Raw genomic sequence first — 57,671 nt, 5'->3', positions numbered from 1 at the left:
GTCGATCACGGGCTTGACGCCGTGCATGCTGATGCCGTCGCACAGCGCCTGCAGATCCTCGATCGAGCCGACGGTGACGCCCTGCAGCCGCTGTTGCTGCATCACCATCAGCGGCAGCCGGGTGTCGGACGAGGCGGGACCGGCGAGCACGCCGATGAAGGCGATGGTGCCGCCGATTCTCGTCGCGCGGATCGACTCGTTCAGCGTGCCGACGCCGCCGACCTCGACGACGAGATCGACGCCGCGCCCGGTCAGCTCGCGCGCCTTCTTGCCCCAGTCGGGCGTGGTCTTGTAGTTGAGCGTGACATCGGCGCCGAGCTGCTTCAGTCGCACGATCTTGGTGTCGCTGGAGGAGGTCGCGATGACGCGGGCGCCGCACATCTTGGCGAATTGCAGCGCAAACAGCGAGACGCCGCCGGTGCCCTGGGTCAGCACGGTCTGTCCCGGCTTGATGTCGCCGAGCTTGACCACCGCGCTCCACGCCGTGAGGCCGGCGCAGGGCAGCGCCGCGGCCTCGATGTCGCTGAGATGGTCCGGCGTACGCACCAGCGCGTGCGCCGGGAACGCGCGGTATTCGGTCAGCACACCGTCGACGCTACCGCCGAGCGCCGCGCGCATCCGCGTCTCGCTGGGCTCGCCGCCGAGCCAGCTTTCGAAGAAGCTGCCGATCACGCGATCGCCGGCTGCGAAACTCCTGACCCCGGCGCCGACCGCTTCGACGACACCCGCACCGTCGGAGACCGGCACCAGCGGAAATTTCTGCCGCGAGCCGTAGCCGCCCTTGACGGTGAGCAGGTCGCGATAGTTCAGCGTTGCCGCCTTCAGCCGCACCAGCACCTCGCCGGGGCCGGCCTGCGGAACCGGCTTGTCGACCAGCGCAAGCGCGTCGACGCCGCCGGGGCCTTGCAACTCATAGCATTTCACGGGACGTCTCCTGCTGGCTGTTCTCGTCGATCTTCTTGTCTTGGGCGGCGCACCGGGCGCCGCCGCGCATCCACCGAGCATATGTCAGGCCCGCCGCGCGTGGCCATAGTGCGCCGTGCAGCTGTTGGAATGGCGCCCATGCCCGATCATGTTGGCGCTGCCGAAATACCGCCAATGTACCGTTGATGGAGTAACCGAGCGGAGGTGACCATGGCTGCCTTGCTTGAAACGAAACCCAATCCGGTCGCCACGTTCGCACGCGGTGTGGTCGGAGCGCTGCTTGCGGCTGCATTGATCTGTTGCAGTAATGCGATGGCGGCGGCGGATGACGACCTCTACCGCGCGCAGACCGTCGTCACCGGCCAGGGCGAGCCGAACCGCTTCATCGGCTTCGGTGCATGCCTGGAGGACGTCCTGATCAAGGTCTCGGGCCAGCCGATGCTGGCAGGCGATCGCCGTCTCGCAGGTTACAAATCCAGGGCCAGGGAGTTCGTCAGCAGTTTCGACTATCACGACCAGTATGCCGGCAAGCCGCATCATGATGAGCAGGGCACCCGCGATCGGCCTTACGACCTGACGGTGGCTTTCGACCAGAACAAGATCGACGGCGTTCTCGCCAAGCTCGGCCTTAAGCCGTGGCGATCGCAGCGGCCGGCGCTCGGCGTCTTCGTCGAGATGCTGCACGGCCCGAAGGACTTCATCGTCACATCGGATGGGACGCAGTCCGATTTGCAGCGCGATGCACTCGCGGCCGCCGCCGGCAAGCGCGGCATGCGCGTCGTGCTGCCGGATACGGCCGCGTTGACGAACGCCAACGTCACGGCCGCCGGGCTCCTGAAGATGCCGGCCGCGCAGCTGAGTTCGATCGTGGCGCCGCAGGGTGGCGAGGCCATCCTGGTCGGACAGCTGGTCTGGGATGACAAGGATCTTGGCTGGGCCACGCAATGGCGGATGGCGTGGCGCGGCAGGGACCACACATGGCAGTTCCGCGGCGTCACCTTTGATGAGGCCTTCCGGCGCGGCGTCGGCGGCGCCGAGCAGGTGCTGTCCGGCAATGGCGATCCGGGACGATCGAAATGAGCTTGCTTTAGCCGGCGTAGCCGAGCGTGTGCGACGGGTACTCCCCGAACATCGCGCGGTAGTATTGCGAGAAGCGCCCGAGCTCGATGAAGCCCTGTTCGATCGCGACCTTGGAAACGGTGGTCTGCTCCGGCGTGCTTTCGCGCAAGATCGAACGGATCGTGCAGAGCCGCTTGTAGCGCAGGAACGTCACCGGGCCGACGCCGAACACCTCGTGGAAGGCGCGGTGCAGGCTGCGTCGCGACAGCCGGAGCTCGGTGCAGATTTCCGAGACATGGACCGGGCGGGCGCCCGCGGCGAGCAGATAGTCCTCGACGTCGCGCACCAGCTTCATCGCCGACGGCAGATAACTGGTTCCGTCTGGCGGCAGCGATGTGATGGCCGTCGGCCTGATGCAATCGATGATCGCGCGCTTCCAGAACTCGGACGAGGTGTCCGACAGCGCGTCCGGATACCGGGCGAGATGCGAGACGATTTGCGGCAGCCTGGCCGCTCCGGCCATGCCGAGCGCGGGGTCGGCGCGAAAGTGGTTCTTTGCTTGCCATGTTTCGGCATCGGCGAGCCGGGGCTCGTCGCCGAATATGTCGGGCAGATCGGCCATGTCGAAGCGAATCGCGGCATAGGACGAGGCCTTGTGAAAGACGCCGTCATGCTCGACCGACGGAGGGATCACCAGCACGTCGGCCGGCTGCATGTCGAATGCCCAATGCGTGACGCGATCCGTGGCGTTCAGGAGTATTCCGATGATCAGCTTGTCATCGGCCGAAGTACGCTGGGTGCGGACCCCGACATTGAATGCGCCGATGCTGAGCGAGAAATCGCCGATTCCGACATGGGACAACGTCCCGCGCAGCTTGCCGCGCTCAAGCTGCATGACTTCGACATGCGAACCTTTGACGGCGTCGTGGAGTCCCTCGAAGCCGTCAAGCTCGCCGGTGCTGACCGTCAGGTGCTGGCCCATATCCACGCTCACAAGTGTAGCGCGATTAATCTACTAATACCAAATGACGTGAAGTCAGTACAAAATACAACCGGATACACCTCGCCCGGATTGGTTCGATTCGTACAGCGAGCCGACGGTTTGGATTTTTGCCGGTTTTGCTCGGGAAGGCAACGCGGACGACGGTACGCATTTGACGGACTCGGGGCGTGGTTTTGTCGGGACTGCGCGCCTTGGGGCAAGACTGGCACAAAGTGCATATCGCGCCGCCGCATGGGCGGCAATCGGTTGATCTCAAAGCGAAATGCGCAGCCTCGAGCCGCCCTGCACACGGGCACGACGCCGGTAGCTAGGCCGCCATCAGGTGCTCAAGCGCAACAGCCTGTTCGCGGGTCTGGAAGGCGATGGCGGTGTGCGTGAAACCCGTCGAGGCCTGGGTCTGCGCGATATGGTTGAGGACCTCGGTGCCCTTGACCACGTGAAGGTCCATTCCGGGACCGGCCGGGAAGATGCCCAGAACGACGTCGTAAGCATCGACGATGGCCTTCAACGCGCCACCCTTGTCTTCCGAAGCATCGATAAAGATACGAACATCCGCGGCGATACTACGAAGTTCGTCAAAGTCGATCACTGGAAGTCTCCTATACGCAACTCACTGATCGACTTTAGCTACAACTTGCTTACTGAAACCTAAATTACGCCCGGTTCCTTCGTGCACTCACCGCACCGTGACTCGTATTTCGATCTGCGCGATCGGCTCTTTCCCGGCCTGCCGCGTTCAGGCGCCGGTCGGCGATCTCCGCTTCGCAATGCGCTTGACCGGCGCATGGGCCGGCGCGGCATGTTCGGACGGATCGGCCATGTGAGGAATGCGGTGCTCGATGTGATCAACGACACGGAAGAAGGTGTCCAGCGTCCGGGCATCGAGGCCGGCCGTGAGGTTGCTGTGCCGGCGCAGGATTTCGTCGAGGCTGCGGTCAAGCAGCGCCACGCCCTGCGCCGTCAGGCGGATCTCGCTCCGGTTCCGGGCGTTGCCCCTGACCGGCGTCAGCGCGATCAGCCCCTTTTTCTTCAGCGACGTCGTCTCGCGGCTGACGACCGCCTTGTCCAGTTGCGCGTTGGTCCAGATGTCGTAGGCGCTGGCGGGCTCATGCTCCCGGAGAAAGGACAGCACCCGCCATTCCGCGAGCGAGACGCCGTAGGCCTGCGGGAAGAATGCGTTGGCGTTGGCGCGCAACTTCGCGACCAGGCTCGAGAGCACCGTCGGCACATAGCGTTCGAAATCGATCACCAGTTCGGAGCCCGCGTCCTCTTGCGAGGCGCGGCGCGGGGCAGGGGCCTTGGTACGGCTAATGGCAGTCCGATTTTTCATTCTTTCACGAGTTGTGTGCGCGCGATCAACACCAGGACCGCCGCGACGAGGAGAACGCCTGTGACCACGAGGAAGCCGGTGGTGAAGCTGCCCGAGGCATCCTTGGCGCGCCCGATCACGATCGGGATCGTCGCGCCTCCGATGCTGCCGATCATGCCGACCAGACCGATTGCTCCCGGCGCGCTCTGCCGTGACATGTAGGACTGCGGAATGGTCCAGAACACGGCCTGCGTACCATAGACGCCGACATTGGCAACCATGAATCCGATGATGATCCAGACCGGCGATGTGGAGAAGGCAGCGATGGCGAAGCCCGCCGCCGCGATCACGAAGGTCGTCGCGGCATAGTAGAAGCGCTCACCGACATGATCGGAGTGCCGCGACAGCGCAATCATGCCGATCAGGCCGGCAATCGGCGGGATCGCGGTCACGAAGCCGACCTGCGAATTCGGCAGGCCGAACGACTTGATGATCTGCGGCAGCCAGGGGAACAGCGACGCGAGCCCGCAGAACAGGCCGAAATTGCAGAAGCCGAATAGCAGCACCATTGGCTTGGTAATGGTCCTGAGCACGCCCTCGGCATGCACCACCCCGGTTGCCTTGGCGTCGCGCTCCAGCGCGCCGGTCAGCCAGTTGCGCTGCGCCGTCGACAGCCAGCTCGCCTGCTGCGGGCGGTCGGTCAGGTAAAAGATGCCGACGATCCCCAGGATGATGGGCGGCACGCCCTCGAGGATGAACAGCCATTTCCAGCCCGAGATGCCGAACGTTCCATTCAGCTCGAGGATTGCGCCGGAGATCAACGAGGCGAAGATATAGGAGATCGGCACCGCATAGTTGAACATGGCGTTGTAGCGGGCGCGATAGCTGAACGGAAACCAGAGGCTGAGCAGCAGCATCACGCCGGGAAACAGGCCGGACTCGGCAAAGCCGAGGAAGCCGCGGAATGCATAGAGGCTCAATGGCCCCTGCGTGAAGGCCATCAGAACCGTGGCAATGCCCCACAGGATCGCGATCCGCGTCAGCGTGACGCGTGCACCATATTTGCTGAGGATGAGATTGCTCGGGATCTCGAAGATCGAATAGGTGAAATACATGATCCCGACCGCGATGCCGAACATCTCGGCATTGAGCCCGAGCTCCTTGTTCATCTGCAGCGCGGCAAAGGAGATGTTGCCGCGGTCGAGAATGGCGAGGAAGTACATCGCCATCACGAACCACATCAGGCGCAGCGCCACCTTGCGGATGGTGCTACGTTCGATCTCCGGATTGGCGGTCGCACTCACCGCCTTGTCCATCACGACTTCAGTCATCCCAGCTTCCCCCGATTTGTTGATTTTTTGGCGGTCGCGCTATGCGGGCAGGCAGACTTCCAGCCTGTCGCCAACCACGCGCACCGGATAGGTCCGGATGTCGATCTCGACCGGACTGGTCAGCGCCTCGCCGGTCCTGATGTCGAAGCGACCCATGTGCAGCGGGCATTCGATCTCGCAGCCGTCCAGAATGCCGTCGGACAGCAGCGCCTCCGCGTGGGTGCAGATATTGCTCGTGGCGTAGTACTCATTGCCGACGCGATAGAGCGCGATGTGGTGCCCGGCGATCTCGATGCCGTAGGGCTCGCCTTCGCTCAGCGCGCCGAGTGCGGCGCCTTCGTGCCAGATTCCCTGATCCGCCATGTGCTCTCTCAAATGCTGTAGAAATCGAGCACGGTCGGGACCCGGTCATTGACCAGCGTGATGACCTTGCGCGCGATCTTCCAGGTCTCGCCTTCGCGCTTCAGCGTGTGCTGATAGCGCCCGTGGCGCAGATGTTCCTTGGCGATGCGCGGGTCGTAGACGTGCACCGAGAACACCGACTGACAGATGATCTCGTCAGGTCCGCTCTCGGACGCTTCCAGGTTCGAGATCTGGTGCACGGTGCGCGGCAACGGCAGCGCCGTGATCGATTTGCGTGACTCGATGCGCGCGATCCGCTCCTCCAGCCCGCGCCGTGCATCGTGGTAGAGCAACGAGACCTGCGTATCGGGATCACTGGTGGTGGTGTATTCATCGAGCCATCCCGGCACCCAGTAGACGGCATCCTCGCTGTACATCGCGACCCAATCGGTCCATTCGCCGGTGTCGAGCAGGCGGGCTTCGCGGAAGATGGTCGCGGCGGCGGCCGCGTGCACATCCGTATGTTTGATTGCGCTGCCAGCCATCACGCCGTCTCCCCCGCGGCGTGCTGCAACAGCCTGCGCCACTCACGATAGCCCGGGTGGAAATTCGTCTCGCCGCCAAAGCTGGTGGGGCCGAACGACCATTCGGACGCCGTTATGCCGAGCTCGCGCGTATGCGCGCTCTCGCCGTGGCCAACCTCCGCAACGCCGCGCAGATAGCCTTGCGTGGGTGCGGCTGATGTCGCGTCGTAGCCGGTCTGGCAGAATTCATACATCACGTTGTCGTCGGAGCTCGCGAGCCCGGAGGCGTTGAAGAAGTCTTCGTAGTTGCGAATCCGAAGCGTGCGGGCCGCGGCGCTTTCGCCGACCGGGGCCAGGCAATGCGACACCATCTCGGTCTTGTCCGGCGCCAGCGGCCGCCAGGTTCGCACCTGCGCCGACAGGATGTCGATGACCTGGAGGTTCGGAAAAATCGTGAGGTTACGTTGCCGAAGCATCCACTTGGCGCGGGTGCTGCCGACGCGCTGCCGCACGGCATCGAGGCGCGCCGGATCCATGCCGAGCGGACGGCCATAGAGTTGCGTGCGCTTGATCGACCAGTTGACGGCGTGGCCATAGTCGAAGCTGAAGCTGCCCTGACCTTCCTGCTCGCCTTCCGGCTCGACCGTGAAGCCGGCGTCCGGTCCCGCGGTGGCGTTGCGCTTCTTCAGGATATCGACGTAGGAGCTATGGGTGGTCGCGAAATGATAGTAGTCGAGACCGTTCTCGAACTGCAGCTTCCAGTTCGCATCGAACGTGTAGGTGCTGGCGCCGGGCACGAACTCGACCTCACCGCTGTCGCTCTGATCGATGATGAGGTCGAGGAAGGCGCGGGTGTCGCCGAGAAACTCTTCCAGCGGCGGAACGTCGGCCGAGAGGCTTGCGAACAGGAATCCGCGATACGAGCCGAGCCGGGCGACCGGGAGCAGGTCGTGATTCTGGTTCGAGAAGGACGGCGGATACTGCCCGCTGGCTTCCTCCGTCACCGAGATGTTGCGCCCGCTCGAGTCGTAGGCCCAGCCATGGTAACGGCAGACATGGAATTTCTGCCGGCCTTGCTTGAAGGGGCAGACGATCGTTCCGCGATGCCGGCAGGTGTTGAGGAATGCGCCGACCTTGCCGTCTGCGCTGCGCATCACCAGAATTGGATGCCGGCCGATATGGGTGGTGACGAAGTCGTTGGGCCGGGCGACCTGGGATTCCAGGCCGATGAAATTCCACGTGGCCTCGAAAATATGCCTGAGCTCGGCGTCGAACACGTCGGGATCGCTGAAGATCCGGCGATCGACTTGGAAAATGCGCTCGCTGGGGCGATCGTCAATGAGCCGGGAAATCTCCCGCATCCGTGCCGCGTGGTTCTGCGAAGCAGCGTTCATCACGTCCTCCCTACGACTTGCCGCCGGCTGCAAGGCGCGCTCCACGGCGGGAACAGCCGGCTTGATCGCCAATCTTGGAACGACTCTATAGTTGTCATGACAACTATGGTCAAGGCGATTGGTGGACCCGGAGCGGACGCGGTGAGGCCGGGCCGCCTGGAACGGGCGGCGGGATGCTGCGAATGGAGCCCGCGCGTGCAGCGCGGAATCATGCTCAGCTCTTGCGCGCCGGCGCGGTCAGGATAATCCCGTCATCGATCAAAGCGCGGCAGATCGTCTTCAAGGCGGCAATCGCTTCACGCGTTGCCCGGCTCACCGGCCGTCCGCGCGGCAATGCCAGGATGCGGTCGGCGCGCATCCATGGCAACAGCGCTGCCGATAGCGCGCCGGCAGCCACCTCCTGGTGAATGCCGGAGAAGGGCAGCAGGGCATAGCCGAGGCCCGATGCCACCATGCGCTTCATCGGCGTGCTGTTGTCGACCCGTACCGCGCAGAGCATGGTCGATGGGAACGGGTTGCGGCTGAGCGGGCCGACAGCGGATGGCAGGGCGTCGAACTGCTTGCGGGTCAGTCTGCCGCGCTTCAGCAGCGGATCGCGCGATGGCCCGATCAGGAACACCTGTTCGACCATGAGCAGTTCATAGTCGAGGTGATCGTTGGGGGATGGCGTCGTCACGATCGCCAGATCGAGCTCGCCCCGTAGCAGGCGTTCCGATGCGTTTTCCGTCAAGCCTTCACTGAGCTCGAGCCGCACGCGTGGAAATTGCTTCACGAATGTCTGGGCAAGCGGCGGGTAGAGGATATCGCCGAGGCTTGGCGGCGCGCCGATCCGCACCGTACCGCTGGGCTCCCGATTTTCCGTGCGCACCTCGGCCTTGATGTCGTCGATCGTCCCAAGAAGCCAGCGGCCGCGTGCGAGCAGCACCTTGCCGGATTCAGTGACCGAGACGCCGCGCGCGCCGCGCTCGAGCAGGGCGCCGCCCAATTCGTCTTCGAGCTCCTTGACGTGGCGGCTGAGCGCCGACTGGGCGACGTTCAGCGTGCTCGCTGCGGCGGCAAAGCCGCCACGCTCGGCGACGGCGACGAAATAACGGATCTGCCGCAGGTCCATGATGGGAGCTCCATCTCAAATTGAGATGGATACCATATCAAACATATTCTTGTGAGATACCAAAAAGAGAGCAGTCTCTCCCCAACGATCAAACGGAGGAGAGACGAGGATGGGCATCGCCACCGATGAGGCACGCCAGACGTCAGTATTCATCGCCGGCGGCGGGCCGGTCGGCCTTGCGATGTCGCTGCTGCTCGATCGCTTCGGCATCGACTGCGTCGTGGTCGAGAAGAGCCCAACGACAACAGATCATCCCAAGTCGCGCGGCTGCTGGGTCCGCACCATGGAGATCTTCCGGCAGTGGGGGATCGAGCAGGCGATCCGCGATCGCGGCCTGCAGGACAACTCCGACATGTTCGTGTTCCTCGACAGCATCGCCGGTCACGAGTTCGGCCGCACCCGTCCCGAGCCGAATGTCGGTCACACCCCCGCCTGGAAGAGCCTGGTCGCCCAGGACGCCGTCGAGGAGGAAATTCTGCGGGTGGTCGAGAAGTCAAAACACGCCAGGGTCCTGTTCAACACGGCCTGTGAATCGTTCGAGGAGACCAACAGCGGCGTCAACGTTACGACGCGTTGCGAAGAGACCGGTCAGGTGACGCAGTGGAAGGCGACTTACCTGATCGCCGCTGATGGCGCGGGCAGCCAGACGCGGCGCAGCGCCGGGATCGAGATGGTCGGGCCCTCCACGCTGGCGGTGATGTCGAACGAATATTGGCGGGCCGATCTGTCGCGGTTGCCGATCGCGCGCGAGGCCGCCGGCTTCATCATCATCCCGGACAGGCCCGATCTGCCGCGCGCCGGCATCCTGAACACCAACGGCCGGGATCGCTGGCTCACCGTGACGCAAATCGGCCTGACCAAGGACGATCGCGAGCGGCCGTGGACCGACCAGGAGTTCATCGAGATCGCGCGCGGCCATGTCGGCATTCCGGACCTCGATGTCACGCTTTTGAATCGCTCGATCTGGCGCGTCAGCATGCAGGTGGCCGAGACCTTTCGAAAGGGCCGGGTGTTTCTGGTCGGCGACTGTGCCCACCGCTTTCCGCCGACCGGCGGCTTTGGCCTGAACTCCGGTGTTCAGGACGCGCATAATCTCGCCTGGAAGCTCGCCTTCGTGCTGAAGGGACTCGCGGACGAGAAGTTGCTCGACAGCTATTCCAGCGAACGCCGGCCGATCGCGCAATCCAATGCCAATTTCAGTTACGGCAATCGGCTGCGATTTGGGCTGACCGACGACGCCGTGCGATCGCGTAATCCGGACCGGATCAGGTTCTGGATCAATGATATGGACAATCACCTGCACAGCATCGGGCAGAACCTCGGACACAATTACGAGGAGGGCGCCGTGATCCCCGATGGCACCGTCGCGAAGGCGTTGAACTCCCGCTACTACACGCCGACCGACCGTCCCGGCGCGCGCTTTCCGCATATGTGGCTGGAGCCTTCGCGCAAGAAGTCGACGCTCGATTGGTTCGACAAGGAATTCACCGTCGTCACCGGGCCGCTCGGCAGCGAGTGGCTGGAGGCGGGGAAGCAGGTGTCGGAGAAGACCGGCCTGCCGCTCTCGCTGAAACAGCTGCCGTCAGCCGACCCGGCGGACGGATTCCAGCTGGGCATGCGCGGCGCCGTGCTCGTGCGCCCCGATGGACACGTGGCGTGGCGGATGCCGTGGGTGCCGTCGGATCCGGCGAAGGAATTGGCCGGCGCGCTTTCGACGTTGCTGCATTAGCGGAGGCTCCCATGCAATCGTTCGAATCTGGCGGCGTCGTCACGGCATTTGAGATGAGCGGACGCGGCGAGCCGATCGTGCTGCTGCATGGCGGCGAGGCCGATCACTCGATGTTCGACGGCCTTGCGCCTGCGCTGGCGGCGCATTTCACCGTGATCGCCTATGACCAGCGCGATTCCGGCGCCACCAGGAATCCTCCGTCGTCCTATTCGCTGGCCGACCTGGCTGATGATGCCGCGGCCCTGATCGGAGGGCTCGGCTACGATCGTGCCCATGTCTTCGGAACCTCGCTAGGCGGCCAGATCGCGCAAGTGCTGGCGGCCCGTCATCCCGGCAGCATTGATCGCCTGATCCTGAGCAGCACCTGGAAGGTCAACAGGAGTCCACTGGAGGTCAATGCGGATGTCTTCCGCACACTCGCGTCGTACCGCGCCGACACCGCAGGCAACGCGCCGAAGATCGCGGAGTTCTTCTTCCCGCCAGCATACCTGCGCACGCGGCCCGAACTGATCGACATCTTCCGTGGCTCGAGCCGCGACGACGGCCAGAAGGCGCGGCGTGGCGCGTTGCTCGCGCAGCCCGTCGCCGCCGATCTGACAGGCTTTGATCGCCCGACGCTGCTGCTCGTGGGCGGCGACGACCGGCTGATCCCGAATGCGGAGACATTTGCGCTCGCCCGCGACCTTGCGCACGTCGAGACCAAGACCATCGCAGGCGTCGGTCATGTCGCGTCGATCCAGGCCCCCGAGAGGGTGGCGGAGGCGGTGACGGCATTCCTAAATTCAAAAAAGAAGGCGGCTTGACAACAACAGGGGGAGACCATGGCTGAGCAAGCGAGCGCTGTGCCGTTCGACGAAGCGCCGGTGACGACGCGCTATTGGCTATCGATCATCATCTTCGCCATTTCCGGCGTGGTGGATTTCTTCGATTTCTTTGTGGTCGGGTTTCTGGTCTCTGTGCTGGCGCCGAAATGGCACCTGACGTTTGGCCAGACCTCCATCATGCTGATGAGCGCCGGCATCGGGGCGATGCTCGGGGCGTTCGCCGCGGGGGTCCTCGCCGATCGCTTCGGGCGCAAGCCGCTGGCGGTTGCCGGCGTTCTGCTTTGCGGCCTGACCTCGGGCGCGATCGCGTTTATTCCAGAAGACGGCTGGGTTGCGTTTGCGATCCTGCGCTTTTTCGTCGGCTTCGGCCTTGCCGCGGGTGCGGCGGCGGCGGTTCCCGCCATCGTCGAATTCGCACCGACCCGTCATCGCACGCTGGTCACGAGCCTCGTGGTCGTTCCGGTCGCCTTTGGCGTGCTGTCGGCGTCGGTGACGGCGAGCTTCCTGTTGCCGCTGGTTGGCTGGCGGGGCCTGGCGGCGGTCGGCTTTCTGCCGATCATCCTCGCGGTTCTGACCATGATCATCATGCCGGAATCGCCGCGCTGGCTGATCAGCAAGGGCCGCGTCCGCGAGGCGCAGGCGAGCATCCGAAAGCTCTATCGCGTCGGCGGCGACGAGTTCGCGCTTCCCACGCTGCCGCCGGCGAACCCGGCGACATTTGCCGATCTCTTTGCCGAGCAGCGGCGCTTCTGGCTGACAGTCCTGATCTGGTTCGGCGCCAGCACGGCGAATTACGGTGTCTTCCTGTGGGGGCCGACGATCGTGGCGCTGCTGCTTGGTGTCGCGCCCCAGGATGCGGCGAAGATGTTCATCTATGTCAGCCTAGCCGGCGTCGTTGGCCGGACCGGCTTTGCCTTTCTGGCGCATCGGGTCGGCCGCAAGCCGTGCGGCCAGTTGATGGGCTATGGCACCGCGGTTTCGCTGGCGCTGGCGGCCTATTTTCACAATGACTTTGCCGGCTCGGTCCCGCTGTTTCTGGTCTTCCTGATCATCGGCGCCGTGTTCTTCGACGGCGGATTCTCCAACATCGGGCCCTATCCCGCGGAGATCTTTCCGGTCCAGCTTTCGGGACGCGCGGTCGGCCTTGCCCAGCTCTCGAACGGGGTCGGCAAGATCGTCGGGCCGCTGTGCCTCGCATTGATCGCCGGCGCGGACAATGTCGTACATCCCAGCGCAACTGCCTCGGCGGTGGCGCCGGCGTTTTTCTTCCTTGCCGGCGCGGGCCTCTTGATCGGACTCGCCTTTACGTTCCTCGGCGTCGAGCCGCACGGACGGCCGGTGGCGCTGTTTGGCGAAAGCGCGGGCGCGAGCGCCGTACCGAAGCCGCTGGCCGCAAAAGCGGCAGCGGGACAGTGAAAGACGAAAGGTATGACCATGGACAGTGCGCACGACACGATCGCAACGGCGGCGCCGTTCGATACTGCAAAACTCGATCGGCTGATGGATGAAGCGGGGCTCGACGTCCTGATCGTCACCTCGCGTCACAATGTGCAGTACCTGCTCGGCGGATATCGCTTCTTCTTCTTCGACGTCATGGAAGCGATCGGCACCAGCCGCTATCTGCCGGTGTTCGTCTATCAGAAAGGACACCCTGAAAATTCCGTCTACATCGGCAACCGTATGGAGAAGTTCGAGCATGAGCTTGGACGGATATCGGCGCCGATTGTCAAAGCGGGCGCGTGGGGAACGATCGATGCGATCGGCTTCGCCATTGATCATGTGAAAAAGCTCGGGGGATCCGCCAAGCGTGTCGGCATCGAGGCAGGCTTTCTGCCGGCCGACGCCAGGGATCACCTGCTTGCTGGTCTTGGCACCGTCGAGTTCCGCGAGGCTCATTTCACGCTCGAGCGGCTTCGTGCCGTCAAGTCACCGGCCGAACTGGATCTCATCAGGGAGGCCTCCGAACGGGTCGTCGATGCGATGATGGCCACGTTCAAATGCTGTGCACCTGGCATGACCAAGAGCGATGTCGTCGCCCGTCTGCGCCGTGAGGAGCAGCAACGTGATCTCGTCTTCGAATATTGCCTGATCGCCGGTGGCAAGAGCCATAACCGCGCGCCGTCGAACCAGCCTCTTGAAGAGGGCGACGTGATCTCGATCGATTCCGGCGGAAACTACCGGGGCTATATCGGCGACCTCAGCCGCATGGGACTTCTGGGGGAGCCCGACAGCGAGCTACGCGAGTTGCTGCAACAGGTCGAGGACATCCAGCAAGTGGCCCGGCGCGCGATCCGGCCGGGCGCCATGGGGGGCGACATCATTGCGGCGGGCGAGGCGGCCGTCAAAGCCTCGCCGCATCGCGCCATACTCGACTTCACCGCACACGGCATTGGGCTCGTCAGCCACGAAGCGCCGCGCCTCACCGCGACCGGCCCGGTACCTTACGCGCCCTATGACGCCGACCGGCCGCTCGAATGCGGGATGGTGATCTCGATCGAAACCGCGCTGCTGCATCCGGCGCGCGGCTACATCAAGCTCGAGGACACGCTGATCGTCTCCGAAACAGGCTGGGAGGCACCCGGCGACCATGGCAGGGGATGGAATTCATCGCGTCTCATGGCGTGAAGCGGTCAACGCCGGGGCGGCATTTTGGGCTGGGTCACCGATTCAGCCTGCGGTGCTGGAGGCGTTTGCCAGCTAATTCTGAATAGTAGAAATATATTCCTGAGTTGCCCGACGTGTCAAGTGGTGCGGTCGACGCCGGCCGCCGCCGGCTACTTTGCATGGGGTTGTTTTCGATATTTTGGCAGCGCCCCTGCGACGGCCCAGATGACCTCATATGCGCTCGGCCAGGCGATTGATCCGGCGGTCTTCGCTTCACGCGAGCCTCCGGTCATGCGAAGGTTCGACCTGGATGCAGCGGCCGGCTCCGTGCCGTCTGCTCGCCAGGGCGGCGCCGACGATGGGCAGGTGCAACCGATATGGATTGCCTCCCCATCGACAGAAGCGACCCGATGACCGCTGCCGCCGACGCGCTCCGCGACTACGCCCAAAGCATCCTGACCGCCCGCGTCTACGACGTGGCGGTCGAGACGCCCCTCGACCCGATGCCGCGGCTCTCGGAGCGCTTGTCGCGCGCCGTCTTGCTGAAGCGGGAAGACTTCCAGCCGATCTTCTCCTTCAAGCTTCGCGGCGCCTACAACAAGATCGTCAGGCTGCCGGACGCGCAGCGGAGACAAGGCGTTATCTGCGCGTCGGCGGGCAATCACGCCCAGGGGGTGGCGCTGTCGGCGCGCAAGCTCGGCATTCCCGCGACGATCGTGATGCCGAGGACGACGCCCGCCATCAAGGTCGAAGCCGTCCGGCGTTTGGGCGGCGACGTTGTGCTGCATGGCGACACGTTCGACGACGCCCAGACCAAGGCCAGGGAGATCGAGGTCGCGCGCGGCCTGACCTTCGTGCATCCGTTCGACGATCCTGACGTGATTGCCGGCCAGGGGACCGTCGGGATGGAGATCCTGCGGCAGCATCCCGATCCGATCGAGGCGATCTTCGTGCCGATCGGCGGGGGCGGGCTGGCGGCCGGCGTCGCCGCTTTCGTGAAATTCCTCAACCCCGCGACCAAGGTCGTCGGCGTGGAGCCGGCAGACGCAGCCTCGATGGCGGCCGCGCTCGCCAAGGGCAACGTCGTCGCGCTGGATCAGGTCGGACTGTTCGCCGACGGTGTTGCGGTCCGCAAAGTCGGCGCCGAGACGTTCCGGCTCTGCCGCGACCTGCTCGACGAGGTCGTCACAGTGCACACCGACGCCATGTGCGCGGCGATCAAGGATATCTTCGACGACGTGCGATCGGTGGCCGAGCCCTCCGGGGCATTGGCGCTTGCCGGACTCAAGGCCTATGCCGAGCGCGGCGCGCTGAGCGACGGCAGCCTGATTGCCGTCAACAGCGGCGCAAATCTGAATTTCGACCGGCTGCGCACCATCGCCGATCGCGCCGAGGTCGGCGAACACCGGGAGGCGTTGCTTGCGGTCACCGTGCCGGAGAAACCGGGCAGCTATCGGCACTTCATCCGCGTTCTCGGCTCGCGGGCCATCACGGAATTCAACTATCGCTTCGCCGAGACGACGGCGCCGGCGCAGCTCTTCGTCGGCATCGCGCTGAGCCGCGGCGAGGCCGAGAAGCGGGAAGTCATGGAGCTGCTGCGGCGCGAGGGCTATCCGACCCTGGATCTGAGCGAGAACGAGATGGCCAAGGACCATGTGCGCTACATGGTGGGCGGTCGCGCACCGCTTCTCAGGGACGAGGTGATCTACCGCTTCGAGTTTCCGGAGCGTCCTGGCGCGTTGCTGAAATTCCTCGAGAGCCTGGCGCCCGACTGGAACATTTCGCTGTTCCACTACCGCAATCACGGCGCCGACTACGGACGCATCCTGGCAGGCATCGAGGTCAAGCCTGGCGAGCGCGCGCGGTTCGTTCAGGCACTGGATGCGCTCGGCTATCCCTATTGGAACGAGAGCGAGAATCCGGCCTATCGCCTGTTCCTCTCCGCCGAGAAGGGATGAAGCGACGCGCATTTCGCATCAGCGGTCGGCAGTCAGCTGTTGGCGATATCGCTCGGCGTCCCAGTTCAGCAACGCATGCTCATTCTCTGCCGTCAGATAGTTGACGCGAGCGATCAGGGGCAGGCGGCAGGTGACCAGCGCGAGACAGCTCAGCATGGCTTCCGCGCCGTCGCTCGCATCTTCGCGGATGAGGCTACCGACGCCCGGGACAAGGAGCGCGACCGGCGGCGACAATCCGTCCGCGGTGGTCTGCGCGATCACGTCACCAAGGCTCTCGCGATGCTCCAGGACCGGCAGGCCCGGGCCAAGGAACACGACGTGATCCGGATAAAGCGAGCCGCTGGTCGCGATCGCGCGGCTGTAGCGGTCGGTGGCGATGCCGTGGCCGCGCGGGTCCCGCGGCAAGCGATAGTTCGTGCCGGTGTGGATCTTTCGGAGAGCGTCATAATCGGCTGCCGGCGCGTGACGCTGCTCCAGCGCGAGGCGTTGCTCGACGTCGGCCACCAGGGCCTCCGCCGCGTCGCAGGTGTCTGCGCCGACCACCAGGCCGTGATTGCCGAGGATCAGGACATCGACCGCATCCTGTGCGATCGCCTCGCCGACCGCGCGTGCGAGCGGCAGCCCCGGGTGGTGATAATTAAGATAGCGCCAGGCCAGTCCGTCCATTCGCCGGGCAAATTCGGTGCGGGCGTCGGTTCGCACCGCCCATGCAATGGTGTTGACGGAATGGACATGCAGCACGATCCGGTGCGGCATCAGCGCATGCAGCGAGGTCTCGATCGAGGCGCGCAGCGACGTTCCGGCATTCGGCGCAAGCGGCACGCGTTCGTCGCCTTGCATCAGCGCCGCACGCGCGGCCGACAGGGCGACCGGCACGAAAATGTCCTTGTCCTCGGCGTCCGCCAGCCAGGTGCCTGACGCCTTCACCCACAGCACGTCGCCATCCTTGACCGACGAATTGCCGCCGGCGCCTTGCACCAGCAGGATATTGCTGCCGACGCGCGCCGACATGCGGCGCAGTTCGTTCAGCGTTTGAGGCGGTCGCATCGGCTGTTCTCACCAGGTCAGATGGTCCATCGTCCAGTGCGGCATCCGCGCCGCTACGCCGGCCGCGGTCTTGATCGCCTGCGGCAGATCGCTCGCCTGCGACAGCGTCGCACGGTGCGCGCCGGAGCCGATCAGCAAGGTCAGCATCCCGGCGGCGCGTCCACCGGCGATATCGTGATCGAGCGAGTCGCCGATGACGAGGATCCGGTCCGGCGGCGGATGTCCCAATCGGTCGCGCGCGGCGGCAAACATCGGTGGATACGGCTTGCCGACGAACAGCACGGTGCCGCCGAGCGATTGGTAGAATGCGGCAAGCGCGCCGGGCGCGGGGATCAGCCCGGCGGCGCCGAACATGACCAGGTCCGGATTGGCGCACAGCATCGGCAGTTGCCGTGCAGCGGCCGCCATCAGTTGCGCACGCCAGCGCTCGGGCTCCGCTGCGTCATCGTCGAGCCCGCCGAGCAGGATGAAATCGGCGTCGCGCATGGTCGACACCACCACAAGATCGGCGCCTTCGACGATCGAGCGGTCGCCGTCGCGCGAGATCAGGAAGCAGGCGCGTCCGAGATCTGCGAAGGGGGCCTGCTCGCGCGCATGCAGCCCGCGCCAGGTCACCTCGCCCGATGACAACACGCCGTCATAGGCCTCCGGCGGCAGGCCGAGCGCGGCGAGCCCCCGCTGGTTGCTGCTGGCGCGTTTGCCGGAATTGGAGAGGATCAGGATGCGCTTGCCGGCCTCGCGCAGCCTGGCCACGCAATCCAGCGCCGCAGGGAACACCGCCAGCCCCTCGTGCAGCGTGCCCCATTGGTCGAGCAGCACGTGATCGAAGCGGTCGGCGATAGCGTGAAGGCCGGCGATCGGGCTCGCATCGGCCTTCATGGCGGACCTCCGTTCAGCGCCAGCAGCGCGGCGCCGTAGCTTGCTTCGGTCTGTTCGGCGACCGAGACCGGGACGCCGAGCACGCGGTGCCTGATCCTGGTCCATGCCTCGTTCTTGGCGCCGCCGCCGATCCCGATGACCCGGCGCAAGCGCGGTGCACCGAGCCGCGCCAGCTGCCGGTAGGCGAGGGCTTCGATCGAGGCGATGCCTTCAAGCAGGCCCTGGAAGAAGCGACAATCCTCCGGCGGGCGCGGCGTGATCCGCGCGGCGAGCTTTGGATCGGCGATCGGGAAGCGTTCGCCGGGTTTCGGAAGCGGATAGTAGTCGAGCCCGGTCGGGGCATCCGGCTTCACCTGCGGTGTCAGGCGCTCCATCTCGTCGGCGGTGAAGTGCACCAGAAGCGCGGCGCCGCCGGAGTTCGAGGCGCCGCCGGCGAGCCAGCGCTCGCCGAGCCGATGCGAATAGACGCCCTGATCGGCTGCGAAAATCGGTTGGGTCGCGAGCTGCTTCACCACCAGCGTGGTGCCGAGCGAGGTGACGGCATCGCCCGGCTGGTCGGCCCGCGTCGCGATGAAGGCCGCAACACCATCGGTGGTGCCGGCCGCGACCTGCGCTGTGGGCGGCAGTCCCAGCGACCGCGCGATTTGCGGATCCATCTCGGCGAATGGCGTCCCCGGCACCAGCACCTCGGGAAGCAGATCGTCGCGCACGCCGAGCTGATCAAGCCACGGCGGCCAGGCGCGCGCGACCGGGTCGTAACCGAGCTTCAGCGCGTTGTTCTCGTCGCTGATGCCGTGATGGTTCGCGAGCCGGCCCGCGATCCAGTCCGCCTGGTGAACAGCGTGGCGCGCATCGCCGATGTAGCCATCATTCAGCAGATACAGCAGCTTGGCGAGCGCGCTGCTCGCGCCATGCGCGCCGCTTTCGAGTGGCGCGATTGCGGCCACGCGCGTCGCCTCATGGGTGGCGCGCGCATCGTTGTACATCAGACCCGGTGAGCAGGGGCGGCCGGCCGCATCGACCAGCAGCAGCGTGCCCGACGTGCCGTCGACGACGATGCGCGTGATGTCGCTGAGACTGACGGTCTCGCCGAGCTTGCCGATTGCAGCGACTGCAGCCTGCCACCACAGCTCCGGTGTCTGGTCGATGGCGTTGCCGTCGACGCGGGGCGCGGGCAGCGCGACTGAAGCGAAGCCGCGAATGCCGGCCTGCGGATCGATCGCACAGGCGCGGACGCCGCCGGTTCCGACATCGATGCCGAGATACAGACCTCCCATCCGACCTCACCGCTCTCTGGTGCGCGCGCTTCGACATTGGTTGCGCTGCAGCACGTTTGGGGGATTGACGCCCCGTTCGGCCTCTGCAATTTTTTGCAGGACGTGAAGAATTTTGCAAGCGGACTTTTCCGGACATGGCCACACCGCCCGACAGGCTGCCGATCATCGACGGCGAGGCGTCGCTCGCGACCCGCGCCGCGTGGTTGTATTTCGCGGCGGGGCTGACCCAGTCGGAGGTCGCTGATCGCCTCAACATCCAGAGCACCAAGGCGCATCGCCTGATCGCGCGCGCCAGCCGCGAGGGCATGATCCGCGTTTTCGTCGAGGGACCGGTCGCCGAATGCGTCGCGCTGGAGAACGATCTCACGCAGCGCTTTGGCCTTTCGTTCTGCCGCGTCGCGCCTGATCTCGGCGAAAGCGACCTGCCGCTGAAGGCGCTGGCGCTGGAAGGCGCGAGCTTCCTGCGCCAGATCCTCGAGCGCGGCGACGACAAGGTGATCGGCGTCGGTCATGGCCGCACGCTCGCCGCCGTGGTCGAGCAGATGCCGCAGACGCCGGCGCGCGACGCGCAATTCGTCTCGCTGCTCGGCGGACTGACGCGGAAATTCGCCGCCAATCCGTTCGACGTGATTCATCGCCTCGCCGAGCGCACCGGCGCGGAAGCCTATCTGCTGCCGGTGCCGGTGTTCGCCAATTCGGTCGCCGATCGCGCCGTCCTGATGCAGCAGTTCGGCATCGCCGACGTGTTCGCGCTGGCGCGCAAGGCCTCGCTGCTGTTCGTCGGCATCGGACAGGTCAGCCGCGACGGCTTCCTGGTGTCGAGCGGCATGATCAAGCCCGACGAGGTTGCCGAGTTGAAGCGCGTCGGTGCCTGTGCCGATCTGCTTGGACATTTTTTCAGCGCTGACGGAGCGGTGCTGGACACCGATCTCTCGGCCCGCGCCACCTCCATGAGCATGGCCGATCTCAGGAAGCACCGGATCGTCGCCATCGCCGGCGGTCCGGCCAAGGTCACCGCGCTGCGCGGCGTGCTGCGCAGCGGCGTGCTGCATGGCCTCATCATCGACGAGGTGACCGCAAAGGCGCTCGCAACCGACAAGCCGGAGACCACATCCGGCAAGGCAAGAAGCAAGACCCGGAAGGACACATAAAACAAGCGTCAACAAGGAGAGGAAATACATGTTCGATCGCGAGAAGAATCTGTTCGACTCCTACGCTGCCAAACGCATCAGCCGCCGCGATCTCCTCGACGGCGCCGCCAAGCTCGGCATCGCGGGCATCGCCGCCAACGCCGCCTTCGCCTCCTCGATGTCGAAGGCGATGGCCGCGGACTTCAACTGGAAGGCCCAGAGCGGCAAGAGCGTCAAGCTGCTGCTCAACAAGCATCCTTACGTCGATGCGATGATCGGCGACATCGAGGCGTTCAAGGCGCTGACCGGCATGAACGTCACCTACGACATCTTCCCGGAGGACGTCTATTTCGACAAGGTGACGGCGGCGCTGTCGTCGAAGTCGGACCAGTACGACGCCTTCATGACCGGCGCCTACATGACCTGGACCTACGGTCCGGCGGGCTGGATCGAAGACCTCAACACCTACATCAAGGATCCCGCCAAGACCAACCCGGCCTTCGCCTGGGACGACGTGCTGCCGGGCCTGCGCGCCTCCACGGCGTGGGACGGCGTCGCCGGCTCCGAGCTCGGCTCGGGCAAGGCCAAGCAGTGGTGCATCCCGTGGGGCTATGAGCTCAACAACATCACCTACAACCGCAACGTCTTCGACAAGGTCGGCGTCAAGCCGCCGAAGAACCTCGACGAGATGCTGGAGGTCGCAGCCAAGATCACCAAGGACGCCGGCGGGCCCTACGGTGTCGGCGTGCGCGGCTCGCGCTCCTGGGCGACCATCCATCCCGGATTCCTGTCGGCCTATTCGAACTTCGGCCAGAAGGATTTCGTGATGGAGGGCGGCAAGCTGAAGGCCGCGATGAACACCAAGGCCTCGAAGGAATTCCACGACAAATGGGTCAAGATGATCCAGACCTCGGGCCCGAAGAACTGGTCGACCTACACCTGGTACCAGGTCGGCACCGATCTCGGCGCCGGCGCCTCCGGCATGATCTTCGACGCCGACATCCTCGGCTATTTCATGAATGGCGGCGACAACAAGGAGAAGGGGCATCTCGGCTACGCGCCGTTTGCCGCCAATCCGGCCGCCAAGGCGCCGACCCCGAACGTCTGGATCTGGTCGCTCGCGATGTCGACCTTCTCCAAGCAGAAGGACGCCGCATGGCTGTTCATGCAATGGGCGGCGTCCGTCGAGCACGACCTGTTCGGCGCGCGCAAGATGGACTTCGTCAATCCGGTGCGCACCTCGGTGTGGAAGGACAGCGAGTTTCGCGACCGCATCGCGAAATCCTATCCCGGCTATCTGGAACAGCACGACATGTCGTCGCCCGGCGCCAAGATCTACTTCACGGCGCAGCCGCTGTTCTTCGATCTCACGACGGAATGGGCCGCCTCGCTGCAGAAGATGGTTGCGAAGGAGGTCAGCGTCGACGAGGGGCTCGACAAGCTCGCCGACAGCATCAACCGCCAGCTCAAGCAAGCCGGTCTCGGCTGACGGATCAACTGTGCGGTGCATGATCCCCCGCACCGCACCCATCCGCCGGCTCGGACGCTTGTCCCATCCGAGCCGGCGGCGTTTGCCAGCGGAACGCGATCTCTTATCATCATGAGCATGGTCCAACTTCTCCAGACGAACGCGCAGGCGGCGCCGGCCAGACCAAGGCCGCGCGTGCGCCTCTTGCCCTATCTGCTGAGCCTGCCGGCGTTGCTCGTCTGCGTGGCGATCCTGGTTCCGTTCGTGACCGCGGCGGTCTATTCGCTGCAGCGCTACCGGCTGAACCTGCCTTATCTGCGCGGCTTCATCGGCGCCGGCAACTACATCGACTTCCTGTCCGATCCGGCGTTCTGGAACACGCTCCGGATCTCGATCACCTACACCGCGGTGACGGTCGTGGTCGAGCTTCTGCTCGGCCTCGGCATCGCGCTGCTGCTGCGCCGGCCGACCCGCTTCCACAATGCGGTGTCGATCATGCTGCTGCTGCCGCTGATGACGGCGCCGGCGATTGCTGCGCTGATGTGGAAGCTGATGACCAATCCGAGCTTCGGCATCCTGTCCTATCTGGTCGGCCTGTTCGGCGTCACCGATTTCAAATGGGCCTCCGATCCGTCGAGCGCCTTGTTCACGGTGGTGTTGGTCGATGTCTGGGTCTACACGCCCTTCATCATGATCCTGCTGCTGGCGGGGCTGCGCTCGCTGCCGCGGCAGCCATTCGAGGCCGCGGCGCTCGACGGCGTGCCGGCGAGCTTCGTGTTCTTCCGGATAACGCTGCCGATGCTTGCGCCCTACATCATCACCGCGTCGCTGTTCCGCCTGCTGGATTCGATCCAGCAGTTCGACATCATCTATGCGATGACGCAGGGCGGGCCGGGCGACCGGCTGATGGTGTTCCAGGTGCAGGCCTATCTGGAGTTCTTCCAGTACACCAATGTCGGCCGGTCGGCGGCGCTGTTGATGATCCTCTGGCTGATCACCAACATCCTGTCCAACATCTTCATCAAGAACTGGCTACGGCTGCGCGCGCGTGCGCACGGCCACGCGTGAGGGGGAGGGGCGCGATGGAACATTCAAGCCTTGCCGGTCGTATCTTCCGCGGCGTGGCGCTCTCGCTGATCCTGATCTTCTTCATGTTTCCGATCGTCTGGATCTTCCTGATGTCGTTCCAGAGCAACGATCAGATCTTAAGGATTCCGCCGCGGATCCTGTTCGAGCCGACGCTGGCGAACTACGAGGCACTGATCTCCGGCCAGCTGCGCACCGCAGCCGGCAATCTGCAGATCTCCTTCATGCGCAACCTCTTCAACAGCGTCGTGCTGTCGAGCGCGGCGGTGCTGCTGGCGCTGCTGCTCGGCGTGCCAGCCGCCTATGCCTTTGCGCGCTTCAAGTTCCGTCTCGGCGAGACCATCGCGTTCACGCTGCTCTCGTTCCGCTTCGCGCCGCCGCTGCTCGTGCTGCTGCCGCTGTCGCTGTACTACCAGGAGCTCGGCCTCAACGACACCTACTTCGGTATCGTCTGGGTCTATCAGTTGATCGCGCTGCCATTGATCCTGTGGATCGTGCGCGGCTATTTCGAGGATATCAGCCCTGATATCGAGCACGCCTACCGGCTGGCCGGGCATTCCTGGCGCGAAGCCTTCACCCGGATCGCGGTGCCGCTGGCGGGACCGGGGATCGCCGCGGCCGGGCTGCTGTCGTTTATCTTCTGCTGGAACAATTTCGTCTTCGCTCTGATCCTGGCCTCCGCCGACAAGCAGCCGGTGACGGTCGGCGCGCTCGCCTTCGTCACCGCGTCGGGAATCCAGTATGGCCAGATCGCCGCGGCGATCGTGTTGTCGGTGACACCGACCCTGTTGCTCGCACTCTATGCGCAGCGCTACCTGGTCGAGGGTCTGTCGCTCGGCGCGGTGAAAGGCTGACCGGATGGCACGTCTCGAGATCAATTCGGTGAGCAAGGCATTCGGTGCGGCACGGCCCGCCGATGGATTGTCGCTGGCCGTCGAGCCCGGCGAGATCGTGGCGGTGTTCGGACCGTCCGGCAGCGGCAAGACCGTGTTGTTGCGCATGATCGCGGGCATGTTCGAGCCCGACGACGGCGACATCCTGGTCGGCGGCCGCTCGGTCGTCGGCGCGCCGCCCGAGCGGCGCGGGATCGGCATGGCTTTCCAGAACTTCGCTCTGTTCCCGCACATGACCGCCCGCGACAACATCGCGAGCGGCCTGCGCGCCAGGGCCGGCGGCGGCGATGTCGCAGGCCGTGTTGCTGCAATCAGCAAGCTGCTCAAGATCGAGCACGTGCTCAGCCATACGCCGCGTGAATTGTCGAACGGACAGAAGCAGCGGACCGCGCTGGCGCGGGCGCTGATCGGCAATCCGGATGTGCTGCTGCTGGATGATCCCTTGCGCAACGTCGACGCCAAGCTGCGCTACGAGATGCGGCTCGAGCTGCCGAACCTGCTGCGGCGCGGGACCGCCGCGGTGCTCTACGTGACCCAGGATTACCGCGAGGCAATGGCGATCGCCGACCGCATTGCGGTCTTGATCGATGGCCGGCTCGCGCAGGTCGCGACACCCGCCGATATCTATGCCCAGCCCGCGTCGGTCGCGGTCGCGCGACTGTTCGGCGATCCGACCATCAACCTCGCCGAGGTTTCGCCGGTCGCAGAGCATGGCATGCTGTCGGCCGTGGTCACCGGCGCCAGGATGCGGCTCGGCGCTGCAGATGGCGCCGCGCCTGCCGGTGCATGCTGGCTTGGCGTCCGGCCGGAGGATCTCGCGGTCTCGTCGGCATCCACGGACGACGCCATCCCGGCGCGCATTCTCGCGATCACGCCGATGCACGAGAAAGCGGTGCTGCTGCTCCGTCTTGCCGACGGGACCGAATGGCTGGCGGCGTTGTCGCCGGATGCGCCGCAAGGCACGGCCGACGACACCGTGTTCGTCCGCTTCGCGCCCGATGCGGCGATGCTGTTCGATCGCGCGACCGGGCTCCGGATCGGGCCGTCGCACCGGCTCAAGGCGGCATAGGAGCGGATGGTCATGGACATGCTCGAGCTTCGAGGCATCGACAAGGTCTATCGCAGCCGCGGCAAGCCGCCGGTGCATGCCGTGCGTGCGCTCGACATGGCGGTCGAAAAGGGCGAGATCGTCGCGCTGTTGGGATCGTCAGGCTGTGGCAAGACCTCGACCTTGCGCATGATCGCGGGGTTCGAGGACGTCTCGGCCGGATCGATTGCGCTCGGCGGGCGCCGGATTCACGAGCTGCCGCCGGCACGGCGCAAGGTCGCGATGGCCTTCGAGGGCTACTCGCTTTATCCGCCGCTCACGGTCCGCGAGAACATCGCGTTCGCGCTGAAATCCACCCAGCTGCCCCGCGGCGAGGTGGTGCGTCGTGTCGACGAGATTGCCCGCCTGGTCGAGATCGAGGACATCCTCGACAGCTATCCGCGCGCGATCTCCGGCGGCCAGCAGCAGCGCGTGTCGCTGGCGCGGGCGCTGGTGCGCGATGCCGATCTCTATCTGCTCGACGAGCCGATGGGGCAGCTCGAACCGCAGCTGCGCGCGGTGCTACGCGGCCGGATCAAGAGCCTGCTCGCCGAGCGCGGCATGACCGCGATCTTCGTCACCCACGACCAGACCGAGGCCAGCGCGCTGGCCGACCGTATCGCGGTGATGGAAGGCGGCGTGCTGCAGCAGTTCGCCAGCGAAAAGGAATTGAAGGGTCGGCCCGCCAATCTGTTCGTGGCGAGCTTCATCGGCGAGCCGCCGATGAACCTGCTCGACGCGGAGGTGGCGCGGTCCGATGGCGGTTACCGCCTGTCGGTCGGAACGGATATGCGTTTCGATATCGATGGCGCTGGACTCGATAGCGCGGCTGTGCAGGCACTCGCCAGCACGCCGCAGGTGCGGATCGGCATTCGTCCGCAGAAGATCGCGGTTGGAACCGGCGACGTCAGGGTTAAGGTCGTCTCCAACCAGTGGCTCGGCGATCAGTCGCATGTCGCCGGCGATTGCGGTGGCCGCATGCTGATCGCGGTGATGCCGGGGCGGGTCGCCGCGCGGCCGGGCGATAGTGTCCCGTTCGCGCTGGAGCCGCGTCACCTGCACATCTTCGGCCGCGACGGAACCTGCATTCGCCATGCGGAGGTGTCCTGACGATGACCGCTTCCGCAAGCCGCGACGTCATCATCGGCATCGATGCCGGTACCTCGCTGATCAAGGCAGTAGCGTTTACGCTCACCGGCGAGCAGCTTGCCGATGTCTCGCAGCCGAATGCGTATGGCAGCCTCGTCGGCGGCCATGTCGAGCAGGACATGGCACGGACCTGGACCGATACGGTCGCGGTCATTCGTGCGCTGGCAAAGTCGGTGCCTGACTTGTCCGCGCGGATCGCGGCGATTGCGGTGACCGGGCAGGGCGACGGCACCTGGCTGATCGATGACGACGGCCGGCCGGTGGCACCGGCGCTGCTGTGGCTTGACTCGCGCGCCGGCCGGCTGGTCGAAGAGATTCGCGCCAGCGAGCGCAACACGCCGCTCTACCGCCGCACCGGCTCCGGGCTCAACGCCTGCCAGCAGGGGCCGCAACTGGCGTGGCTGCAGGCGCACAGGCCCGACACGATTGCCAGCGCGACAACGGCCTTCCATTGCAAGGACTGGCTCTACTTCCTGCTCACCGGCGAGCGCGCAACCGATCCGTCGGAGGCCACCTTCTCCTGCGGCGATTTCCGCAAGCGGGGCTTCGATGCGGAGACCGCGCGGTTGATCGGTATCGCCGACCTGACGCGCCTGTTCCCGCCGGTGGTTGACGGGGCGGTGATGACGCATCCGCTCACCACAGCCGCCGCGATCGAGATTGGCCTGCCGGAAGGCGTGCCGGTCTGCCTTGGCTATGTGGACGTGATCTGCAATGCGCTCGGTGCCGGGCTCTACGATCCGTCACCCGATGTCGGCTGCACGATCATCGGCTCGACCGGCATGCATATGCGGCTGGTGTCGAGCGCAGATGCGGTGACGCTGAATCGGGAAGCAACCGGCTACACCATGCCGTTCCCGGTGCCGGGTCACTATGCCCAGATGCAGTCCAACATGGCGGCGACGCTGAACATCGACTGGATGCTCGACCTCGCATGCGACTTGCTGGCGGCGGAGGGCGTGACGCGCACGCGCGCCGAACTGATCCGCCGGCTCGATGACCAGGTGCTGCGGGCCAGGCCCGGCGAAGTGCTGTTCCATCCGTTCATCTCCGATGCGGGCGAGCGTGGTCCGTTCGTCTCGCATGAGGCCAGCGCACAATTCTTCGGCCTGCGCTCGCGTCACCGCTATGGAGATTTGATGCGCGGCGTGATGGAGGGCTTGGCTTTCGCTGCACGGGATTGCTACGCCGCGATGGGGTCGCTGCCGCGCGACGTCAGGATCACGGGCGGCGCGGCGAAGAGCCGTGCGCTTGGCGCCATCCTCGGTGCCGCGCTGGATTGCGACGTCCGGATCTGTAGCCGCGGCGAGGCCGGCGCCGCAGGCGTGGCGATGATCGCTGCCGTCACCATCGATGCCTATCCCGACATGCGCGCCTGCGCCGAGCAGTGGGTTGCGCCGCATCTGAGCGCGCCGCAATCGCCTGACGCTGCGCTGGCGAAGCGCTACGCCAGCATCTTTCCGACCTATCTCGATGCAAGGCTGGCGTCGCGGCCGGTCTGGAAGCAACTCGCCGCGCTGCGCGCCGGAGGCGACCATGTCTAAGTCCATCGCCATCATCGGCGACCGCTTCATGCTGCCCTCGGTGTTCGCCGAGCATATCCGGGCAGCCTGCGGCAATGGCGTCGATCTCCGCACGCTAGAGCAGCCCTGGCCGGACGAGCCGATGGAGCACGGCTATGCCGGCTCGAAGCTCGATGGCCTGAAGGAATTCATGGGGCAGCCTGACGAGATCATCGGTTTTATCGGCGATGCTGAGCTGCTCGTCACGCACCTGGCGCCGATCTCGCGGTCGATGCTGGAGCGGTTGCCGAATCTGAAGTTCGTCGCGGTGTCGCGGGGCGGTCCGGTCAACATCGACATGCAGGCGGCGCGTGACCACAACGTGCTGGTGGTCAATACGCCCGGCCGCAATGCGAGCGCGGTGGCGGAGTTCACCATCGGCGCGATTCTCGCCGAGACGCGGCTGATCCGCAGCGGCCATGAGGCACTGCGCGGCGGGGAGTGGCGCGGCGATCTCTATCGCGCCGACCGCACCGGGCGCGAGCTCGGCGAGATGACGGTCGGCATTGTCGGCTACGGCGCGATCGGCAGCCGCGTGGTCAAGCTGCTGAAGGCCTTCGGCTGCAGGATCCTGGTCGCCGATCCCTATGTCCAGCTCAGCGCCCAGGACCGCAATGACGGCGTCGAGCATGTCGCGCTCGGCGAATTGCTTGGCCGCGCCGATGTCGTCACGCTGCATGCGCGGGTGACGCCCGAGACCACCCGCTTCATCGGGCGCGACGCGCTGGCGCAAATCAAGCAGGGCGCGTTCCTGATCAACACCGCGCGCGGCCCGCTGGTCGATTACGAAGCATTGCATGATGCGCTGGCATCGGGGCATCTCGGTGGCGCCATGCTCGATACGTTCGCGGTCGAGCCGGTCCCGGCGGACTGGCCGCTCTTGCAGCTTCCCAACGTCACGCTGACGCCGCATATCGCCGGCGCCTCCGTGCGTACCGTCACCGAGGCTGCCGAGCAGGCGGCCGAAGAGGTTCGCCGCTTCCTGGCCGGCGAGCCGCCACGCAATCCGTGCTGAAGACGCAATCTGTGCTGAAGAGAAAGGCAGTCCGTATGACCCGTGAGGAACGACAATTGCGCGAGGCGATCATCGCCAAGTGCCGATGGATGAATGCGTCGGGTCTCAACCAGGGGACATCAGGCAACATCTCCGCCCGCTACAAGGACAGGATGCTGATCACGCCCTCGGCGACCCCGTATGATTCGATGAAGCCGGAGATGATCGCGTCGATGCCGCTCGAGGGCGACTATGGCACGTGGGAGGGGCCGCTGCAGCCGTCCACGGAATGGCGCTTCCATCTCGACATCACGCGCGCCCGGCCCGATGTCGACGCCATCGTCCATACCCACTCGACCTATGCGACCGTGCTCGCGATAGCGCGGAAGCCAATCCCTGCCTGCCACTACATGATGGCGGCATTTGGCGGCACCGACATCCGCTGCGCCGGCTACGCGCGCTACGGCACCAAGGAGCTTTCGGATCATGCGATCGCCGCGCTGGAAGGCCGCAACGGCTGCCTGCTCGCCAACCACGGCATGATCGCGCTCGGCGCCAATCTCGACAAGGCGATGTGGCTCGCAGTCGAGCTCGAGACCATCGCGCGGCAATACTATCTCTCGCTTGCGCTCGACTCGCGGATCATCCTGAGCGACGAGGAGATCGCCGACACCGCGAAGGGCTTCTCCACCTACGGCTTGCAGGCGCCAAAGCCGAGCAAGGCCCGTGCGACGGCAAAGGCGGCGCCGCGCCGCGCCGAGAAACGGCGTAGCGGCAAACGATGACGGGCACTGCGCCGGTCGCAGGCAGGGATCACGGGCTGGTCGATATCGCGGTCATCGGTGGCGGCATCAACGGCGCCGGCATCGCCCGCGATGCCGCCGGCCGTGGACTGAAGGTGCTGCTCTGCGAGAAGGACGATTTCGCCGAAGGGACTTCGTCGCGCTCGGGGAAGCTGATCCATGGCGGGCTGCGCTATCTCGAATATTACGAGTTCCGCCTGGTGCGCGAGGCGCTGATCGAGCGCGAGGTGCTGCTCGCGTCCGCGCCCCATATCATCTGGCCGATGCGCTTCGTGCTGCCGCATTCGCCGGAGCAGCGGCCGGCCTGGCTGGTCCGTACCGGGCTGCTGCTCTACGACCATCTCGGCGGCCGCAAGCAGCTGCCCGCGAGCCGCAGTCTGGATTTGTCGCGGGCCCCCGAAGGCGCGCCGCTGCAGCAGCAATTCCGGCGAGGCTTCGAATATTCGGATTGCTGGGTCGATGACAGCAGGCTGGTGATCCTCAATCTGATCGATGCAGCGCAGAACGGCGCCTGCATCCTGCCGCGCACACGGGCGGTGCGTGCGCGCCGCGACGGCGAGGTCTGGCTGCTCGAGATGCAGGGCGATGACGGCACGGCGCAAATCGTGCGGTCGCGTGCGCTAGTCAACGCCGCCGGGCCATGGGTGCAGGATGTCATCCAGGGCGTGGCGGGGCTGAACTCTGCCCAGAGCGTGCGGCTGGTCAAGGGCAGCCATATCGTGGTGCCGAAATTCTGGGACGGGCCGCAGGCCTATCTGCTGCAAAACAGCGACCGCCGGGTCATTTTCGTCAACCCCTATGAGAACGATCTCGCGCTGATCGGCACCACCGACATTCCCTATCACGGCCGCGCCGAGGACGTCGTGATCAGCGAGGACGAGACAGATTATCTGCTGCAGGTGCTGCGCCGCTATTTCCGGACGCCGCCGCAGCCGGGCGAGATCGTGCACGCGTTCTCCGGCGTCCGGCCGCTCTACGACGACAACGCCGACAATCCGTCGGCCGTGACGCGCGACTATGTGTTCGAGGTTCACGGCGCGCAGGATGCGCCGCCGTTGCTCTCGATCTTCGGCGGCAAGATCACGACGTACCGCCGGTTAGCGGAGCAGGCGATGCAGCGCCTCGCGCCGTGGTTTCCGAAGCTGTCGCCGGCCTGGACCGCGCATCGGCCGCTGCCGGGCGGCGATATCGGCGGCAGCTTCGATGATTTCTCGAAGGGGCTGGCGCGCGACTATCCCGATCTGCCGCAACGGCTCATCCATCACTATGCCCGTCTCTACGGGACGCGTGCGCGCGAGCTGCTGAGTTCGGCCCGCGCCTCGGTCGATCTGGGCCGTCATTTCGGCGGCGATTTCTATGAATGCGAAGCGGTGTATCTTCGCGACAAGGAGTGGGCCAGGAGATCGGCCGATTTCCTGGATCGACGCACCAAGCATGGCCTGCATTTGACACCGGCGCAGCGGCTCGCGTTTGAGAGTTATATCTAGGAAGGCATGTGCAGAGAGGCGAGAAGCCCGGCTCCGATTGAACGGAACGAGCGCGCGACGAGCCGCAGATGGCTGCGCCATTTGACGGCCCCGTCAGCATAGGCAAGACTGATCGAAGTCAAACTGTGCTTGCGGGACATTCCGGTGCTCAATTCGGATTCTGCCTTGCCTTCGTCGATCAACCGGGCAGGCTTACGCTCTGTCATGGCGGCGGCGCTTCTCATCGCGTCGACGGTTCTCTTCAGCCTGCCTGCGTCCGCTCAAGTGGCGTGGCAAATGGCGACGGAATATCCTCAAAGTAATATCTCGGGTGTCGGCTTGGCAAAATTCGCGGAGCTCGTGTCCGCGCAGACCAATGGATATGTTACGGTCCGCAATGCGTTCGACAACGAGTTGAAGATCAGCTCCGGCGAAATGTTGCGTGCGGCCCAGGAGGGGCGGATTGCCGGTGGCGACGCATTCGCGGGGCCGCTCGAAGCGTCCGATCCGGTGTTCGGTCTGCCGTCGCTGCCGTTTGTTGTCCAATCCATCGAGGCGGCGCGGACCATCAATGAGCGCGCGCGGCCACTCTATGAGAAGGCATTGGCCGCGCGCGGCCTCAAGCTCCTGTACATCACCATTTGGCCGTCCACCGGCCTCTGGAGTATCCAGCCAATCTCGACGCCGGCGGATCTGCGCTCCATTACCGCGCGGACGTATGACTACAATTCGGCCGAGGTGATGCGTGCGGTCGGCGCAACGGCGGAGTATCTTCCGTTCAATGAGGCAATCGCCAGGGTAAGGAGCCATGCGCTGAATGCCATCCTGACGTCGGGCGACGGCGGGGCCGGCCGAAAGCTCTGGCAGGATCTGACCTATTTCACTGCGATCAACTACGCGATCCCGATCTCGATTGCCTTTGTAAGGACCGATGCCTTTGATGCGCTCCCGGAAGCGGTCCAACGCCAGGTGATGCAGGTGGCTGTCGAGACGGAACAAAGCCAGTTCGAGCTTCTGGCCAATCGTACCGCCGAGAATTACGCGCGCATGCGTGCCAACGGGGTTCAGATCGCAGAGCCGGCGCCGGCTCCTGTTCTCGCCGCGCTCAAACAAGCTGCGTCGGCACCAATCGCAACATGGAAGGCCAAGGCTCCTCCGGAAGCCGTGGCCATCGTTGATCGGGCGCTGCAGCAGCAATAGATGGTGGTGTCATCGCGCGCGGTGCTGAGCCGCCATGAACGATGAACCAAGGCGCTGTGCGCGGCGTGCAGCATTAGTTCGTGCGTTGGCTGCGGACTTGCGGTGCATGCGCATTGACGATCGATGGGCTGACCGACGCGGATGTGGTCTCGACCCGAGGGGTCGCAAGATGCAGATTGCGGCGAATGCGAAATTCGAACGTGCCGGCGAGCGCGGTTTCGATGGCGGAGAGCAGCGCATTTCCATCGTCAAGCAACGCGTGGCCATGCCCCGCCGAGAACAATGCGCCTGCGACGAAAACTGGCAAATAGGCGGTGCATCCGACGCCGAGATCCCTGTTGTCGATGCGCCCGCTGAAACCATTCGCTTCGTTCGGCTTGCGGGGGTCCCAGTTCGCCGGCGGCGCGACACCAAAGTTGCCGAAGCACGGCGATAATCTCAGCTCCTGTCCCCAGGGCAGGCGCGCGATATTGCGCGCGCGATCGAGCGCGACATGCTGGCAGCAAAAGTCCAATGACGTTTCCGGCGCAGCGCTCGTCGGTGCTCTCATGTTCCAACCCCAGTCCGATCGCAGGCGGACATCGAGAACACGAACCTCGAGCACGTCACCCGGTTCGGCGCCCTCGACATGGATCGGGCCGGTCAATAGCCGCGGTGCGGCTCCGTGGGACGCGAGGATGTCGCTGCGACCAAGCGGTCCGACCAGGTCGCTCACGAGATCGAGTGCTTCATCCGGCTCGGCCGATAGCGTCTCGATCGTCACCCGATCACCAGACGCAATTCTGATGACGGGACTGAGCCGGCCATTCCACAGTCCCCAATGAAGATGATCTGGTGTCGAGGTAAGATAATGCTCCACGGTCCATCCTTTCTTATTGGTTCTCGTTGACGCCGCTGCGTCCGCTGCCGCACCACGCGGCCGTGGCAGCCGAGTGATCGCTGTAGAAGCAGGCGCTGCATAGCGATGCTTTCGAAAGTGCCGCCACGCTCATAAGCATGATTTGCATAAGCATGATTTGTGCCAAGCACCGTGATGTTCGGCGGGACATCCTATCTATAGGTTCATGGTCCTTATGCTCGACTAACAGGCTTGCGATCGCCAAGCGGCGCAAATGATGCCGTGGCGCCTTTCAAGCGCTCAAGCCGAATTCCGTCACGATTAAGCCGGTGCGAAAATTCTTCTAGACGCATGGGACTAACATTAGTACGATAGATCCAATTGGCAGGAAGGGCCTGCGGTTCGCTCCTCAGCCGCTGCCGGTTGCCGACAAGGAGGATGTTTTGCCGGATACCCTGGTGGAGCCGTACACGCGGCTCAGAGAGAAGATGGCGCAGCGCGACCGAAGCCTGCGCGAGAAGGTGGTGTCGCTCGAGGAAGCGGCAGGCTTCGTCCAAGATGGCATGAAAGTGGGTATTGGCGGGTCAACCATGTCCCGCACGCCGATGGCGATGCTCTGGGAGCTGATCCGCCAGCATCGCAAGGATCTTTCGATCTCGCGCTGCATCGTCTCGACGGACGGCGACCTCGTGTTCGGATCCGGCATCGCGAACCACGTCGTCACCAGCTGGTTCGCCCAGGGGATTCTCTGGGGCCTGTCCAAGGTGATGCGGCATCACGTGGAAAATGGCGGCAAGCGCTATGAGGAATGGAGCCACATGGCCGTCGGCATGCGCTTTCGCGCCGGCGGCATGGGCGTTCCGTTCCTGCCGACCCGCGCCATGTTGGGGTCGGATATCGTCGGTCAGCGTCCCGAAGCCAAGCAGATCGACTGTCCGTTCACCGGCGAGAAGCTGCTACTGGTTCCCGCACTCAACCCCGACGTCGCGCTGATCCACGTTCAGCGTTGCGACCCCTACGGCAACGCCCAGATCGACGGCCTGCAATTCATGGACATCGATCTCGCGCTCGCCGCCAACAGCGTGATCCTTACGACCGAGCGGATCGTCTCGAACGACCAGATTCGGCGCGCGCCGGACCAGACGAAGATCCCGTTCTTCTGCGTCGATGCCGTGGTCGAGGTTCCCTACGGATCGGCGCCGCACGAGTGCTACGGCCTCTACGAGCCGATGATGCGGCACATGGAAACCTATGTCGCGCAGGTCAACGCGGATCCCGTGAAGGGCATGCAGGAATATCTCGACCGCTATTTTTACAGCCCGAAGTCCTGGAACGAATATCTCTCGCTGATCGGCATGGATGAGGTGTTGGAGGCAACGCAGAAGGGCAGGAGCATCTATAATGACTGAGGCGCAGCGCTACACCGCAAGCGAAATTCTCGCGATCTTGAGCGCGCGCCAGCTGCAGGACGGGCAGGTGGTCTTCGCCGGCATCGGCGTGCCGCTGCTCGCTGCAACCCTGGCCCAGCGCACCCGCTGTCCGGCTCTGACCATTCTGTTCGAGGGCGGCGTGGTCGGCGCCTTCGTCGAGCCGGGCAAACTGCCGCCATCGACCAACGACCAGCGCTGCACCAAGCGCGCCAACATGGTTCTCGGCAGCGCCGATGTCCTGCTGCTGCTCCAGCGCGGCTACGTCGATGTCGGCTTCATGGGCGGCGCCCAGATCGATCAGTTCGGCAATCTGAACTCGTCGTTCATCGGCGATCCGGCGAAGCCGAAGACGCGCCTGCCGGGTACCGGCGGCGGCAACGACATCTCCAGCCTGACCAACATGATCGTCGCGATGAAGCACGAGAAGCGGCGCTTCGTCGAAAAGGTCGACTTCATCACCAGCCCCGGATTCATCCGCGGCGGCACCAGCCGGCGCGACTCCGGCCTGCCCAGCGGCGGCATGTGGCGCGTGATCACCGAGCTCGCCGTGTTCGGCTTCGACGACAGGACCCGGCGCATCAAGGTGCTGGCGCTCAATCCCGGCGTCAGCCGCGAGGAAGTGCAGGACAATACCGGTTTCAGGCTCGACTTCGACGAGAAGCTCCACGTCACGTCGCCGCCGACCGATCACGAACTCGAGACGCTGCGGATGCTCGATCCCGACCGTCTCTTCACCGCTTAAAGCTACACCAAGTCCGGAGATCTATTGATGACCACGCTCGCCAACACGTTTGGTATTGCCGCGCGCAACTTCACCGCTTATCCCGAAATGCCCAACGCCCGGGCGCTCGTCGAGTATGGCGTTCGGGTTGAGGAGCTCGGCTACGATTCGGTCTGGGTCTGGGATCACATGCTTCTCGGCGTGGATCCGAACTTCCCGATCATCGACTCCTTGACGACCCTGACGGGCATCGCCGCGCGCACGAAGCGGATCAAGATGGGTACCGGCATCCTGGTTCTGCCGCTCCGCAACGCCGTGGCGCTCGCCAAGCAGCTCTCGAGCATGGATCAGCTGTCCGAGGGCCGTCTGATCATGGGCATGGCGTCCGGATGGTACAAGCGCGAGTTCGACGCGCTCGGCATTCCCTTCGAGAAGCGCGGCAAGATCATGGATGAGAATCTTGAGATCATGCGCCGGCTGTGGACCGAAGAGTCGGTTTCGGGCGAATACATGCGCCACAACATTTCCAAGGCGGTGATGTACCCCAAGCCGGCGCAGCCGCAAATTCCGCTGCTGATCGGCGGATACGCCGATCCCGTGCTGAAGCGCGCCGCCTTGAACGGGGATGGCTGGCTCACCTACTTCTATCGTCCTGCCGACTTCAAGAAGTCCTGGGACAAGATCATCAACTTCGCCAAGGAGGGCGGCAAGGATCCGTCGACTTTGAAGAACGCCTCGCAGTTGCCGATCATGATCGGCAAGTCACGGCAGGCGGTCGAAGCCGACATGATGGACTGGCTCAACAAGGAGTGGGATTTCCCGGCTCACAGCGATTGCAGCCGCGAGAGCGCCATCATGGGCTCGGTCGATGAGTGCGTCGCCCAGCTGCGCGAACACATTGCGCTGGGCGTCCAGAAGATCATCTTCGTCCCGTACAAGTATCAGGCGGACCAGGTCGAGACCATTGCGCGTGAGATCATCCCACGCCTGCGCGCCAAGTAACCAGCCCGGAAACGCTCAACACAGGCGACAAGCAGATGACTGACCCCGTACGCAAGAAGATTATCGACAAGGTCGACGCTTCGAAAGATCACGCGATCAAGTTCCTCCAGGATATGGTCGCGATCCCGAGCGTGACCGGCGACGAAGCCGCGATCCAAAAGCACATGCACGGCTATCTGACCGAGATCGGTCTTGAGGTCGACATGTGGGAAACCAATTGGGAGGAGCTGAAGAAGCATCCCGGCTATCGCCCGGTTGACCGCGGCTATGAGAATCGCCCCAACATCGTCGCGACCCTGAAGGGCACCGGCGGCGGCCGCTCGCTGCTTCTCAACGGCCACACCGACGTGATCCCGGTCGGCAACGGCGAGGGATGGAGCGACAATCCGTGGTCGGCCTCGATCAAGAACGGGCGCATCTACGGCCGCGGTTCGTGCGACATGAAGAGCGGCGTTGCCAGCCACGTGCTCGCAGTCCAGTACTTGAAGGAGCTTGGGCTCACGCCGAAGGGCGATGTCATGATCAACATCGTGATCGACGAGGAAGTCAGCGGACACGGCACGCTCGACACCGTCATCCGCGGATACAAGGCGGATGCCGGCATTTCCGGCGAAACCAGCGATTTGTTCGTGCAGCCGGCCTGCATCGGGCGCATCTGGTTCCAGATCGATATCGAAGGCAAACCCGCCGGTATCCAGCAGCGTTACCTCGGCATCAGCGCCATCGAGCTCGGCAACAAGATCGTAAAAGCCGTGCAGGAGCTGGAAGACGAGCGCGTGGCGAACGTCAAGCACGCGCTTTACCCGAGTGCCATTGACTCCTTGCCTTGCATCATCGGCAGCTTCCAGGCCGGTAACTATCCGAGCGCCTTCCCGGCGAGCGCCGTTCTGAAGGGATCGATCGGTACGGTGCCGAGCGAGGACCACGAGGGCGTCAAGCAGAGCCTCGTCAAGAAGATCGCCGAAGTTGCGGCCCAGGACCCCTGGATGAAGGACCATCCTCCCGTGGTGAAGTTCGTCGGCTACGACGCCGAGGCCTCGGAGATTCCGGTTCAGCATCCGATCGTGCAGACCGTCTGCGACGTCTATACGGAGGTGACCGGCAAGAAGCCCACGATCTCGGGGCGCCAGGGCGCAGCGGACACAAGGTTCTTGAACAAGTACGCGAATACGCCAACCGTGATCTTCGGACCTGGTTCGACGGCGGTCATGCATGCGAACGACGAGTATGTCTCGATCGATGATTATCTGACGGCCATCAAGGTCATGGCGCTCAGCATCTACGACTGGTGCAATTCCGTCCCAGCCAAGTAATCAAAGGGCCGGATCGATCGGAAAGGGGGCCATGGTTTGGGCCCCTTTTTTTGGCGGCGTCGGTGGTGCGAACTCGCTATTGTCGCACGCGGGAGGGGTCTCGAGACTCGACGCTCAATCGTAATGATGCTATCATTGCGATAATAGAATGAATCTGGTTCGAGCAGTCGATCGCTCCGGACGCGGACGATAAGAGAGGGCGCGGAGTGGGAAAGCAGGGCGTTGGAGCTTCGATTGCCCGGAAGGAAGATGATCGTTTTCTTCGCGGGCGGGGCGAATATGTCGGCGATATTCGTTTGCCCGGCATGCGCGACGTTGCGTTCGTCCGTAGCCCGCTTGCACATGCGCGCATCAAGGACATTCGTATCCCGGCGCATCTTCGCGGCAGCGTCTTCATCGCGTCGGATATCGCGGCCGATACGCGCCCGATTCGCGCTGTGTCCGGATTGCCAGGCTTCAAGCCGTCCGATCAGCCGATCCTCGCGTTCGAGAAGGTCCGACAAGTCGGCGAATTGATCGCGATGTGCGTCGCCGATACCCGCGCGGAGGCCGAGGACATTGCGGCTGCCGTCGAGGTTGATTTCGAGGAACTGCCGGCCGTGCATGACATGCTGCTGGCGCGGCGTCCGGACTCGGCCCTGGTGCACGAGGAGTGGGGCGACAATGTCTTCCTCGAGACGCTTGTCGACATCAACATGGAGGCGGCCTACGACGCTCCAATCAAGATCACGCGCGAGATATCGACTGCGCGGCAGAGCATGGCGCCGATGGAAGGCCGCGGCACGGTTGCCGTCTGGCACAAGCGGATGGACCAGCTCGTCCTCTACACCGGCAATCAGCAACCGCACATCGTGCGCAACGGCCTGTCGGAGTGCCTCAATCTCGAACAGCTGAAGATCCGCATCGTCTCGCCCGATGTCGGTGGCGGTTTCGGCTACAAGGGCATCGTGCTGACGGAGGATGTTTGTCTCGGTTGGCTCGCCATGCGCTGTGGCTATCCGGTGCGCTGGATCGAGGATCGCCGCGAGCATTTGACGGCGGGCGCGAATTGCCGCGAGCATCACTATAACATCACCGTCTATGCCGATCGCGACGGGAAACTGCGCGGTGTCGAGTGCGAGGCCTCGGTCGATTCCGGCGCCTATTCGTCCTATCCGTTTTCGGCATGCCTGGAGGCTGCGCAGATCGCCAGCATCCTGCCCGGGCCGTACGATTTCCCGTCCTATCGCTGCCGCACCTGGTCGGTCTCCACCAACAAGTGCCCGATCCTCCCTTACCGCGGCGTTGCCCGCACCGGCGTTTGCTACGCGATCGAACTGATGATGGACGCGATCGCACACGAATGCGGTCTCGAGCCGTACGAGGTAAGGCTCAAGAACCTGGTGCGGCCGGAGCAGATGCCGTTCGACAACATCACGAAGAAGCATTTCGACAGCGGAAATTATCCGGAATCGCTGCGGCAGGCTCTGGCGAAGATCGATTTGGCCGGTCTCCGCGCGCGCCAGAAAAAGGGCGAGCCGGACGGTCGTTTGATCGGGGTCGGGCTATCAGTCTATTGCGAGCAGGGCGCGCATGGCACGTCGGTCTACGCGGGCTGGGGCATCCCGATGGTTCCGGGACACGAACAGGCGACCGCCCGCATGACCCCCGACGGCGGCCTCGAGCTGCGCATCGGCGCGCATTCGCATGGTCAGAGCATGGAGACCACGCTTCCGCAGGTTGCGCACGAGATCCTTGGCATCGACATCGCGCGCATCAAGCTGGTTCACGGCGACACCGAGTACACGCCTTACTCGACGGGCAGCTGGGGATCACGCTGCGCGGTGATGTCCGGCGGCGCCGTTGCGACCGCCTCGCGTGAACTCGCCAAGCTCATCAAGGGCATTGGCGCGCATCTGCTGCAGACCGAAGTCGAGAACGTCAAGCTCGAGAACGGCGCGGTCGTTGGTCCGTCCAACAGCGTGAAGATCGATGAAATTGCGCACACCTGGTATCGCAGGCCGCAGGATCTGCCGGCAACTGTTGATCCAAGAGGCCTCGAGGTCACCATCGGCTACAAGCCGGCGCGTGATTCCGGCACGTTCAGCTATGCGACCCATATCGCGGTGGTCGCCGTCGATCCGGAGCTGGGCGATATCGAGCTGATCGACTACGTGGTCGTCGAGGACGGCGGCCAGCTGATCAACCCCATGGTCGTCGACGGACAAATCTATGGCGGGCTGGCGCAAGGCATCGGCACCGCAATGTATGAGGAAATGAATTTTGATACGTCGGGGCAGCCGCTCGCATCGACCTTTGCCGATTATCTGTTGCCGGGCCCGACCGAGGTGCCGGCGCCCAAGCTTGGCCACATGGAGACGTTGGCGCCGTATACGGAGTTCGGTGTCAAAGGCATCGGCGAGGGCGGCGCCATTGCGCCTCCGGGAGCGATCGGCAATGCGGTCAACGACGCCTTGCGGCCTCTCGGTGCCCAGGTCTTGCACACACCGATGACGCCACGGCGCGTTCTCGAGGCCATCCAGTCCGCAGCCGAGCGCCGCAAGGCGAAGGCGCCCGAACTGGCGGAAGGGTTGCCGGCGTGAAACCAGTCAATTTCGACTATGTGCGCCCCGATGCGGTCGATGCGGTGATCAGGCTCATCGCGGACGACAGCAGAACCGTCAAGATGATGGCCGGGAGCCAGTCGCTCGGGCCGATGTTGAATCTCAGGCTCGTGCAGCCCGATCTGATCGTCGACCTGACCGGGATCGAAGAGCTGCGTTGCTTCAGTGACGGGGCCGACGAAATCTCGATCGGGGCTTGCGTCACCCATGCCGATATCGAGGATCTCCGCGTCACTGACGTCACGCGCGGCGCGCTGCCGACGGTGGCCAACGGCATTGCATATCGCGCGGTGCGCAATCGCGGCACCATCGGCGGAAGCTTGACGCATGCCGATCCGTCGGCCGACTGGCATTCGATCCTCGCCGCGGTCGGCGCGAAAGTCGTGCTGCGGGGCCCAGCCGGTGAGCGGACCGTGGCTGTTGAGGACTACATGGTGAGCGCGCTTGAAGCCGACCTGCGCCCCGGCGAAGTTCTCGTTCGCGTCGTGGTGCCGCGACTGAGCAAATCGGCGCGCTGGGGCTATTACAAGAGCTGCCGCAAGACGGGCGAATTTGCCCACGCGATCGGCGCGTTCATGACCGACCCCGATCGTGGCGTCAGCCGTGCGGTGATCGGCGCGACGGAGAGCCGTCCGATCGTCATTGCCAAGGCAGGCAATGTGATCGGCGACGGCCGCGCTCCGCGGCTGAGCGACAGTTTCGACCGCGGGGCCGTCGGCGAGATTCTGGAGAAGGCAGGGATGGTCGATCCCCTGGACAAGCAAACCCATGTCGCCGCGCTGCGCCGCGCGATCGAGCAGGCACGGCCGCAATGAGCACCTGCAACCTCAATGTCAACGGGAGCGCCGTCAGCGCGGAGATCCAGCCGCGGACGCATCTTGCGGACTTTCTCCGCGAGAAGCTCAATCTGACCGGCACCCATCTGGGCTGCGAGCACGGCGTCTGCGGTGCATGCACACTGCTTGTCGATGGCGTGCCGACGCGCTCCTGCATCACCTTCGCGTTGGCTTGCCAGAAAGCCGAAGTCACGACGATCGAGGGGCTCGACGACGACGAGATCACGCGCGAATTGCGTGCGGCGTTCACACGGGAACACGGCCTTCAATGCGGCTATTGCACGCCGGGGATGGTCGTGTCGGCGCGCGATGTCGTGCTGCGCATGCAGGACCCCAGCGAGCGCGATATCCGCGTGGCCATGAGCGGAAACCTTTGTCGCTGCACCGGCTATGTCGGCATCGTCCGCGCCATTCAAAGTGTAATCGCAGACCGCAGGCGACGAGGGATCGCGGCGATTCCAAACGGAAACCGGACGCGTCTTGGACCCTCGGGCTCCGGCAATGTGACTGCGGTGACCGCGGCTGCGGCTCGGCCCAAGGCAAACGCCGCACCAACTGTGAAAAAGGCCGAAGCTCCGGCAGCGGCGGCCTCGCTCAGGGATACGAGCTGGAAGCCGCAAACGACCTTCACGCAGAGCTTCACCGTCGGGCATCCGGTCGATGACGTCTGGAATTTCTTCTCCGACATCGGCGCGGTCGCCGCCTGCCTGCCGGGTGCATCGTTGGCCGGAGAGCCGGTCGACGGTCACGTCGACGGCCAGATCAAGATCAAGGTCGGGCCGATCTCTGCCGAATTTCAAGGCATCGCCGATGTGACGCGCGATGATGCGACCCGCACGGGCACGATTGTCGGCGCAGGCAAGGACAAGCGCAGCAACTCCTCAACCCGCGGTCTGATCGGTTATGCCGTCAAGCCGGGTGACGTGGAGAACCAAACCAGGGTCGATCTCAGCATTGGCTTCACCTTGACCGGGGCCCTGGCGCAGTTCAGCCGCTCCGGCTTGATCCAGGACGTGGCCGGACGAATCATCGCTGTTTTTGTCCAGAACCTGGAGACGCGGCTCTCCCATCGATCGGGAGGAGGCGAGGGCGAGCCGGCCATGGTCAGGGAATTCGACGCCGGCGCGCTCATGCGATCGATGGCGTTGGACTATGTGAGGCGGGCGTTGCGATGGCTGTTGCGACGATCCTAGTTGTTCGGCGATAAAACTCGCCTTTAGCGATGAAATGGACTATCTTACTATCATGAATAAGCTAGTCCCAAACTACGAGCGCAGCCGGGTCCCCCTCTACGTGCAGGTCGCATCGGTCATGCGTCAGCGGGTCGAGTCCGGGCAATGGCAAGAGGGCGACAAGATCTCGACCATCGAGGAGCTCGAAACCGAATTCGGCGTCGCGCGCGTTACGGTCCGGCAGGCGATCGAGATGTTGCGGAACGAAGGTCTCCTCGACGCGCAGCAGGGACGCGGGACGTTCGTGTCCGGAAGACCCAAGAATCGTCACTGGCTGAACCTGGCCAATGATTTCGAGTCGATGGTCGATTCCGTCAGGAACAACGTCCTCAAGCGCGTCTATGTCGAGGAGAACGCGGAGCCGCCCCGGCTCGCTGCGCATGAAGGGCAGCCCGCCGCCAGCTACGCCTTTCTCAGAAGCGTGCAATACAATGAGGACGAGCCGTTTTCGGTCGTCAACCTCCATCTGGCGCGCAACCTCTATCTCAAAGACCGCAAGCGCTTCACCCACACGGCCGCGCTGACGAAGATCATGGAGATGGACGACATCACGCTCGCCCATGCTCATCAGGTTGTGACGATCGGCGTGGCCGATCCCGAAACGGCCGAGCTGCTCAAGATCGGCCTCGGCGAACCAACGGCCGATTGCCGCTTGGTGCTGGTCGACAGCAACGACATCGCCGTCTATGTCGCGAACATCCACTATCATCGGAGTTGCTTCGCGCTGCGTTCCGATCTTCTCGAAAAATCGAAGAAGCGAACGAAGGCCTGACGAAGGAGCGGGCGGGAAGCCCGCTCCTGATCCGCGCTAGAGCGTTTTCGAGCGAAGTGGCGACCGGTTCGCGTGAAGAAAACGCGTCAAAACAAGAATCTAGAGCTTCGGTTCTGATGTAATCAGAACCGAAAATGCTCTAGGCGAGGATACTGGCCGGCGAAGCGCCCACGATTTCCGTGTAGCGCTTCTGGTCGGTCGCACCTTCGGTGTTGATCAGCAGCACGCGCGATGCCTGGTTCAAGCCCAGCGATTCACGCGCGGTGCTGCTCTTGGCGGCGCGCCAAAGGCCAGCCAATCCGGCAGCGCCGCTTTCGCCGGCCACAATGGCAGGATCGTCGCCTGTCGGGTGTGCGAGCCGGCGCATCGCTGCCGCGGCACCTTCTTCGCCGACCATCATGAACGCGTCCGCCTTCCGCGACAGGATGCGCCAGGCCACTAGAGATGGCTCGTAGCATTCGAGCATCGCCATGATCGTCGGCTCACCATGGGCGATCTTGATCGGCGCGCCCGCGATGGCGCTTTGATAGAGGCAGGCAGCCCGTTCGGGCTCGACGACCACGAATGTCGGCCGGCTCTTGCCGAAGACGACATCAAAGTAACCGGCGACCGCGGCCGCGAGGCCGCCGACGCCGGCTTGGATGAAGACGTGGGTGGGCGCCTCCGGCTGCTGCCGGAGGATCTCGTTCAGCATCGCCGTATAGCCCTGCATGACCAGTCCGGGGATGCGCTCATAGCCGGGCCAGGACGTATCCGAGACGACGATCCAATGATTATCCTGGCAGACCTTGTCGGCGACCGCGACGGAATCGTCGTAGGTGCCGGGCACCCGCACGATTTCCGCGCCGAAGCGGGCAATCGCCTGCACGCGCTCATCCGTGACCCCGGAATGCACGAAAATGACCGCCTTGGCTCCCACCATCTGCGCGCCGGCCGCGACCGATCGTCCATGATTTCCATCAGTGGCGCAGCCGACCGTCAGGCCGCGCGCGATCTCGCGTATGGCGGGTGTCCCGATCTCGCTGATATCCACCGCGCGGCCCAGCTTGTTGCCGGCATGCTCCAGCAGTAGCCTGACGACGGCGTAGGATCCGCCCAGTGCCTTGAAGCTGCCGAGGCCGAGCCGATGCGATTCGTCCTTGATGTGGATGGACTTCACCTCGAATTCGCGGGCGAGCGCCGGCAGCGATCGCAGCGGCGTTTCCGCGTGGTTCGGTCGAAAGCTGAGAAAGCGCTCGACTTCGTTGGCTTCTTCACGCGCGAGCGTGGCGGCATCCGCCGGGTCGAGCGGTTGGTCGTGAGATGAACTTGTATTCGACAGGAACATTCGAACCGGCCTTCGCGATGGGTTGTTTGGTGGGACCCGCTGCCGCTGATCGGACGTGTCGTCATCGGGCAGCGTAGCTTGCCAGGATTGGGGATACATACTATCATTGGGATGATGGTTCAATACGGTTCTCGTGAGGCGGCCACCTGCTGTCGTCGCTCCAAAGCGATCTTCGGAAAAGCGGGAAAAATTGTTTGCAAAAGGGATTGTCTTGCTAATGATAGGACGTTATAGGTCAAGCAGACGAGGTGACGGATGACCATATCGATCAACTTGAACGCCGACATGGCCGAAGGGTTCGGCGCCTATGACGTCGGTGACGATGCCGGGATCCTCAAGATCATCGGATCGGCCAATATCGCCTGCGGCTTTCACGCCGGTGACCCGCGGGTGATGCGCAACGTTGTGCGCGAAGCCAAGCGCCTCGGCGTGACGATCGGTGCTCATCCGGGTTTCAACGATCTCTGGGGCTTCGGGCGTCGGCGCATCGATATGCGCCCCGATGACCTCGAATACATGGTCGCCTACCAGATCGGCGCGCTGCAGGCGATGGCGGCCTACGAAGGCGAACGGGTCACCCACCTCAAGCCGCATGGCGCGCTCAACAACATGGCCGCCGAAGACGCCGAATATGCGCTTGCGATCGGCCGCGCCATCAAGGCCGTCGATCCGCGCATCATCTATGTGGCTCTCGCGGGGTCGGAGATGGAGAAGGCCGGCCGCAAGCTCGGCCTTCCCGTCGCAATCGAAGGCTTCTGCGATCGCCAGTACGACGACGACGGCAATCTGACATCGCGCAAGATCGCGGGCTCGGTCATCAAGGACGCGGCGGTCGCCACCCGGCAGGTGCTCGATATGGTGTTGAACAACACCATCACCTCCCGCAACGGCAAGAAGATCAAATGCAAGGTCCACTCGCTGTGCGTCCATGGCGACGAGCCCACGGGCGTCGCCACGGCCCGTGCGGTGCGGGAGGGCCTCGAGAAGGCCGGCGTCAAGCTCGTGCCGCTCACTGAAATGCCCCTCGACTAATCCTGGAAAGGCCACCGAGACATGAACACGAAACCGACGATTGCCATCCTTGGAGGAACCGGTGACTTGGGATCCGGCCTCGCAAAATGCTGGCTTGCGGCCGGTTACAAAGTCATTCTCGGTTCACGCTCTGCGGAGAAGGCCAGGAGCGCGGCCCAGACCATGACCGGCGATGTCGCGGGCGACGACAATTCCGCCGCCGCCCGGGCTGCCGACATCGTCGTCGTTGCCGTGCCGTTCGCGAGCCATGATGCGACGCTGAACGAAGTCAAGGACGTGGTTCAAGGCAAGATCGTCGTGGATGCCGCGGTGCCGCTGGTGCCGCCGAAAGTGTCCGTCGTCCAGCTTCCATCCGCCGGTTCGGCCGCGCAGATCGCGCAGCAGTTGCTGGGACCCGGCGTGCGGGTCGTCTCCGCCTTCCACAATGTGGGCGCGACCAAGCTGCATCAGGGCAACCGGGCGGATTGCGACGTTCTGGTCTTCGGCGACGACAAGGCGGCGCGCGACGTCGTCATCGGTCTCGCGAACGAAGTCGCATCCGCCGGTATCGACGGCGGCGTGCTGGCAAACTCGGCTGCGGCCGAGGCGCTCACATCCGTGCTGATCGGGATCAATCGGCGCTACAAGGTGCCCGGCGCCGGCATCCGTATCACCGGTCTGTCCGCGAGCCCAGGTGTCTGATCCATGCCTGTGGGGACGCGAGTCGAATACATCGCCCTGCAGGACATTCGGCGCGTCGAGCCGGGCGAGGATCTTGCCGCGCTCGTCAGGCAGGGCCTCGCCGGGATGTCTCTCGAGCTGCAGCGGGGTGACATCCTTGTCATTGCGCAGAAAATCGTCTCGAAATCCGAAGGGCGGTACGTTCGGTTGAGCGACGTCGAGCCTTCCCCGGAGGCGCTCGAACTCGCGGCGACGGTCGGCAAGGACCCGCGTTTCCTTGAGGTCGTGCTGCGCGAATCCACCGAAGTCGTCAAGACACGACCGAACGTCGTCATCGCCGCGCATCGGCTCGGCTTCGTCATGGCCAACGCCGGCATCGATCAATCGAACATCGAGCACCGTGAAGGCGAAGAGCGCGTTCTGTTGCTGCCCAAAGATCCCGACGGATCAGCGCAGAAGCTGAAGCTCACGCTGGACGCAGCCGGCGACCTCAATCTTGGAATCATCATCAACGACAGCTTTGGCCGTCCCTGGCGCAATGGTGTCGTCGGCGTGGCGATCGGCGCTGCCGGCATTCCCTCACTGTTGAGTCAAATCGGCGTCCCAGACATGTTCGGCCGGGCGATGCGCGTCACTGAGGTTGCCATCGCCGATGAGATCGCCGGCGCCGCTTCGCTCCTGATGGGACAAGCGGGCGAGGGGATGCCGATCATTCTTGTCCGTGGCCTGACGCTTGATGGAGCGGCCTCCCCCGCGGCCGCGCTCGCGCGACCCAAGAGCCAGGACATGTTTCGATGAGTGGCGCTGACCTCAACGTTGTTGCGCTTTGCGGCGGGGTCGGCGGCGCCAAGCTTGCCTATGGTCTCAATCGCTTGCTGGGCGCCAAGCTCGCCGTCATCGTCAACACAGGCGACGACTTCGAGCATCTCGGTCTCGCGATCTCGCCGGACATCGACACCGTCGTTTATACCCTTGGCGAACTTGCCGATGAAGAGCGTGGTTGGGGACGAGCCGGCGAAAGCTGGAATTTCATGGAGGCGCTCGGCGGCCTGAAGGGCGAGACGTGGTTTCGTTTGGGAGACCGTGATCTTGCCATGCACGTCTTGCGCTCGCGCGCGCTGAGCGCCGGCGTAACCTTGACCGATTTCACGGGCGGGATTGCATCGTATCTCGGCATTGAAGCGAGCATCTTGCCGATGACCGACGATCCGTTTGCGACGATCGTCGTGACGGCCGACCAGAAGCTCGCGTTTCAACGCTATTTCGTCGAGCTGCAGGCGCGGCCTGAGGTCAGGAAGATCGAATTCCAGAGCCCCAGCGGTGGAACGGCGACCAGCGCCGCATTGGAGGCGATCGGCGCGGCTGATGCCATCATTGTCTGTCCGTCGAATCCGTATCTCAGCATCGATCCGATCCTGGCTGTACCCGGTATCCGGGCGGCCCTGGATGCGACCAAGGCCCCCATCGTTGCCGTCTCGCCGCTGGTCGGCGGCCGCGCCATCAAGGGACCGACCGCAAAGATCATGAACGAACTCGGCGTCGCGACAAACTGCGCCTCGATCGTCAGGCACTATGGCTTCCTCGATGGTCTGGTGATGGATCGCGAAGACCAGGCCGACGCCGATGCGATCGGCATTCCCGTGGATGTGAGGAACACGATCATGCGCTCGAAGGATGAGCGCGTTCAGTTGGCACGCGAGTGTCTCCGATTTCTCGATCGACTAAAAAGCTGAGCGAAGCGATGGACGATTCCGAAACCTGGGCCCTCGTGCCTGTCAAACGGTTCAGTCAAGCAAAGAGCAGGCTGGGTGACATCCTGGTGGCGACCGAGCGCACAAAGCTGGCGCAAGCCATGTTGTGCGATGTTCTCGGAAACCTGCGGGATACGCGCTCGCTGGCCGGCATCGCTGTGGTGAGCGCCGACCCGGAAGCGTTTGCGATCGCCAAGCGCTTTGGCGCGGCCATGATCTTTGATGAGGCCGAGACCGGCGTTAATGCCGCGGTGCAGCGTGGCCTCGATGCGTTCCAACCTTACGAGCGACGGGTTCTTGTTGTGCCCGCCGATATTCCGTTCGCCCGTCCGGAGGACTTCGAACACGTCATCCGGTTGCTAGATCACACGCCGATCGTGCTGGTACCTGCGCTTTACGACGGTGGCACAAATGCTCTGGCGATGCGGTCGCCCGACATGCTGGAGCCTCGATTTGGCGAAGAGAGCTTCCGCGCGCACCGCGCCCTGGCGCGACAGCGGCGACTGAGCTGCAGCGTGTTCAAGTCCCATGGCATTGGCAAGGACATCGACTGCCCAATCGACTTTGGTCCGTATCTGATCTCGTCGCAGAACCTCGGAACGACTGGTTCGTTTCTTGATGAGCTCAAAATCGCCGAGCGCTTCGGCATCGACGACCATCCCGTTCCCGTGAGGCTGTTCTGATGACGTCCGTCTTGAATCTCTCGTTCGACCGCCGCCTGTCCCGAAGCGAAGCCTACGAGCTTATCGATGTTGCTGACATCGACGAACTCCTGACGGCCGCCGCCAAGCGAAGGGATGCCGCACACGGCGATGTCATCACCTATTCGCCCAAGGTGTTCATCCCGCTCACCCAGCTTTGTCGCGATGTCTGTCACTACTGCACGTTCGCCCACGCGCCGCGTTCGAACGTGAAGCCGTATCTCTCGGTCGAGGAGGCGGTCTCGATCGCCAAGGCCGGCAAGGAAGCTGGCTGTCACGAGGCGTTATTTACGCTCGGCGACAAGCCCGAGCTTCGTTATCGCGTCGCGCGTGAGGAGCTGACCAGGCTCGGCCACGAATCCTCGCTGTCATATCTCGCCGAAGTCGCCCGGGCCGTCTTCGAGCAGACCGGCCTGCTCCCTCACGTCAATCCCGGGATCATGAGCGAGCTCGACCTTGCGATGCTGCGCAAGGTATCGGTCTCGCAGGGGATCATGCTGGAGTCCGCGTCTGATCGGCTCTGCGCGAAGGGCGGCCCCCACTTCGGATCGCCGGACAAGGTGCCGGCCGTCAGGCTTCAGACAATCAAGACTGCCGGTGAGCAGGCCATTCCGTTCACATCCGGAATCCTGATCGGTATCGGGGAGACCAGGGCCGAACGGATCGATGCATTGCTGGCCTTGCGGGACCTGAATGATGCGCATGGGCATCTGCAGGAGATCATCATCCAGAACTTCCGGCCAAAGGTTGGGACGCGCATGGCCAATGCGCCGGCGCCTTCCGTGGGCGATCATCTCTGGACCATCGCTGTCGCCCGCTTGATCTTCGAGCCTGAGATGAACATTCAGGCGCCGCCGAACCTCAGCCCGGCAGCACTGGGGCGCGTCGTTGCGGCAGGGATCAACGATTGGGGTGGCGTTTCGCCTGTCACGCCGGACCACGTCAATCCCGAAGCACCATGGCCGCATCTGCGGCTCCTGGACGCTGCAACGCGGTCAACCGGCAAGCGGCTCGAGAAGCGGTTGCCGATCTATCCGGGCTTCGCACGCTATCCCTCGCGCTGGCTCGACAACAAGCTTTTGAAGTCGGTCCTCGATCGCATCGATGGGGACGGATTTCCTCGCAGCGATGACTGGCATCCCGGCCACATCGGCGGGGTTCCGTCGCGCGAGCTCGGATGGCTGAAATCCGCACCGCGCGGAGTGCATGGCAGCGAGGTCACGTCCGTCATTGCCAGGGCCCAGCGCGGCGATGAGCTTTCGGAAGGCGAGATTGTCAGGCTGTTCCGCTCCCACGAGCGCGACTTTGCCAGCATTTGCCGGGCGGCCGACGAATTGCGGAGCAGCGTCAACGGCGACGTGGTGTCTTACGTCGTATGCCGCAACATCAACTACACCAACATCTGCTCCTTCAAATGCCAGTTCTGCGCCTTCTCGAAGGGGAAAATGAGCGAGAATCTGCGCGGCCGGCCCTACGACCTCGAGATGTCCGAAGTCGCGCAGCGGGTCACCGAGGCCTGGGACCGCGGCGCCTCGGAGGTGTGCATGCAGGGCGGCATCCATCCCTCCTACACAGGGCAGAAGTATCTGGATGTCTGTCGGGCCGTGAAGGGCGCCGTCCCGGCCATGCATCTCCATGCGTTCTCGCCGCTCGAGATCCATCAAGGGGCGCATACCCTTGGCATTTCTGTTGCGGAGTTCCTGCAGGAGCTGAAGGCGGCCGGCTTGGGTACCCTGCCCGGAACGGCTGCTGAAATCCTCGACGACGGGGTGCGCGAGACGCTCTGCGCGGACAAGATCAGGACCCAGCAGTGGCTCGACGTCATGCGCACGGCACATTCGATCGGGCTCCGATCGACGGCCACCATCATGTTCGGCCATATCGAGCGCTACGACCATTGGGCGCGGCATCTGCTCCGGCTGCGACGCTTGCAGGCGGAGACTGGCGGATTTACCGAGCTCGTACCGTTGCCGTTCGTCCACATGGAAGCGCCGATCTATCTCAAGGGCCGGGCGCGTCCGGGCCCGACATTCCGCGAGGCGGTCCTGATGCATGCGGTGTCGCGCCTCGTCCTCAATCCACACATCACCAATATCCAGGCGTCCTGGGTCAAGATGGGACCGGAGGGACTGCGGCACTGCCTTTCGGCTGGCGTCAACGACCTCGGCGGCACGCTGATGGATGAGAGCATTTCGCGGTCGGCCGGTGCGTCGCACGGCCAGGAAATGACACCGCAGGAGCTCGAGTCGATCATCATTTCGGCAGGCCGTGTGCCGCGTCAGCGCACGACGACGTACGGCGTCGCGGACGACGTCCGGAGGCAGCGCTCATTTGACGCGGTCCGCGAGCGGCAGACCAGCACGGGTATACGATCCGCGGGGTGCTAAAGGACCCGGAAGGCCGCGAGAGCAGAGAACTCTCCAACAGGGATGTTTGAAAATGGCGTTTGTAATCGAGCCGAATGTTGTCGACAGGAAAGGTTGGCGGCAAGCCGCGGCGCAAGCGCGCAAACTTAACCTGACGCTGCCGACCTTTTCTCAGCTCGCGCATCCACCGCTTCCGTCGGCCAAGGTGTGGGAGGACATCGCGGCGATCGGACCGGATGAGCCGAGCGCCGCGAACCTCTGGCGCATGCACTGGTACAATGCGGAAAACCGCAGAGGCAGGGACCTGGTGCCGGGCTATATCGTGCTGCCAAAGGAGATCACCGGCGTCGATGCCAAGATCATCGTGCTGCTCGGCAATCGCTTCCCGATGATCGGCGCGCACAAGGTCCTGCCGGCATATGCCGCCTTGATCGAGCAGCTCGTGACCGGGCGGTTCGATCCATCTAAACAGAAGGCTGTTTGGCCTTCCACCGGCAATTACTGTCGTGGCGGTGTCGCCGTTTCACGGATCCTCGGCTGTCGCGGCGTTGCCGTTCTACCCGAAGGGATGAGCCGCGAGCGCTTCGAATGGCTCGAGAAGTGGGTGACGGATCCGGCCGACATCATCCGGACACCCGGCACCGAGAGCAACGTCAAGGAGATCTACGACAAGTGCGCGGAGCTCAGGCGGGACGACAGCAACGTCATTCTCAACCAGTTCTCGTCGTTCTCGAACTATCTCATCCACTATGAATGCACGGGGCGCGCGGCGGAAGATGCCTTCAAGGCGTTCAATCAGGACGATAACCACGAATTGGCGGCCTTCGTCTCGGCAACCGGATCGTCGGGGACAATCGCCGCGGGTGATTTTCTCAAGACACGCTGGGGCTCGAAGGTCGTTGCCGTCGAGGCGCTCGAGTGTCCGACGATGCTCAACAATGGCTATGGTGAGCACAACATTCAGGGGATCGGCGACAAGCACATCCCGCTCATTCACAATGTCATGAACCTCGACTTCGTTGTCGGGGTCTCGGACCGAACCACGGACCAGCTCAACCTGCTGTTCGGCTCGAAGGCGGGCCGGGATTATCTCGAGACGCGCCGCGGTCTCGAACCGGCGCTGGTGCGCGCCTTTGACCATGTCGGAATCTCCGGGCTCGCCAACATCATCGCCTCGATCAAGCTGGCAAAGCAGATGAATTACGGGCCCGAAAAGGCCGTCGTCACCGTGGCGACGGACAGTGCTTCCATGTACGGCAGCGAACGCAGGCAGTTCGAAGAGAAGCATTACGGGCGTGGCCTTGATCAGGTGAACGCCGCCGAAATCTTCGGCGCCTGCCTGCTCGGCGCCGCCTCCGACAATGTCGTCGAGCTGACGGAGCTTTCGCGCCGCGCCGTCTTTAACCTCGGCTACTACACCTGGGTCGAGCAGCAAGGCGTTTCAGTTGCCGATTTTGAGCGGCGCCGCTCCCAGTCCTTCTGGAGCAAAATTCAGGACAGCCTGGGCGAATGGGACCAACTCACCATCGAGTTCAATAAGGAAGCGAATTTGGCGAACGCTTGATCGGCACGCGCGGCATCGTGTCCGTCGAAGGAGTTTCGAAATTGGTCTAGGCGAAAGCAATCGCGCAAATGATGAGCTGCTGCGTCAAATGAGGGCACTGCGAAAACAAAAATAGAGCAGGGCGCCTGCTTGACGACAGATTAGAAGTATCTTTAAGATACTAAGAATAGGATGATAGGATCATCCCGGCGGTGACGAATGGCCAGCACCCATAAGCTGGCGCGCTGCACTGGTGTTTCGTTCCCTAGGCATGGCTCAAGCGAGCACAGGAGGAAAGATGAAGCGAGCACACGGATTGATTACGGGCGCGGCCCTTGCCGCGGCAATGTCGACCGCATTGGCGACGGGCGCCGCGGCACAGACCATCAAGATCGGTGTCAATGAGCCGCTCACCGGTCCGTTCGCCGCTTCCGGTACCTATGTCGTCAACGGTGCAAAGATTGCCGCCGACGAAATCAACGCCAAGGGCGGCTTGCTCGGTCGCAAGATCGAGCTGGTCATCGAGGACAACAAGAGCAATCCGACGGAGGCCGCGGCCGTCGCCGAGAAGTTGATCACCGGCGACAAGGTGCCCGTGATCATGGGCGCCTGGGGCTCGAGCCTGACGCTCGCGGTGATGCCGAAGCTCATGGAATACAAGGTCCCGATGGTGGTCGAGACCTCTTCCTCGAGCAAGATCACGACGTCGGGCAATTCCTACATCTTCCGCATCTCGCCGCCGTCGTCGGTCGAGGCGACCGAGTTCAAGTCCATCATGCCGTCACTCGGCATCAAGAAGGCGGACTTCCTGGTCATCAACAATGACTGGGGACGTGGATCGGCCGAGGACTTCGGCAAGATCATGAAGGCCCAGAACATTCAGGTCGGCCTCGTCGAAATCATGGATCAAGCCGCCCAGGACATGAGCGCTCAGCTTGCCAAGATCAAGGCAACCGACTCGGACACGATCATGGTCACGACTGCGGTCGAGCAGCTCACCCTGGTGTTGAAGCAGGCCGCAGCGCTCGGCATCACCAAGCGGATCGTCACCACCGGCGGCTCGCAGAACCCGGATCAGCTGATCGAGCAGGCCGGCGCCGCAGCGAACGGCTCGATGCATTTGACGACCTTCGCGCCCTGGTATCCGGACAAGACCCCGGACCCGGCAGCAACGAAGTATTTCCTCGGCGAGTGGAAAAAGCGTGGCTATGCGATCGCAGGCGCGACTGAAAGCTTCCGCGGCTACGACGGTATTCGCACGATCGCCAATGCGATCCAGCGGGCCGGCAAGGCAGAGCCCGCGGCGATCACCGACGCGCTATGGACGACCGACTTTGCCGGCCTGAATGGTCAGATCAAGTTCCAGAAGCAGGGGCCGGCCGGCAAGGAAAGCGGCCAGAGCATGCCCAACCTCTATCTGATCAAGATCGAGAACGAAAAGATCGTCCTGTCGGGCTCCTGAGCTCGACGATCGCAGAAGGCGCCACCATAATTGGTGGCGCCTTGGCATTGCCTCGCCCATTAAACATGCTCTGAAGAGAGGATCAGCGGTCTTCCGGCCGAAAAAATCAGCATGACCGAGCTTCTGCAACACATCGTCAACACGCTCATCCTGGGCAGCACCTACGCGCTGCTTGGGATTGGGCTCACGCTCATCTTCGGCATCATGCGCGTCGTCAATTTCGCGCACGGTGAGCTTTACTCCTTCGGGGCCTATGCGCTGTATTTCGTCGGTGTGATGCTCGGCCTGAATTTCTTCCTTGCGCTGATCGTGGCGGTCGTCCTGGGCTGCTTTGCTGGTGCGCTGATCGAGGTCGTCTTGCTGCGCCCGATGCGTGGCGCGGACATCGATACGACCATGCTGGTCATGATCGGCGCCATGATCGTGATGCAAAATGGCGAGCAGTTCGTCTGGGGTGGTGTCGCCAAGTCGGTTTCGACGCCGTTTCCGGAGCTTCCGCTCGTCATTGGTTCGATTTCGGTGTCCTGGTTGCGCCTGTTCGTCTTCTGCGCTGCCCTTGCCCTGATCGGAGTGTCCTATCTCCTGATCAACCGCACAAAACTCGGAAAGGCGATGCGCGCCACCTTCCAGGATCGCGACGCTGCTTCGCTCATGGGCGTCAACATCCAGTTCATCTACATGGCAACGTTCGCGATCGGCTCGAGCCTCGCGGCAGCGGCGGGCGCATTGCTCGGACCCGTCTATGTCATCTCCCCGCAAATGGGCAATCTTGCTTCGCTGAAGGCTTTCGCCATCGTCATCCTGGGCGGTCTCGGCAGCATTGGCGGGGCCACCATCGGCGGCTTCTTGTTGGCGTTGGCCGAGGAACTTGGCGCTGGATACGTTTCGTCGGGCTACCGCGATGCCATGGGTTTTCTGATCATCATCGTCGTTCTCCTCTTCAAGCCGACCGGCCTCTTTGCACGCGCGGAGCGGATCGGATGAAGCGCCTGATCCCCTATATCGCGCTCGCAGCATTCGTATCCGTCCCGCTCTGGCTGCAGGATCCGTATCTGCTGAACGCCTTCATCACGACGGGTATCCTGATTGTAGCGGCGATGAGCCTCAATCTCCTGCTCGGGTACACGGGACAGCTGAGCCTTGGTCACGTCGCCTTCTTTGGCATTGGAGCCTACACCAGCGCGCTCGTGTCGCTGGGCTTCGATGTCGAGCTTATCGGCGGTATCCGCGTGGTTCACGAACCCTGGCCGGTCTGGACCGGGTTTGTGATCGGTACCCTGGTTGCGGCGCTCTGCGGCTACGCCGTCGGCAAGCTGTCCTTCAAGGTGCGGGGCGCCTACTTCGTCATCGTGACCATCAGCTTTGCGGAAGTGGTCCGGCTGGTCGCGCTGAACTGGGTCGAGTTGACCCAAGGGCCGCTGGCCTTGACCTCGATCCCGCCGATGACGCTGGGATTCCCCGGAGTTGGCTATCTCGACTTCTACAGCAAGCAATCCAACTATTATCTCGTGCTTGCCGTCCTTGTGGTGTCCTACATCGTCATCCAGCGTCTGGTTTACTCTCGCGTCGGGCGCGCAATGATTGCGCTCAAGGAGAACGAGTCGCTCGCGGTCTCGGTCGGCATCGACGTGACCCGCTATTTGGTGCTGGCCGCGATCTTTTCGGCCGGCATCGCGGGGGCCGCCGGCAGCCTCTACGCCCATTACCTCAAGATCATCGATCCCGACGTGTTTGCGTTCCTTTACACGGTCACGATGGTGATCATGGTGATCTCGGGCGGCAAGGGCACTCTTGCGGGACCCATCGTTGGCGGCCTCATCTTCGGCTTCATTCCCGTCGCCGCTCGTTCTTTCGCCACGCCCGAGATTCAGTGGATCCTCTATGGCCTGCTGATGATCATCATCGTCTTCGTGTTGCCGAAGGGGATCGTCCCCGCCATCGAGAAGTGGTTCTCCGCGCCGAATACCAGCGTTGATCCGGAGCCTCTCCGAGCCAAGATGCACGACACGCCATGAGCACCATGCCCTCCAACGCTCCGCAGCCAGTTCTGTCCGTTGAACATATCGCCGTGCATTTCGGCGGACTGATTGCGATCACCGATATGAGCTTCGTCGTCAACCAGGGTGAGATTGTCAGCCTGATCGGACCGAACGGCGCCGGCAAGACGACGGCCTTCAACGTCATCACCGGCTTTCTGCGGCCGACCAAGGGCGAGGTGCGCTACAAGAATACCTCGCTCAGCAACCTCAAGCCGCATGAAGTCACCTCGCTCGGCCTGGCGCGGACCTTTCAGCGTACCAGCGTGTTCCAGAGCGTGACCGTCTTCGAGAATGTGATGATCGGCTTGCATCGACGGAGCCGGTCGACACTGCTGGATACGCTGCTGGCCTTGCCGCGCGAAGGGCGTGCCGAGGCGGAGTTGAGGAATCTTGCGCACGAGCTGCTCGAAATCGTCGGGATCGCACGCCGTGCCGACGAGCTCGCCGGGTCGCTGTCTTATGGCGACCAGCGCTTGCTCGGCGTCGCGCTTGCCCTTGCTACAGACCCGTCGATGCTGCTGCTGGATGAGCCGGTGTCGGGCATGAACGCGACGGAAACCGCCCGGTTCATGGAGCTGCTCAACAAGCTGCATGGCCGCGGCATGTCGATCCTGCTGGTGGAGCACGATGTGCCCATGGTCATGGGCGTCTCCGATCGCATTGTCGTGCTCAACTACGGCCGCATCATTGCCGAAGGGCCTCCTGCGGCGATCCGCGGCAATCCCGAGGTCATTCGTGCCTATCTGGGTGAAGGAGCCAGCCGGCATGCTGCACATTAATGGTCTTGTTTGCCGGTATGGCAAGGTCGAAGCGCTCAAGGGCGTCACCTTGTCGATCGGGCAGGGGCAGCTGGTCGCTCTGATCGGAGCGAACGGTGCGGGCAAAAGCACGACGTTGCGGGCGATCTCGGGAATCCTGCCTTCGGCCGCCGGACGGATTACGTTCGACGGGCATGACATTACGAGGTGCTCGGCTCGGGAAATCCTGGGCAAGGGGATAGCCCATTGCCCTGAGGGGCGGCGAGTATTCCCGGACATGACCGTCGACGAAAATCTCGACATGGGCGCGTATCTACGGTCCGACCGTCGGGAGATCGCGGCGGATCGGGAGCGGATCTTCGGGATGTTTCCGCGATTGGCCGAGCGCCGGCATCAGGTGGCGGGAACACTATCCGGCGGCGAGCAGCAGATGCTGGCGATCGGGCGCGCGATCATGTCCAAGCCCAGGCTCATGATGTTTGACGAACCATCGCTCGGCCTGGCGCCCAACATCGTCGAACAGGTGTTCTCGATCATCGATGGCATCAGGAAATCCGGAACGACGGTCTTGATGGTCGAACAGAACGCCTACTCGGCGCTCGAGATGTGCGACTACGCCTATCTTCTGGAGACCGGCTCGATCGTTCTTTCCGGCAGCGGCAAGGATCTGATCGACGATGAGCACGTGCGATCTGCCTACTTGGGCGGATGACGGTAGGTGAGCAGGAACGACGGGAATCTCGTGGGCGGTGCGGCGCGAGCGAGAGACGAGGTGAGTTCCGACGAATGCCTTGTGCTTCTCGCGTCGTTCATGAGGGTGCGGGATCGCAAGGCCCGCGCCGAGATCGTCAAGTTTGCGCAACGGTGCGCCGACTTCAAGTCCGGCGGAATTGTCTCCTTTGGGCTCGAGACGCCACGCGATTGATGCGTCGGCGTTGGCAAGCTGGAAATTCCTTCGACGCAGGCGGCCACCTTGGGATCGAGGACGATCTTCTGGGCAATACCGTGCTTGCGTCGCTGATTTGGTGAATGACCTCGTTGGTTCTCAAGAGTGGTGCTGTGAGTGTGAAGATCGCCGTTGCCAAGGAAATCGATGCGTCCGAGCCGCGGGTTGCGGTCTCGCCCGATACCA

At 63.8% G+C, this 57,671-nt stretch carries 52 protein-coding genes (1 of these 52 running past the window's edge); 37 read left to right on the top strand and 15 right to left on the bottom strand.

Annotated features, from left to right (window positions below):
• Positions 1–924 carry the 5' portion of an NAD(P)-dependent alcohol dehydrogenase gene (locus Q0030_RS31525; protein ID WP_298376177.1) on the bottom strand. 90 nt of this gene lie to the left of the window's left edge, so the window shows 924 of its 1,014 coding nt (coding positions 1–924); its start codon is at positions 922–924; its stop codon lies off the left edge, out of view.
• A 210-nt stretch (positions 925–1,134) separates the two neighbouring features.
• On the opposite strand from Q0030_RS31525, the gene Q0030_RS31520 reads away from it, so the two are divergent.
• Entirely contained in the window at positions 1,135–2,004 is an 870-nt protein-coding gene (locus tag Q0030_RS31520; RefSeq protein WP_298376174.1) for a DUF2066 domain-containing protein, read from the top strand.
• Between the two features lie 7 nt (positions 2,005–2,011).
• On the opposite strand, the gene Q0030_RS31515 is transcribed toward Q0030_RS31520, so the two are convergent.
• The 8 genes from Q0030_RS31515 to Q0030_RS31480 form a co-directional block, all read right to left on the bottom strand.
• A complete protein-coding gene (locus tag Q0030_RS31515; RefSeq protein ID WP_298376172.1) occupies positions 2,012–2,965 on the bottom strand; it encodes a helix-turn-helix domain-containing protein in 954 nt (317 codons plus the stop codon).
• A gap of 328 nt (positions 2,966–3,293) precedes the next feature.
• A complete protein-coding gene (locus Q0030_RS31510) occupies positions 3,294–3,575 on the bottom strand; it encodes a hypothetical protein (RefSeq protein WP_298376170.1) in 282 nt (93 codons plus the stop codon).
• A gap of 147 nt (positions 3,576–3,722) precedes the next feature.
• Positions 3,723–4,316, bottom strand: a complete 594-nt coding sequence (locus Q0030_RS31505; RefSeq protein WP_298376168.1) for a MarR family transcriptional regulator — start codon at positions 4,314–4,316, stop codon at positions 3,723–3,725.
• Entirely contained in the window at positions 4,313–5,626 is a 1,314-nt protein-coding gene (locus Q0030_RS31500; protein ID WP_298376165.1) for an MFS transporter, read from the bottom strand. The genes Q0030_RS31505 and Q0030_RS31500 overlap by 4 nt, the downstream gene beginning before the upstream one ends.
• A gap of 39 nt (positions 5,627–5,665) precedes the next feature.
• The gene (locus tag Q0030_RS31495; RefSeq protein ID WP_298376162.1) at positions 5,666–5,989 is read right to left on the bottom strand and encodes a non-heme iron oxygenase ferredoxin subunit; all 324 of its coding nucleotides are present in this window, start codon (positions 5,987–5,989) and stop codon (positions 5,666–5,668) included.
• Positions 5,990–5,997: 8 nt separating this feature from the next.
• A complete protein-coding gene (locus tag Q0030_RS31490) occupies positions 5,998–6,513 on the bottom strand; it encodes an aromatic-ring-hydroxylating dioxygenase subunit beta (RefSeq protein WP_298376160.1) in 516 nt (171 codons plus the stop codon).
• Positions 6,513–7,886 carry an aromatic ring-hydroxylating dioxygenase subunit alpha gene (locus Q0030_RS31485; protein WP_298376159.1) on the bottom strand — a complete coding sequence of 458 codons (1,374 nt, stop codon included), beginning with the start codon at positions 7,884–7,886 and terminating at the stop codon, positions 6,513–6,515. The genes Q0030_RS31490 and Q0030_RS31485 overlap by 1 nt, the downstream gene beginning before the upstream one ends.
• Positions 7,887–8,100: 214 nt before the next feature.
• Positions 8,101–8,997, bottom strand: coding sequence for a LysR family transcriptional regulator (locus Q0030_RS31480; RefSeq protein ID WP_298376156.1), 897 nt, complete (start codon positions 8,995–8,997; stop codon positions 8,101–8,103).
• Positions 8,998–9,106: 109 nt separating this feature from the next.
• Between Q0030_RS31480 and Q0030_RS31475 the strand changes: the two genes are divergently transcribed.
• The 5 genes from Q0030_RS31475 to ilvA all read left to right on the top strand — a co-directional run bounded on the left by Q0030_RS31475 (position 9,107) and on the right by ilvA (position 16,112).
• The gene (locus Q0030_RS31475) at positions 9,107–10,726 is read left to right on the top strand and encodes an FAD-dependent monooxygenase (protein WP_298376154.1); all 1,620 of its coding nucleotides are present in this window, start codon (positions 9,107–9,109) and stop codon (positions 10,724–10,726) included.
• An 11-nt stretch (positions 10,727–10,737) separates the two neighbouring features.
• On the top strand, positions 10,738–11,529 hold the full coding sequence (locus tag Q0030_RS31470) for an alpha/beta hydrolase (protein WP_298376151.1): 792 nt from the start codon (positions 10,738–10,740) through the stop codon (positions 11,527–11,529).
• A gap of 18 nt (positions 11,530–11,547) precedes the next feature.
• A complete protein-coding gene (locus tag Q0030_RS31465; RefSeq protein WP_298376148.1) occupies positions 11,548–12,966 on the top strand; it encodes an MFS transporter in 1,419 nt (472 codons plus the stop codon).
• Positions 12,967–12,984: 18 nt separating this feature from the next.
• On the top strand, positions 12,985–14,175 hold the full coding sequence (locus tag Q0030_RS31460; RefSeq protein WP_298376308.1) for a Xaa-Pro peptidase family protein: 1,191 nt from the start codon (positions 12,985–12,987) through the stop codon (positions 14,173–14,175).
• A 389-nt stretch (positions 14,176–14,564) separates the two neighbouring features.
• Complete coding sequence (gene ilvA / locus Q0030_RS31455; RefSeq protein WP_298376145.1) at positions 14,565–16,112, top strand: threonine ammonia-lyase, biosynthetic; 1,548 nt, start codon at positions 14,565–14,567, stop codon at positions 16,110–16,112.
• A gap of 18 nt (positions 16,113–16,130) precedes the next feature.
• On the opposite strand, the gene Q0030_RS31450 is transcribed toward ilvA, so the two are convergent.
• The 3 genes from Q0030_RS31450 to Q0030_RS31440 are packed head-to-tail and all read right to left on the bottom strand — an operon-like array spanning position 16,131 to position 19,315.
• Positions 16,131–17,159, bottom strand: a complete 1,029-nt coding sequence (locus Q0030_RS31450; RefSeq protein ID WP_298376142.1) for a class II aldolase/adducin family protein — start codon at positions 17,157–17,159, stop codon at positions 16,131–16,133.
• Between the two features lie 9 nt (positions 17,160–17,168).
• Complete coding sequence (locus Q0030_RS31445; protein WP_298376138.1) at positions 17,169–18,038, bottom strand: TIGR01459 family HAD-type hydrolase; 870 nt, start codon at positions 18,036–18,038, stop codon at positions 17,169–17,171.
• Positions 18,035–19,315, bottom strand: coding sequence for an FGGY-family carbohydrate kinase (locus Q0030_RS31440; RefSeq protein WP_298376135.1), 1,281 nt, complete (start codon positions 19,313–19,315; stop codon positions 18,035–18,037). The genes Q0030_RS31445 and Q0030_RS31440 overlap by 4 nt, the downstream gene beginning before the upstream one ends.
• A 134-nt stretch (positions 19,316–19,449) precedes the next feature.
• On the opposite strand from Q0030_RS31440, the gene Q0030_RS31435 reads away from it, so the two are divergent.
• The 10 genes from Q0030_RS31435 (at position 19,450) to Q0030_RS31390 (ending at position 30,974) form a co-directional block, all read left to right on the top strand.
• Positions 19,450–20,466, top strand: a complete 1,017-nt coding sequence (locus tag Q0030_RS31435) for a sugar-binding transcriptional regulator (protein ID WP_298376133.1) — start codon at positions 19,450–19,452, stop codon at positions 20,464–20,466.
• A gap of 28 nt (positions 20,467–20,494) precedes the next feature.
• Positions 20,495–21,934 carry an extracellular solute-binding protein gene (locus Q0030_RS31430; protein ID WP_298376131.1) on the top strand — a complete coding sequence of 480 codons (1,440 nt, stop codon included), beginning with the start codon at positions 20,495–20,497 and terminating at the stop codon, positions 21,932–21,934.
• Positions 21,935–22,051: 117 nt separating this feature from the next.
• Complete coding sequence (locus tag Q0030_RS31425) at positions 22,052–22,981, top strand: sugar ABC transporter permease (protein WP_298376306.1); 930 nt, start codon at positions 22,052–22,054, stop codon at positions 22,979–22,981.
• A 14-nt stretch (positions 22,982–22,995) separates the two neighbouring features.
• Positions 22,996–23,853: a carbohydrate ABC transporter permease gene (locus Q0030_RS31420; RefSeq protein WP_223976814.1), complete on the top strand. Its 858-nt coding sequence runs from the start codon at positions 22,996–22,998 to the stop codon at positions 23,851–23,853.
• 4 nt (positions 23,854–23,857) lie between these two features.
• Positions 23,858–24,961: an ABC transporter ATP-binding protein gene (locus tag Q0030_RS31415; protein ID WP_298376127.1), complete on the top strand. Its 1,104-nt coding sequence runs from the start codon at positions 23,858–23,860 to the stop codon at positions 24,959–24,961.
• 18 nt (positions 24,962–24,979) lie between these two features.
• Positions 24,980–26,089 carry an ABC transporter ATP-binding protein gene (locus Q0030_RS31410; protein ID WP_298376304.1) on the top strand — a complete coding sequence of 370 codons (1,110 nt, stop codon included), beginning with the start codon at positions 24,980–24,982 and terminating at the stop codon, positions 26,087–26,089.
• A gap of 2 nt (positions 26,090–26,091) precedes the next feature.
• Positions 26,092–27,672, top strand: coding sequence for an FGGY-family carbohydrate kinase (locus Q0030_RS31405; protein WP_298376125.1), 1,581 nt, complete (start codon positions 26,092–26,094; stop codon positions 27,670–27,672).
• The gene (locus tag Q0030_RS31400; RefSeq protein ID WP_298376123.1) at positions 27,665–28,705 is read left to right on the top strand and encodes a 2-hydroxyacid dehydrogenase; all 1,041 of its coding nucleotides are present in this window, start codon (positions 27,665–27,667) and stop codon (positions 28,703–28,705) included. The genes Q0030_RS31405 and Q0030_RS31400 overlap by 8 nt, the downstream gene beginning before the upstream one ends.
• 35 nt (positions 28,706–28,740) lie before the next feature.
• Positions 28,741–29,469: a class II aldolase/adducin family protein gene (locus tag Q0030_RS31395; protein ID WP_298376120.1), complete on the top strand. Its 729-nt coding sequence runs from the start codon at positions 28,741–28,743 to the stop codon at positions 29,467–29,469.
• The gene (locus Q0030_RS31390) at positions 29,466–30,974 is read left to right on the top strand and encodes a glycerol-3-phosphate dehydrogenase (RefSeq protein ID WP_298376118.1); all 1,509 of its coding nucleotides are present in this window, start codon (positions 29,466–29,468) and stop codon (positions 30,972–30,974) included. The genes Q0030_RS31395 and Q0030_RS31390 overlap by 4 nt, the downstream gene beginning before the upstream one ends.
• Here the strand turns inward: Q0030_RS31390 and Q0030_RS31385 are convergent.
• Entirely contained in the window at positions 30,971–31,180 is a 210-nt protein-coding gene (locus tag Q0030_RS31385; protein WP_298376115.1) for a hypothetical protein, read from the bottom strand. The two genes, Q0030_RS31390 and Q0030_RS31385, sit on opposite strands and share 4 nt — an antisense overlap.
• On the opposite strand from Q0030_RS31385, the gene Q0030_RS31380 reads away from it, so the two are divergent.
• A complete protein-coding gene (locus Q0030_RS31380; RefSeq protein WP_298376114.1) occupies positions 31,179–32,153 on the top strand; it encodes a TRAP transporter substrate-binding protein in 975 nt (324 codons plus the stop codon). The genes Q0030_RS31385 and Q0030_RS31380 overlap by 2 nt on opposite strands.
• 73 nt (positions 32,154–32,226) lie before the next feature.
• Here Q0030_RS31380 and Q0030_RS31375 read toward each other — a convergent pair whose 3' ends face one another.
• Positions 32,227–33,012, bottom strand: a complete 786-nt coding sequence (locus tag Q0030_RS31375; RefSeq protein ID WP_298376112.1) for an acetamidase/formamidase family protein — start codon at positions 33,010–33,012, stop codon at positions 32,227–32,229.
• Positions 33,013–33,479: 467 nt separating this feature from the next.
• Between Q0030_RS31375 and Q0030_RS31370 the strand changes: the two genes are divergently transcribed.
• From Q0030_RS31370 to Q0030_RS31335, 8 genes are all read left to right on the top strand, one after another.
• Positions 33,480–34,400, top strand: a complete 921-nt coding sequence (locus Q0030_RS31370) for a CoA-transferase (protein WP_298376301.1) — start codon at positions 33,480–33,482, stop codon at positions 34,398–34,400.
• Positions 34,393–35,163, top strand: coding sequence for a CoA-transferase (locus Q0030_RS31365; protein ID WP_194459395.1), 771 nt, complete (start codon positions 34,393–34,395; stop codon positions 35,161–35,163). The genes Q0030_RS31370 and Q0030_RS31365 overlap by 8 nt, the downstream gene beginning before the upstream one ends.
• Positions 35,164–35,190: 27 nt before the next feature.
• A complete protein-coding gene (locus Q0030_RS31360) occupies positions 35,191–36,144 on the top strand; it encodes a TIGR03619 family F420-dependent LLM class oxidoreductase (RefSeq protein ID WP_050401073.1) in 954 nt (317 codons plus the stop codon).
• A gap of 35 nt (positions 36,145–36,179) precedes the next feature.
• A complete protein-coding gene (locus Q0030_RS31355) occupies positions 36,180–37,457 on the top strand; it encodes an ArgE/DapE family deacylase (protein WP_298376098.1) in 1,278 nt (425 codons plus the stop codon).
• 206 nt (positions 37,458–37,663) lie between these two features.
• Positions 37,664–40,039, top strand: a complete 2,376-nt coding sequence (locus Q0030_RS31350) for a xanthine dehydrogenase family protein molybdopterin-binding subunit (RefSeq protein ID WP_298376095.1) — start codon at positions 37,664–37,666, stop codon at positions 40,037–40,039.
• Positions 40,036–40,875, top strand: a complete 840-nt coding sequence (locus tag Q0030_RS31345; protein ID WP_298376093.1) for an FAD binding domain-containing protein — start codon at positions 40,036–40,038, stop codon at positions 40,873–40,875. Before Q0030_RS31350 ends, Q0030_RS31345 begins: the two co-directional genes overlap by 4 nt.
• The gene (locus Q0030_RS31340) at positions 40,872–42,089 is read left to right on the top strand and encodes a 2Fe-2S iron-sulfur cluster-binding protein (protein WP_298376092.1); all 1,218 of its coding nucleotides are present in this window, start codon (positions 40,872–40,874) and stop codon (positions 42,087–42,089) included. The genes Q0030_RS31345 and Q0030_RS31340 overlap by 4 nt, the downstream gene beginning before the upstream one ends.
• 52 nt (positions 42,090–42,141) lie before the next feature.
• Positions 42,142–42,900: a GntR family transcriptional regulator gene (locus Q0030_RS31335; RefSeq protein WP_298376090.1), complete on the top strand. Its 759-nt coding sequence runs from the start codon at positions 42,142–42,144 to the stop codon at positions 42,898–42,900.
• A gap of 139 nt (positions 42,901–43,039) precedes the next feature.
• Here Q0030_RS31335 and Q0030_RS31330 read toward each other — a convergent pair whose 3' ends face one another.
• Positions 43,040–44,227, bottom strand: coding sequence for a diaminopropionate ammonia-lyase (locus Q0030_RS31330; RefSeq protein ID WP_298376088.1), 1,188 nt, complete (start codon positions 44,225–44,227; stop codon positions 43,040–43,042).
• 255 nt (positions 44,228–44,482) lie between these two features.
• Here Q0030_RS31330 and Q0030_RS31325 point away from each other — a divergent pair, with 255 nt between their 5' ends.
• The 12 genes from Q0030_RS31325 to Q0030_RS31270 all read left to right on the top strand — a co-directional run bounded on the left by Q0030_RS31325 (position 44,483) and on the right by Q0030_RS31270 (position 57,251).
• Entirely contained in the window at positions 44,483–45,259 is a 777-nt protein-coding gene (locus Q0030_RS31325) for a 5-oxoprolinase subunit PxpA (protein WP_173638209.1), read from the top strand.
• Positions 45,260–45,280: 21 nt separating this feature from the next.
• Complete coding sequence (gene npdG / locus Q0030_RS31320; protein WP_298376086.1) at positions 45,281–45,940, top strand: NADPH-dependent F420 reductase; 660 nt, start codon at positions 45,281–45,283, stop codon at positions 45,938–45,940.
• Between the two features lie 3 nt (positions 45,941–45,943).
• The gene (cofE, locus tag Q0030_RS31315) at positions 45,944–46,717 is read left to right on the top strand and encodes a coenzyme F420-0:L-glutamate ligase (protein ID WP_298376084.1); all 774 of its coding nucleotides are present in this window, start codon (positions 45,944–45,946) and stop codon (positions 46,715–46,717) included.
• Positions 46,714–47,652, top strand: coding sequence for a 2-phospho-L-lactate transferase (cofD, locus tag Q0030_RS31310; RefSeq protein WP_298376083.1), 939 nt, complete (start codon positions 46,714–46,716; stop codon positions 47,650–47,652). The genes cofE and cofD overlap by 4 nt, the downstream gene beginning before the upstream one ends.
• Before the next feature lie 8 nt (positions 47,653–47,660).
• The gene (cofC, locus tag Q0030_RS31305; protein ID WP_298376081.1) at positions 47,661–48,353 is read left to right on the top strand and encodes a 2-phospho-L-lactate guanylyltransferase; all 693 of its coding nucleotides are present in this window, start codon (positions 47,661–47,663) and stop codon (positions 48,351–48,353) included.
• A complete protein-coding gene (cofH, locus tag Q0030_RS31300) occupies positions 48,353–50,758 on the top strand; it encodes a 5-amino-6-(D-ribitylamino)uracil--L-tyrosine 4-hydroxyphenyl transferase CofH (protein ID WP_298376079.1) in 2,406 nt (801 codons plus the stop codon). Before cofC ends, cofH begins: the two co-directional genes overlap by 1 nt.
• Complete coding sequence (locus tag Q0030_RS31295) at positions 50,703–52,301, top strand: pyridoxal-phosphate dependent enzyme (protein WP_298376077.1); 1,599 nt, start codon at positions 50,703–50,705, stop codon at positions 52,299–52,301. Before cofH ends, Q0030_RS31295 begins: the two co-directional genes overlap by 56 nt.
• A gap of 277 nt (positions 52,302–52,578) precedes the next feature.
• Entirely contained in the window at positions 52,579–53,742 is a 1,164-nt protein-coding gene (locus tag Q0030_RS31290) for an ABC transporter substrate-binding protein (protein ID WP_198964895.1), read from the top strand.
• Positions 53,743–53,853: 111 nt separating this feature from the next.
• Complete coding sequence (locus Q0030_RS31285) at positions 53,854–54,726, top strand: branched-chain amino acid ABC transporter permease (RefSeq protein WP_092116278.1); 873 nt, start codon at positions 53,854–53,856, stop codon at positions 54,724–54,726.
• Positions 54,723–55,757, top strand: a complete 1,035-nt coding sequence (locus Q0030_RS31280; protein ID WP_298376074.1) for a branched-chain amino acid ABC transporter permease — start codon at positions 54,723–54,725, stop codon at positions 55,755–55,757. Before Q0030_RS31285 ends, Q0030_RS31280 begins: the two co-directional genes overlap by 4 nt.
• Positions 55,754–56,560 (top strand): ABC transporter ATP-binding protein, encoded by an 807-nt coding sequence (locus Q0030_RS31275; RefSeq protein WP_244549573.1) that lies wholly within the window; start codon positions 55,754–55,756, stop codon positions 56,558–56,560. Before Q0030_RS31280 ends, Q0030_RS31275 begins: the two co-directional genes overlap by 4 nt.
• Positions 56,547–57,251 carry an ABC transporter ATP-binding protein gene (locus Q0030_RS31270; RefSeq protein ID WP_298376071.1) on the top strand — a complete coding sequence of 235 codons (705 nt, stop codon included), beginning with the start codon at positions 56,547–56,549 and terminating at the stop codon, positions 57,249–57,251. Before Q0030_RS31275 ends, Q0030_RS31270 begins: the two co-directional genes overlap by 14 nt.
• The last annotated feature ends 420 nt before the right edge of the window (positions 57,252–57,671 follow it).

Origin of the sequence: uncultured Bradyrhizobium sp. (assembly GCF_947648125.1) — a bacterium.
Taxonomy (GTDB): domain Bacteria; phylum Pseudomonadota; class Alphaproteobacteria; order Rhizobiales; family Xanthobacteraceae; genus Bradyrhizobium.
The sequence above is the reverse complement of the archived record's forward strand: the minus strand, read 5'-3'. Positions and strand labels throughout refer to the sequence as shown.

Coding starts and splice junctions, on each gene's coding strand:
- Q0030_RS31520 (WP_298376174.1), top strand. CDS start 1,135: ATGGCTGCCTTGCTTGAAACGAAACCCAATCCGGTCGCCACGTTCGCA.
- Q0030_RS31515 (WP_298376172.1), bottom strand. CDS start 2,965: ATGGGCCAGCACCTGACGGTCAGCACCGGCGAGCTTGACGGCTTCGAG.
- Q0030_RS31505 (WP_298376168.1), bottom strand. CDS start 4,316: ATGAAAAATCGGACTGCCATTAGCCGTACCAAGGCCCCTGCCCCGCGC.
- Q0030_RS31500 (WP_298376165.1), bottom strand. CDS start 5,626: ATGACTGAAGTCGTGATGGACAAGGCGGTGAGTGCGACCGCCAATCCG.
- Q0030_RS31495 (WP_298376162.1), bottom strand. CDS start 5,989: ATGGCGGATCAGGGAATCTGGCACGAAGGCGCCGCACTCGGCGCGCTG.
- Q0030_RS31490 (WP_298376160.1), bottom strand. CDS start 6,513: ATGGCTGGCAGCGCAATCAAACATACGGATGTGCACGCGGCCGCCGCC.
- Q0030_RS31485 (WP_298376159.1), bottom strand. CDS start 7,886: ATGAACGCTGCTTCGCAGAACCACGCGGCACGGATGCGGGAGATTTCC.
- Q0030_RS31480 (WP_298376156.1), bottom strand. CDS start 8,997: ATGGACCTGCGGCAGATCCGTTATTTCGTCGCCGTCGCCGAGCGTGGC.
- Q0030_RS31475 (WP_298376154.1), top strand. CDS start 9,107: ATGGGCATCGCCACCGATGAGGCACGCCAGACGTCAGTATTCATCGCC.
- Q0030_RS31470 (WP_298376151.1), top strand. CDS start 10,738: ATGCAATCGTTCGAATCTGGCGGCGTCGTCACGGCATTTGAGATGAGC.
- Q0030_RS31465 (WP_298376148.1), top strand. CDS start 11,548: ATGGCTGAGCAAGCGAGCGCTGTGCCGTTCGACGAAGCGCCGGTGACG.
- Q0030_RS31460 (WP_298376308.1), top strand. CDS start 12,985: ATGGACAGTGCGCACGACACGATCGCAACGGCGGCGCCGTTCGATACT.
- ilvA (WP_298376145.1), top strand. CDS start 14,565: ATGACCGCTGCCGCCGACGCGCTCCGCGACTACGCCCAAAGCATCCTG.
- Q0030_RS31450 (WP_298376142.1), bottom strand. CDS start 17,159: ATGCGACCGCCTCAAACGCTGAACGAACTGCGCCGCATGTCGGCGCGC.
- Q0030_RS31445 (WP_298376138.1), bottom strand. CDS start 18,038: ATGAAGGCCGATGCGAGCCCGATCGCCGGCCTTCACGCTATCGCCGAC.
- Q0030_RS31440 (WP_298376135.1), bottom strand. CDS start 19,315: ATGGGAGGTCTGTATCTCGGCATCGATGTCGGAACCGGCGGCGTCCGC.
- Q0030_RS31435 (WP_298376133.1), top strand. CDS start 19,450: ATGGCCACACCGCCCGACAGGCTGCCGATCATCGACGGCGAGGCGTCG.
- Q0030_RS31430 (WP_298376131.1), top strand. CDS start 20,495: ATGTTCGATCGCGAGAAGAATCTGTTCGACTCCTACGCTGCCAAACGC.
- Q0030_RS31425 (WP_298376306.1), top strand. CDS start 22,052: ATGGTCCAACTTCTCCAGACGAACGCGCAGGCGGCGCCGGCCAGACCA.
- Q0030_RS31420 (WP_223976814.1), top strand. CDS start 22,996: ATGGAACATTCAAGCCTTGCCGGTCGTATCTTCCGCGGCGTGGCGCTC.
- Q0030_RS31415 (WP_298376127.1), top strand. CDS start 23,858: ATGGCACGTCTCGAGATCAATTCGGTGAGCAAGGCATTCGGTGCGGCA.
- Q0030_RS31410 (WP_298376304.1), top strand. CDS start 24,980: ATGCTCGAGCTTCGAGGCATCGACAAGGTCTATCGCAGCCGCGGCAAG.
- Q0030_RS31405 (WP_298376125.1), top strand. CDS start 26,092: ATGACCGCTTCCGCAAGCCGCGACGTCATCATCGGCATCGATGCCGGT.
- Q0030_RS31400 (WP_298376123.1), top strand. CDS start 27,665: ATGTCTAAGTCCATCGCCATCATCGGCGACCGCTTCATGCTGCCCTCG.
- Q0030_RS31395 (WP_298376120.1), top strand. CDS start 28,741: ATGACCCGTGAGGAACGACAATTGCGCGAGGCGATCATCGCCAAGTGC.
- Q0030_RS31390 (WP_298376118.1), top strand. CDS start 29,466: ATGACGGGCACTGCGCCGGTCGCAGGCAGGGATCACGGGCTGGTCGAT.
- Q0030_RS31380 (WP_298376114.1), top strand. CDS start 31,179: ATGGCGGCGGCGCTTCTCATCGCGTCGACGGTTCTCTTCAGCCTGCCT.
- Q0030_RS31385 (WP_298376115.1), bottom strand. CDS start 31,180: ATGACAGAGCGTAAGCCTGCCCGGTTGATCGACGAAGGCAAGGCAGAA.
- Q0030_RS31370 (WP_298376301.1), top strand. CDS start 33,480: ATGGCGCAGCGCGACCGAAGCCTGCGCGAGAAGGTGGTGTCGCTCGAG.
- Q0030_RS31365 (WP_194459395.1), top strand. CDS start 34,393: ATGACTGAGGCGCAGCGCTACACCGCAAGCGAAATTCTCGCGATCTTG.
- Q0030_RS31360 (WP_050401073.1), top strand. CDS start 35,191: ATGACCACGCTCGCCAACACGTTTGGTATTGCCGCGCGCAACTTCACC.
- Q0030_RS31355 (WP_298376098.1), top strand. CDS start 36,180: ATGACTGACCCCGTACGCAAGAAGATTATCGACAAGGTCGACGCTTCG.
- Q0030_RS31340 (WP_298376092.1), top strand. CDS start 40,872: ATGAGCACCTGCAACCTCAATGTCAACGGGAGCGCCGTCAGCGCGGAG.
- Q0030_RS31335 (WP_298376090.1), top strand. CDS start 42,142: ATGAATAAGCTAGTCCCAAACTACGAGCGCAGCCGGGTCCCCCTCTAC.
- Q0030_RS31330 (WP_298376088.1), bottom strand. CDS start 44,227: ATGTTCCTGTCGAATACAAGTTCATCTCACGACCAACCGCTCGACCCG.
- Q0030_RS31325 (WP_173638209.1), top strand. CDS start 44,483: ATGACCATATCGATCAACTTGAACGCCGACATGGCCGAAGGGTTCGGC.
- npdG (WP_298376086.1), top strand. CDS start 45,281: ATGAACACGAAACCGACGATTGCCATCCTTGGAGGAACCGGTGACTTG.
- cofE (WP_298376084.1), top strand. CDS start 45,944: ATGCCTGTGGGGACGCGAGTCGAATACATCGCCCTGCAGGACATTCGG.
- cofD (WP_298376083.1), top strand. CDS start 46,714: ATGAGTGGCGCTGACCTCAACGTTGTTGCGCTTTGCGGCGGGGTCGGC.
- cofC (WP_298376081.1), top strand. CDS start 47,661: ATGGACGATTCCGAAACCTGGGCCCTCGTGCCTGTCAAACGGTTCAGT.
- cofH (WP_298376079.1), top strand. CDS start 48,353: ATGACGTCCGTCTTGAATCTCTCGTTCGACCGCCGCCTGTCCCGAAGC.
- Q0030_RS31290 (WP_198964895.1), top strand. CDS start 52,579: ATGAAGCGAGCACACGGATTGATTACGGGCGCGGCCCTTGCCGCGGCA.
- Q0030_RS31285 (WP_092116278.1), top strand. CDS start 53,854: ATGACCGAGCTTCTGCAACACATCGTCAACACGCTCATCCTGGGCAGC.
- Q0030_RS31280 (WP_298376074.1), top strand. CDS start 54,723: ATGAAGCGCCTGATCCCCTATATCGCGCTCGCAGCATTCGTATCCGTC.
- Q0030_RS31275 (WP_244549573.1), top strand. CDS start 55,754: ATGAGCACCATGCCCTCCAACGCTCCGCAGCCAGTTCTGTCCGTTGAA.
- Q0030_RS31270 (WP_298376071.1), top strand. CDS start 56,547: ATGCTGCACATTAATGGTCTTGTTTGCCGGTATGGCAAGGTCGAAGCG.